Genomic DNA, 54,914 nt, shown 5'->3' with positions numbered 1-54,914 from the left:
CTGGGGTTATTGGCTTGACGAAGACGGCTGCTCGCGAGCTGGCTAGCCGTAACATCACGGTGAATGCTGTTGCACCAGGATTTATTGATACAGAAATGACTGCTGTATTGCCGGAGGATGTCAAAGCAGGACTCACAAGCCAAATTCCGCTTGCCCGCTTGGGACAAACAGATGATATCGCATCTGTAGTGCTGTTCCTGGCATCCGGTGCAGCCAACTACATGACAGGGCAGACCCTGCACGTAGACGGCGGAATGTACATGTAGGAAGAAAACCTCAATCGAGCGTTTTTACGAAAACTGGTTTTTTGAAAGCTCATCCACTATAATACGGGAGAGGGGGTGAAGCAAGATGGCAGATACTTTGGAGCGTGTGAAGAAAATCATCGTCGATCGTCTGGGTGTAGATGAGTCCAAAATTACTTTGGAAGCTTCTTTCAAAGAAGACCTGGGCGCTGACTCCCTGGATGTGGTTGAACTCGTAATGGAACTCGAAGATGAGTTTGATTTAGAGATTTCCGACGAAGATGCTGAAAAGATCACTTCTGTTGGTGAGGTTGTTAAATACATAGAATCTCACAAGTAGGTTGATCTGTTGGAAGTCCCGTACCATACGGGACTTCTCCTTCAATAGCCACCTGTACATAATTCAAAAAGATACACGTTTTGCATGCAGTGAATGTAAGAAGCTGACTGCTGACTTTCATATAGAGGTGATTGCAATGAAACGCAGAGTGGTGATTACTGGCGTTGGTGTCGTTTCTCCAGTTGGGAATGACGCGCAGACTTTCTGGAACAGCTTGCTGGAAGGAAAATCAGGCATTGACCGTGTGGCTGCCTTTGACGCTTCTGATTATCCGACACAAATTGCAGGCGAAGTGAAAAACTTCGATCCTGAGCAGTATATGGACAAGAAAGATATCCGACGTACAGACCGATTCGTTCAGTTTGGATTAGCTGCTGCCAAAATGGCTGTAGAAGATGCAAAACTGGAGATCACGCCAGAAAATGCGGAACGAGTGGGTGTATACATCGGATCCGGAATCGGTGGTCTGACTACATGGGAAGAACAGCATTCCGTATTGTTAGAAAAAGGACCGCGTCGCGTGAGTCCATTCTTCATTCCGATGCTGATTGCAAACATGGCGTCTGGTGCAGTATCCATTCAATACGGTGCAAAAGGACCAACTTCCAGCGCTATTACAGCTTGTGCGACAGGTACAAATGCGATCGGTGATGCGCTGCGTCTGATCCAGTTCGATCACGCAGATGTCATGATCGCAGGTGGCGCAGAAGCAACGGTGCGTCCAATGGCATTTGCAGGCTTTTGCTCAGCGAAAGCGATGTCCACTAGAAACGAGGAGCCGCAAAAAGCAAGCCGTCCGTTTGACCAAGACCGCGATGGCTTCGTAATGGGCGAAGGTGCTGGTGTACTAATCTTGGAAGAGCTTGAGCATGCGAAAAAACGTGGAGCAACGATCATCGCGGAAGTCATTGGCTACGGGATGAGTGCAGATGCTCACCATATTACTTCTCCATCTCCTGGTGGCGAAGGGGCAGCGCGTTGCATGGCAAGCGCACTGAAAGACGCTGGCGTTGACCCAACGGAAGTCCAATATATTAATGCACATGGTACTTCTACTGGCCAAGGAGATATCGCAGAAACACAAGCGATCAAGAGTTTGTTTGGCGAGCATGCATACAAACTGGCTGTCAGCTCGACTAAATCAATGACAGGCCATTTGCTGGGTGCTACTGGTGGTGTCGAAGCAATCGCGACGGCATATGCGCTGCGTGATCAAGTACTGCCTCCAACAATCAACTTGGAAAATCCGGATCCAGAATGTGATCTGGACTATGTTCCGAACCATGCGCGCAAGGCGACCGTCAATGTGGCTGTTTCCAATACATTTGGATTCGGCGGTCACAACGCAACGGTAATCCTGAAGCGATACGAAGCATAAATGAGCCCTACTGATAGAAAAAGTAGGCAGTCTCCTGGAATGGTGGTGAGGGTGATGAATTTTGCACAGCTGCAAGAAATGATAGGCTTTCGCTTTCGTGATGAAAGTGTTTTGCGGCAGGCATTCACCCATTCTTCCTACGTGAACGAGCAACGCGGCAAACGTATATCAGACAATGAGCGGCTAGAGTTTTTGGGGGATGCTGTGCTGGAGTTGACAGTCTCCCAGTTTTTGTATAAAACTTTTCCGAAGATGAGCGAAGGGGAAATGACAAAGCTGCGTGCAGCCATTGTCTGTGAACCTTCTCTCGTTAAGTTTGCTGAACTGTTGAATTTTGGCGATCTCGTATTGCTGGGAAAAGGGGAAGAGCTGACAGGTGGACGTCAGCGACCAGCCTTGCTAGCGGACGTTTTTGAGGCGTTTGTAGGTGCGCTTTACTTGGATCAGGGGTTGGATGCGGTCTTTTCCTTTATGGAAAAATACGTGTACCCGCGCATCGACAAAGGAGAGTTTGCCCAGGTAACCGACTTCAAGAGCCAGTTGCAGGAATTTGTTCAACAAGACAATCTGGGAGACATCCATTACCGAATAGTAGAAGAAAAAGGACCAGCTCATAATCGAGAATTCGTATCTGAGGTGCTTTTGAACAATCGTTCGCTTGGCATCGGCTCTGGCCGCTCCAAAAAAGAAGCGGAACAGCAAGCTGCTGCACGAGCATTGGTCAAGCTGGGGGATAAATAATCACTCGTCAGCGAGAAGGGCTGCATCATCTGCTACAAGATGGTGCAGCTTTTTTCTTTCGGGTGGGAAACATAGGGAAAATACTGCGAGATGACCGCTATCTATGATACACTTACCTACAGATGACCATGTAGGCTCGTAGTAGGTAGCTCCTGTTCGATGCAGGGGCTTCTTTTCGGGTACCATCCGAACCTTGCATGTTTTTAAGTCTGTCAGTTTGGCAGGCAGTCTGGATGGTTTCTTAAGGAGGACCGTACGTATGTATTTGAAACGCCTGGAGCTGGCTGGATTCAAATCCTTTGCCGATCGCACGGAATTGGAATTTGTACCAGGGGTAACAGCCGTAGTGGGACCGAATGGAAGTGGGAAAAGTAACGTTTCTGATTCGATCCGCTGGGTGCTGGGGGAACAGAGCGCGAAGTCGTTGCGTGGAGCGAAAATGGAAGACATTATTTTCGCGGGCAGTGATAAGCGCAAGCCAGTGAATTTCGCAGAAGTGACACTCACCTTGGACAATACAGATCGTTCGCTCGATGTGGAATATTCGGAAGTATCCGTTACCCGCAGAGTGTATCGTTCTGGTGACAGTGAGTACTACATAAACAACAGATCCTGCCGTCTAAAAGACATCATGGAGATGTTCATGGATACCGGGCTGGGTAAAGAAGCGTATTCCATTATTGGTCAAGGAAAAATTGAGGAAATTCTCAGTACCAAGTCCGAGGATCGCCGTGGAATATTTGAAGAAGCAGCCGGAATCGTCAAATACAAAACGCGCAAGCGCGAGGCTGAGAAAAAGCTCGATGACACCGAACAAAACCTGGTGCGTATTCACGATATCGTCAGTGAAATTACAGAGCAGATCGGACCTTTGCAAGAGCAGGCAGAAACAGCCAAGACGTACAAGGAGCTTCATCGCCAGCTGGTTGAGCATGAAGTAGCTCTTTACGTGCAGCAAATTGAAGCAGCTCATACGAAGTGGGAAGCAGCCACAGGACGCGTAGAGGAACTCAAGCATCTGTTAATCGGACAAACGACCGAAGCATCCAAGCAAGAAGCTGATTTGGAGCATGCGCGTTTTCATGTCACCCAAATCGACCAATCTATCGAAGAACTGCAACAAGTACTTTTGACAGTCAGTGAAGAGACCGAGAAAGTCGAAGGACAACGTGAGGTATTGCGGGAGCGTATGCGCAATCTCAATGCCAATCGCCAGCAGACGATGGAGCAGATGCATCGGATTACCGAGAAGCAGCACGGGATTGAGGCCGAACTGGCTGAAGAACAAGAGCGGGCAAAGGAAGCGGATCGCCGAATGACCGAAGCCCACGCTTCGCTGCAAGAAGCAGAAGGTCAATTTTTTTCCATGGTGCAATCACTGACAGATGATGTCGAGCGTTTGAAGAGCGATTACTTCGAAAAGCTTAACGAAATGGCGAATCTGCGCAACGAAAATCGCCATCAAGAGCAGCTTCTCAAGACTAGCGAGGCCAGAGTCGAACGTCAGTTGTCTGGAAAAAAACAGCTGGATGAAGAAGAAGAGCAGCGACTAGCTCAGTTGAGCCAGCTCCAAAATCAGCTGGAGAAGATCGTTTCTACCATTCAAGAAACTGGCATCAGATACAAAGAGCTGGTTGAGGGCATGCGCGAAGGACAAGCACGCCTTGAAACAACTCGTCGAGAGCTGCGCCACTGGGAACAAAAGCGGGAAGCAGCGAAGTCGCGTTTTGACCTGTTAAAAGAAATGCAGTCGGAGTTCGCAGGGTTTCAGCAAGGGGTAAAAGAAATTTTGAAAGCACGCGAGCGGGGCTTCAAAGGAATTCATGGAGCGGTCGCTGAGCTTGTTGTCGTGCCACAGCAGTACGAGACAGCGATGGAAGTCGCATTGGGTGGCGCACTGCAAAACGTCGTCGTGGACAACGAAGCATCCGGTCGTGCAGCCATTGCTCACTTGAAGCAGCACAATGCGGGTAGGGCGACATTTCTTCCGCTCGATGTCATCCGTTCTCGCACCTTGCAGGCAAGCGATAAGCGCCAGCTGGAGGCGGAGAGCGGAGTTGTCGGAATCGCGAGTGAGCTCGTGTCCTTTGAGGAAGCGTACCGACCCATCCTCGAAAGTCTATTGGGCAATGTCATTATTACGGAAAAGCTAGAGCAGGCAAACCGAGTGGCCCGTACGCTTGGCTACCGCTATCGTGTCGTGACGCTGGAAGGCGATATCGTGAATGCTGGCGGTTCCATGACAGGGGGGGCCTTGAAAAAGAACAGCACGAACCTACTTGGACGCAACCGTCAATCAGAAGAGTTGGAAGCACAGCTGGTAGAAATCGACCAGGCAATTTCTGGGCATACTACCCTTATGGAGCAGCTGACGAAGGAATTGACGCAAATGCAGCAGGAGCAAGAATCTCTGCGTACAGAAGGCGAGAGTCTGCGACTGAAAGAACAGGAAGTAAAAGGGCTTTTGCAGCAAAAAGAATCGGAAGGCAGATCCTTGGGCGAGCGAGCAAAGCTTGTTGAACAAGATATTGAAGGCTATCGCCGCGAGATGGAAGAAGCCAAACGCAAGCAAGAGCAGCTGCAAGCCTCTTTGGCTGCCATGGAGCAAGAGGAAAAAGAGCTAGGTGCGCAGATCGCAGAAGCAGAGGCGAAACGCCAAGAGCAGCTCGAATCCAAAGAAGAAATGAATCAAAAAATAACAAGTCTCAAAGTACTGAATGCGCAGGTCAAGCAAGAGTATCAATCACGCTTGGAGCAAACAGAACGCTTGCTTGAGCAAAAAAGCCAATTGCAGCGCGAATGGGAAGAACAAAACGCGAACTTGGCATCTCTTGATGAGCTGGAGCGTACGAACGAATCGTCCGGGCTTGAGCTGGATCAGCGGATTAGCGAATTGCGTCAGGATAAAGACCGTGTAGCTGGCTTGATTCAAGAGCGGCGAAGTGAGCGGGCGACTCTCTTTTACAAACAAGAGCAAGTGGAACAGCAGGTGAAGGAAATCCGCCGCGAGGTCAAATCGCTCGAGGAAAAGCTTCATCAGGAAGAAGTAAAAGTAAACCGTAACGAGGTAGAGCTCGATCATTTGTTGAATAAACTCTCCGAAGAATACGAAATGAGCTACGACCTGGCAAAGCAAAAATATCCGGCACGTGGCGAGATTCAGGAAGAGACACAAGTGGTCAATCGTCTCAAAAAGCAGATTGGGGCACTTGGCACTGTGAATCTTGGCGCGATTGAGGAATATGAGCGCTTGTCCGAGCGTCAGCAGTTCTTAAGCTCGCAGGAAGCTGATTTGAATGAAGCAAAAGACATGCTCTATCAAGTGATCCAAGAAATGGACGCAGAGATGTCGCGCCGCTTCAAAGAAACATTTGATGCGATCTCGGAGCAGTTCCGCGACGTATTTGTCCAACTGTTTGGAGGAGGACGAGCAGATCTTGTACTCTCCAATCCAGATAATTTGCTTGAGACGGGCATCGATATTGTGGCGCAGCCACCTGGCAAGAAGCTGCAAAATCTTGCGCTCTTATCCGGGGGCGAACGCGCTTTGACTGCGATGGCCTTGCTATTTGCCATCCTGCGTGTGAAACCAGTACCATTCTGTGTATTGGATGAGGTAGAAGCCGCTTTGGATGAGGCAAACGTTAACCGTTTCGCCGAGTACATGCACCATTTCAGTAACCAGACACAGTTTATTTGCGTCACGCACAGAAAAGGCACAATGGAGAGCGCAGACGTGCTATACGGTATTACGATGCAAGAGGGCGGCGTGTCCAAACTCGTCTCCGTGAAGCTGGAGGACAGCGACAAGTTTATCGAATCAGCCTCTTAAACGGATTTGCCATTCAATTGATACTACCCGCAAAGGAAGATGAACATGAGTTTTTTCAAGCGCCTTCGTGATGCTATTGTCCAAAAGTCCGAAGAGGTCACCCAGAAGTTTACGGATGGTCTGGCTAAAACGAGAGACCTGTTAGTAGAAAAAGTAGAGGATTTAGTACGTCGCTACAAAAAGATCGACGATGACTTTTTCGATGAATTAGAGGAAATTTTGATTACATCCGATGTGGGCGTCAATACCGTGATGGAGCTCATTGACGACCTGCGGACAGAAGTGCGCAAGCAAAAAATTGAGAATGCGATCGACCTGCACCCGATTCTCTCAGAAAAACTGGTTGCCCTTTTGAAAAATGATGATGCGGCGGATACGACTCTGAACGTAGAGGACGGTCGTCTGAACGTCATTTTGTTCGTAGGGGTAAACGGAGTAGGGAAAACGACCACAATCGGTAAAATGGCACATATGTTCAAGCAGCAAAATAAAAAAGTGCTGTTGGCAGCAGGTGACACGTTCCGTGCAGCAGCGATTGAACAGCTAGAGGTTTGGGGAGAGCGTGTAGGAGTTGACGTAATCAAGCAGCAGCAAGGCTCTGATCCAGCTGCAGTGATCTACGATGCGATTCAGGCAGCGAAATCCCGACAGGTTGATGTGCTGTTGTGCGATACCGCAGGCCGTTTGCAAAATAAAGTCAATCTGATGGAAGAGCTGGCGAAGGTACACCGCGTATTGCAACGTGAATTGCCAGGAGCTCCGCACGAGGTCTTGCTAGTTTTGGACGCTACGACTGGGCAAAATGCGCTTTCGCAGGCGAAAACGTTTGGACAGTCTGCTGGTGTAACAGGTTTAGTCCTGACCAAGCTGGATGGTACAGCAAAGGGCGGTATCGTTATTGCGATTCGCAACGAGCTGAACATTCCAGTGAAATACGTCGGGTTGGGCGAAAGAATGGATGACTTGCAGCAGTTTGATCCTGAGCAATTTGTTCATGCGCTGTTTGCTGGATTGATCCAAAAAGATGAAACAGAAGAGCAGGAAAATGCGTAAAACATAGTGTTTCGAAGATAAAAAAATGATGTCAATAAAAAACCTTGACACTAGGTGTGGAATTAGGTACTATAATCTACGTGCTGTAAAGAAAAAGCCTTTACAGTTTGAAACGAGTACCTCATAGCAAAGGATTGGTTTCATGTTAGAAAAGACCAATCAAGTCAATCTCTTGTTTGACTTTTACGCGCCGCTACTCAAGGGCAAGCAGCGAGAATATCTTGAGCTGTATTATCTGGACGATTTATCGCTCGGAGAAATTGCCGAGATGCATGAGGTCAGCCGCCAAGCTGTTTATGATCATATCAAGCGGGCAGAGAAGCAACTGTTTGAATACGATCAGAAGCTTTGCCTCGCTGAGCGTCATGAAAATCGCATGAACGTGTTGAATCGCATGAACGAACTTGTAAGTGAGCTTTCGGAGAGCGAGACAAGAGACGAGCTGAACACTTTGCTCCACCAACTGTCAGAGATGGATTAGGAGGGCTCGCATGGCGTTTGAGAGCTTAGCCAATCGGCTGCAAAACGCGTTTGACAAACTGCGCGGCAGAGGGAAAATAGACGAGACCATCGTAAATGAAGCGATGCGTGAAGTTCGTTTGGCCCTGCTGGAAGCAGACGTTAACTTTAAAGTAGTAAAAGACTTCGTTGCTCGTGTCAAGGAGCGCGCAGTCGGTCAGGAAGTCATGAAAAGCCTGACGCCTGGTCAAATGGTGATCAAGATCGTGAATGAAGAGCTGGTCGCTCTGATGGGTGGCAACGTCGCTCAGCTCACGATGGCGCACCGCCCGCCGACCGTCATCATGATGGCAGGTCTGCAAGGGGCAGGTAAAACGACCACAACCGGTAAGCTGGCCAAGTATTTGCAAAAGCAAAACCGCAAGCCGCTTCTGGTAGCGGGAGACATTTACCGTCCTGCTGCGATCAAGCAGCTTCAGGTTTTAGGGGACCAACTCAATGTTCCCGTCTTCACTCTCGGTGATCAAGTCAGTCCTGTCGAAATCGCTCGCCAAGCGATTGAACACGCGAAGACGAATCATCTCGACGTAGTCCTCATCGATACCGCAGGTCGCCTGCATATTGACGAAGCACTAATGGACGAGTTGAAGCAGATTCGCGAGGTAACCAAGCCCGATGAGATTTTGCTCGTCGTGGACTCGATGACAGGTCAAGATGCCGTCAATGTAGCAGAGAGCTTTAATAGCCAGCTCGAACTGACTGGTGTGGTTCTCACGAAGCTAGACGGTGATACCCGAGGCGGTGCGGCACTGTCCGTCAAAGCTGTCACTGGCAAGCCGATCAAATTCGCGGCGATGGGTGAAAAGCTGGATGCGCTCGAACCGTTCCATCCGGATCGTATGGCTTCCCGTATTTTAGGTATGGGGGACGTACTCAGCCTGATTGAAAAAGCACAGGCATCCGTGGATGAAGACAAAGCACGCGATATGGAACGCCAAATGCGTCAAGGTGAGTTTACCTTCGACATGTTCTTGGATTCCATGCAGCAGCTTCGCAACTTGGGTCCTTTTGAAGACATTCTCGGCATGCTGCCAGGAATGAACAAGATGAAGGGCAAAATGAACGTGGATGAGAAGCAGATTGCCCGCGTTGAAGCGATCGCCAAATCCATGACCAAACAAGAGCGCGCTAATCCTGATTTATTGAATGCCAACCGTCGCAAGCGCATCGCAAGCGGAAGCGGAACGAGTATTCAAGAAGTCAATCGCTTCCTCAAGCAGTTCGAGGAAATGAAAAAGATGATGAAGCAATTCTCAGGCGCTGCTGACAAGATGGTCAAGAAGTCGAAGAAAAAAGGCTTCGGATTACCTTTCATGGGCAAAGGCGGAGGTAACAACCAAGGCGGCATGAACTTCCCTTTTAATTTCAAGCCACCGTTCAAGTAAGTAGGCATGATCTCTCGCGACACTGACTTGTCAGATGGACGCGATGGTTCAGATATAGTAGCACCAACGCAGATGTTCTTCTAGCGTTGATTAATACAGGAGGTGACACAACATGGCAGTAAAAATCCGTCTGAAGCGTATGGGTTCCAAGAAAGCTCCTTTCTACCGTGTAGTAGTAGCTGACTCCCGTTCCCCACGCGATGGCCGTTTCATTGAAGAAATCGGTTACTACAATCCGGTTGCACAACCGGCAGTGGTGAAAATTGATACCGACAAAGCGGTACAATGGATCCTGAATGGTGCAGCTCCAACTGATACCGTTCGTAACCTTCTCTCCAAAGAAGGCGTTATGGCTAAAGTGCACGAAACCAAATACGGCAAGTAAGTCGGTCATCTGGAGGTTTGATGATGAAAGCGCTGGTCGAAACGATCGCTAAAGCTCTCGTCGATCATCCGAATGAGGTTCGTGTTAACGCAGTGGACAAAGAGCGAACTCTCGTCTTTGAATTGTCTGTGCACCCTGATGATATGGGGAAGATTATTGGCAAGCAAGGTCGAATCGCGAAAGCCCTGCGCACGGTCGTGATCGCCGCATCCGTGGAAACGGACAAGCGTGTCACGGTTGAAATTGTATGAGAAAAGGCTGGGAGCTTTCCCAGTCTTTTTTCTAGTATCCAAGATGCTCAAAAACCATGATGGTTTTTCCGAAAGGAGTGGCGAAGGTGCTTACTATATTTCGGACGGTACAGGTTAAACTGATCATTACGGAAGCATCACGGGCTGCTCTCATTGATCAGTATAGCCAACGACTTCGTTTGCAGCGTAAAGAGTGGGAGCAGTGGCAGTTTCAATCGAAAAAGCTATTAACCGAGGCGAAGAAAAAGTCTGCGGATACATATGCGTTGGCGCAGGAAAAAATCGCGCAGGAAGAGCGTCGACGCAAGGAAAAGATAGATCATCTGACATATACCCTCCAGCAGGTAGAAAATCTCCCAGAGGGAAGCGAGATCGATTACCAGACTGTTCAAAGCCCTGTCACGATTCAAGAGGGCGATGTATGGGATGAAATTATGTCCGGAACGGAAATCATGATAAAAGATGGTCTGGTACATGAGATTCGGTTACAAACGAAAAATGGGAACAAAGAAAAGGAGGAATGAACACGTTGAGCCAAAATAGTTTTTACGGAGTAGGTAAACTGGTTAATACGCATGGCCTGCGTGGTGAAGTACGTGTAACACCAACAACTGACTTTCCAGATCAGCGTTTTCGCAAAGGAAATGAGCTGTACTTGTTCCATCCGACACTCAGTGAGCCGCTAAAATTGAAAATCGCTTCCCGTCGCCCGCATAAAAACTTTGAGATCGTGAGCTTTCATGGCTTTGAGCATATTAACGATATCGAAAAGTACAAGGGCGGAGAGTTGAAGATTCCAGCGGAAGCGCTGATGGAATTAGAAGAGGACGAGTTCTACATTCATCAGCTCGTCGGTTGCGTCGTAGTAACTGACGAGGGCGAAGAACTGGGGGAAATCGTGGATGTCATGCAGCCAGGAGCAAACGATGTGTGGGTAGTGAAGGGAAACCGCGGAGAAATCTTGCTGCCGTATATCGATGAATGCATCAAGGAAGTGGACATCGCGAACAAACGTGTGGTCTGCCATCTGATGGAAGGCTTGTTGTAGGAGGAACTTCAGATGCGGATCGATATTTTCACGCTCTTTCCCGAAATGTTTACAGGTGTTTTATCCAGCAGTATTTTGGGAAAGGCAAGCGAAAAAGAACTGGTTGATTTTCACGTCACCAATTTTCGCGATTTCTCTGAGAGCAAGCACGGGACGGTTGACGACACCCCTTATGGTGGTGGCGGTGGAATGGTTTTGAAGCCAGAGCCGTTGTTCCGGGCCGTAGAAGGCTTGTCAGGAGAGAAAAAACCTCGAGTGATTCTGATGTGTCCACAGGGTGTACCTTATCATCAAAAGCTTGCAGAAGAGTTAGCGCAAGAAGAGCACCTTGTCTTCATTTGCGGTCATTATGAAGGGTACGACGAGCGAATTCGGGAGCATCTCGTCACAGATGAAATCTCGATTGGCGATTACGTCCTGACTGGGGGAGAGCTTGCAGCGATGGTGGTCATTGACAGTGTCGTTCGTTTGCAACCAGGGGCTTTGGGAAACCAGACTTCAGCTGTTGAAGACTCCTTTTCAACAGGACTGCTGGAATACCCTCATTACACAAGACCGGCTGAGTTTCGCAGCTGGAAAGTGCCAGACGTACTGTTGTCAGGGCACCACGCCAATATTGAAAGCTGGCGATTAAAAGAATCGCTGCGTCGAACAAAAGCACGGCGTCCAGATTTGTTGGAAAAGCTGGCGCTGACAGATGAAATGAAAAAGCTATTGGCTGAATTGGAGCAAGAAAAAAAGTAGGGAACAAATAGGAGAAGAACCTTGTAGTTTTGTGCCTACTGTGTTAATATATTTCTTGTGGCAATTTTGCCCGCTGACTAAGGCGGTCCGCTACTCGTAACGCAGCCAAGCGGCTGGACCTACGGGTTAGACGAGTAAGAACGTCTATCGGAAGGAGGAAATTCAAATGAACCAAATTATCCGTGAACTGGAAAAAGCGCAATTGAAACAGGACATTCCTGCGTTCCGACCTGGTGACACTGTTCGTGTACACGTTAAGGTTATCGAGGGTCAGCGTGAGCGTATCCAGCTGTTCGAAGGCGTATGCATTCGCCGTCGCGGTACAGGTGTTAGCGAAACATTTACAGCTCGTAAGATTTCTTACGGCGTAGGTGTTGAGCGTACATTCCCAGTACACACGCCTAAGATCGACAAGATCGAAATCGTGCGTCATGGTAAAGTACGTCGTGCGAAACTGTACTATCTGCGCGATCGCGTAGGTAAAGCAGCTCGTATTAAAGAAATTCGTCGATAAGCGTAACGCTTAGAAAGAGGACTGGCCTGCTTGCCAGGCCTCTTTTTTCCATTTAACGATCTTGAAATAAAATAGTTCATCTTGACATATGTTACAGCTAAGGTTGGACGAGCTTTCATGGGAGGATCGTAAGTCATGAGCGAAGAAATTACCTCCAGTCATAAGAAGAAAAATGAACTATGGGAATGGATAAAGGCACTTGGGATCGCTTTAGTCTTGGCGTTTCTCATACGTACCTTTTTGTTCGCCCCGTTTATTGTAGAAGGCGAATCCATGGAAAGTACATTACATAATAGCGAAAAATTAGTTGTGAACAAGGCGATTTATTTTTTGCAAGATCCGAAGCCTAGTGAAATCATCGTGTTCCATGCTGAAAAGGAACGAGATTACATCAAGAGAGTCATTGCTGTTGAGGGTGATACAGTAGAGGTCAAAAGCGATCAGCTGCTGGTCAATGGCAAAGTGGTAGAGGAACCGTATCTTGCACAATTCAAAGAACAAGCGAAGCAGCAGGGAGAGCCGTTCTTTACCCACGATTTTCCCCCGGTCCAAATACCAGCAGACCATATCTTTGTGATGGGCGACAACAGGCTGAACAGTCATGACAGTAGAGCCATCGGTCCTGTTGCCGTCAGTACGGTTGTTGGTAGAGCTGAATTCACTTTTTGGCCGGTTGCGGGAATTCGCTTGACTAGATAACGCAAAGCTTCAAGGTAGGTGAGACATCATGACGATCCAATGGTTTCCTGGCCATATGGCTAAAGCACGTCGTCAAGTAACGGAAAAGCTGAAGTTAATCGATGTAGTCATTGAGCTTCTCGATGCACGTCTGCCGCTTTCCAGCCGTAATCCGATGATTGATGAGATTGTCAGTGATAAACCACGTTTGATATTACTTAACAAAGCAGATTTGGCGGATGAACGGGCAACAGATGAGTGGATTGCTTATTTTCGCAAACAAGGCATTCGCACATTGCCGATTGATGCCCTGAGTGGAAAAGGTGTCAGCAAGCTGCCAGAAATGTGTAAGGAGCTAGCTGCTGACATGCTGGCAAAGCGCAGTGAGCGGGGGATGCAAGGTCGTGCCATCCGTATTATGATTTTGGGAATCCCCAATGTCGGCAAGTCTTCCCTCATTAACCGCTTGTCCAAGCGCTCGGTAGCGGCAACAGGTGATCGTCCAGCGGTAACCAAGGCGCAACAATGGGTAAAAATGGGCGATACACTAGAGCTTCTTGATACGCCTGGTATTCTTTGGCCAAAATTTGAAGATCAGATGGTAGGTCTGCGATTGGCGGCAAGTGGGGCAATTAAAGACGAGCTCATCGATTTTACGGAGGTAGCATTATTTGTTATCAGCTACATGATGCACTACTATCCGGAACGCCTGATCGAACGCTTCAAGCTAAAAGAATTGCCTGAGGATCGAGTAGAAATGCTTGAAGAAATCGGGAAGAAGCGTGGATGCCTCGTTTCTGGCGGAAATATCGACTACGACAAGGCAGCGGAAATTTTCCTGCGTGAGCTGCGTTCCGGCAAGCTGGGAACGATCTCTGTCGAGCGCCCGATTGACTGGGAAATGGACGAACCGATCGGTAAGCCAGTATCTTTTCCAGAATAAGCTTTCCAGCCATCAAAAACCTGTCTATCGATATATACGGTAGGCAGGTTTTTTACTATGAGGATCGGTAAGGAGAAATGAGTCAATGAATCTAGCGGATATGTCGATAAAAGAAATACGAGTGACGATGGAAAAGTTGGACGAGGTACCCAAAGATTTTTTACAATTGCTGAAAGAAGATAAAAGAGCGGGTGTACAGGCTCTAGCGAAGCAGGTGGAAGCAGCGATTGCGCGTCAAGAAAAGCTCGCACAGATGTGGGCTGACATGACCGTATATGAGAAAGCCATGTTTGAGAAGGGGCATCAGTACATATTCGGAGTTGATGAGGTCGGAAGAGGACCATTGGCTGGTCCAGTTGTCGCGTGTGCCGTGTGCCTGCCCAAGGATTTTTACTTGCCAGGCCTGAATGACTCGAAGAAGATACCTGTATCCACTAGAGAAGCTTTTTGCGAAATCATTCAAAGAGATGCACTTGCTGTGGGAATCGGAATTGTCGATGCAGCAAGAATCGATGCGATCAATATATTGGCTTCTACAAAAGAGGCGATGAAGCTGGCGATCCAACAGGCAGGTAAATCTCCAGATGCTTTACTGATTGACGCTGTGCAGCTAACCGGAATGGATTGCGAGCAGGTTCCGATTATCGGGGGAGATGCCAAGAGTGTCTCGATTGCAGCCGCATCGATCGTAGCGAAAGTCACCCGCGATCGATTGATGGCCCAGTATGCCGAACAATATCCAGGCTATGGCTTTGACAAACATGCAGGCTACGGCACCCCTGAGCATCTGGCAGCAATCGCTCGATTTGGACCTACACCGATTCATCGCAAGACATTCACTGGCGTAAAAGAACACGCCTAAAAAGTGCTAGTAACATATTGCCTACAGGAGGAGGATCTGCATGTTTTCCCCGTCGCAACTTATTCAATCATTCGTGCAAAAAGCACCCATATCCGCTCCGAAGCCGGTTGAGCTTACTCCCGGACAAGTGTTTAAAGGCACGGTAATCAAGCATTACCCGGACAATATGGCGCTCGTACAAGTCGGGGGAATGCAGGTTCAGGCGAAAATGGAAGCAAGTCTGGAACCGGGCCAGAAAGCTTGGCTGCAAGTCCAACCATCAACAGGTGTCGTCACGTTGAAGGTTTTGGAAAGCGTCGGTGAAGGAGCTGGCAAAGACGCATCTCTAGAAGGGCTAATGCGGTCACTAGGGATTGCCGATACAAAAGAGAACAAAGCGATCGTGCAAGCTCTGCTTGGTGCCAATCTTCCTGTGAATAAGGAAACGATACAAGCTTTTTCAGCCGTGGCTGGGCGATTAGGAGTAGACAATGCCACTATTGAGGCATTCATGACTGCCATGAAACGAAATTTGCCACTGTCTCCCGATACAATCGCAGGGCTCAAAGCTTTTTTATCGGACAAGCCAATGGGGCAGCTCATGCAAAACCTGCTGCAGCAAGCCTCGCTCTTTTTAGAGGGAGAGGGCCAGCCTTCACAGCCGACAGGGCAGGTGCCTCAAAGCCAATCACAGCAAGTCCCCGGACAAGCTAATGCAGCAACGGGAGATGTCAAACAGCTTGTTAGTCAGTTAAAAGAAAAGTTGACGGGACTCTCTTTCCTTATCGTGGGGAACGATGCTACAGACGAGGGACTGGCGATCAAACAAATGCGACAAGGGAATCAGCCCAATCAAGCTGCTTCGCAGAACGCGACTGGAGGAAGCCAGACTCAGCCGCTGCCTGGGCAGAGCGGTCAGCCTTCATCGCAAGTGCAAACATCACCCCAACCAGCAATGCAGGCTTTCAGTACCATAGCATCGCCATCACAAGCTGTTTTGTCAACTGTTTCCACTGAGACAGCCCCTGCACCAAACATCGCCGGTAAGCAGGTGGAATCGCAGCAAAACACCATGACCGGAAAGAGTAATCAGGTGCTGCCTAACCAGACCAGTGGTCCAAGTATCGAGTCAAAAATTGCTCGAAACGAGCCATTGCCTACTCCTCAGTCATTACAGATGAATCAGGACACGGTCCAAAACAAGCAGATGGCAGAGCAAAGGGCCGTAGTGACAGATGTGGGGCAAAAAGTCATTCCACAAATGATGTCTCAAGCATCTAGTGCAGCGAATGGAGCCACAGCTGCTAACCCGATTGCTGAATTGTTTCGTCATTTAGGCGTAACCCACGAGAGAGAATTGATGGGACAGGCACTTTCACAGGGGGCAATCGATTCCCATTCATTAAAGCAGATGGATACAGTCAAATCCCTCTTGCTGCAAATCAGTCAAGCACCAGCTCAGGCACTTCCAACCGCCTTGCGTGAAGCTGCAGATCAACTGCTGCAACAAGTGACCGGACAACAGTTGATGATGGTACAGCCCTCTAACCAAGCTTTGTCTCAAATCGTTATGCAAATTCCGATTCGCCAAGCAGAAGGGGATGAGACGGCTTTTGTCCAAATTGAGTCGAAAAAGAAAGGCTCTGGACAGCTTGATCCGGAGAACTGCCGGCTGTTCTTTCATTTGGAACTCCAAAGTATGGGGACAACCATGATTGATGTAAGTATCGTGAATCGAATCGTTAACCTGCAAATTTTTAACGATACGCCATGGGTGGAAGCACTCATTCAAGGGTCCAAGGATCGTTTTGCTGACCAATTACAGGACGTTGGTTATCATCTTTCGGCTATGCGTGTCCAGCCAGTCCCGGCCGAGCGCGGCAAGTCAATAAGTCCGATTCAAACCAAAGGCCCCATCCTGGCTGACTATAAAGGGGTTGACCTTCGCATATGAAGCCGCCATCCTCTTCAGAGCAAAAACGCAAACAGGCAGTTGCGCTAAAATACCAGGCGGGTACCATGGAAGCGCCAAAAATTGTGGCAAAAGGCAAGGGATACGTGGCTGACAATATACTGAAGACAGCTAAGGAGCATGATATACCGGTACAAGAGGACCCATCACTCGTAGAGGTTTTGGGCAAGCTGGATTTGGATCAACAAATTCCTCCGGAGCTGTATCAAGTTGTGGCAGAAATCCTTGCTTTTGTCTATCGCATCGATAAAGGCGGAGGCCCCAAATAATGAGCGATCGCCGCCGTCTTCTTGGTCAAAGAGGAGAACAGCTTGCTGAAAGCTTTTTAGTGAACAAGGGTTTCCGCATTGTCGATCGAAATGTTCGAACAAAACGTGGGGAAATGGATTTGATTGCTCTAGACGGAAATTGCTTGGTTTTCATTGAGGTTCGAACGAGGAGCAGCCAATTTTTTGGAACAGCAGGCGAGTCCATTACTTGGAAGAAGAAACAGAAGCTGCGTGAGCTTGCCATCGAATACTTGCAAAAAACCTCACAGCCAATCCCTGCTTTTCGTTTTGATGTCATCGGGATATACACGGGTACATCTACGCAAGGTGGAGACTTCATGAAGCCGGTCATTGAGCATTATGAGAGTGCTTTCTAGGAAAAACGGGCTCTTGACCACGAATATATTGGGGATACGTCTACAGCATCAGTCGCAGAGCCAGCGTACTATGTACTGTACTCGACGCGATGAAACTCCTCCAAGCATCAATATCCGCTTTCCGGCTCAAAGCTGGAAAGCATTTTTTTTTGATGAAACGGATCGATTCGATTCGTACAGACAAGCCCATAACTAGTATCATTTTTGCTTTTAAATCCGGGATATCGACAAATGTTTGAAATGAAAACAAATGTTTTTCAAAAAAATAGCCATTTTGGTGTGACATTTTTCCATCTCATTCGTCAATAGAAGTATAGGATATAATTTGGAGGTAAAAACATGAAAAAGATTAAGAACAGTTTAATGAAAAACGTCTCCTTAGCGGTAGCAACTATTTGTACTGTTCAGTTTTCAGTTACAGGCATTGCTTCTGCACAAGTAGCGACACCAAAATCTATTGAAGCTTATAGCGTGGTAGCAAGCTCAGTCTCCAATGGCTTGAAAGCAAGCGTAGGTTCAGTGAACGTCACGATTGGGGATTCAGAAACCATTCGCCTTACTTATAATGGCAGCCCTATCGATAACGCATTGGTAGATTGGGAAATTGGCAGCTCCAGCATCGCTTCTGTCAGCAATGGAGTTGTACACGGTAAGAAAGTAGGAACGACTGTTGTTACTGCTAGATACAACGGTTATCGTGCTACAGTTAGAGTAACTGTCGACAGAGCTCAGACTTTGGAAGCAACAAAAACAGAGGTTTCTGTTAAAAAAGGCAAAAAAACAAACGTTAGTTTGAAATTTGCGGGCAGCAGTCTCCCTGGGTCAAGAGCGACTTGGAAAACCGCGGATAAAACTGTCGCAACTGTTGACGATGGTGAAATTAAAGGTGTAGGCGAAGGCAGCACTGTCATTACTGCTAGCTACAAAGACCAAGAGGTAGAAATCCGCGTTGATGTTGAAGGCGGAAATTCAGACGGTAAGCTGGAAGCAGATGTTACCAAACTGAAATTGGAAAAAGGCGATAAAGAAACCATTAAGTTGACATATGACGACGATAAACTTTCTGGTTCAAAAGCAACCTGGAAGACTTCGAAGTCCTCTGTAGCAACCGTAAACGATGATGGTGTCGTTACTGCAAAAGGCAAAGGTACAGCAACGATTACTGCAAAATACAAAGGCTACGAAGTAGAAATTGAAGTTTACGTAGATACTGACAGTTCTGGTAAACTGGAAGCAGATGAAACCAGCATCTCTTTGAAAAAAGGCGACAGAGACACAATTCAACTAACTTATGATGATGAAAAACTGTCTGGATCAAAAGCAACCTGGAAAACATCTAACTCCAGCGTGGCAAGTGTTGATGACGGTGTCGTTACGGCAAAAGGCCAAGGAACAGCTACCATTACAGCATCATACAAAGGCGATAAAGTCGAAATTCGTGTAAAGGTTGATTACAACAACTCTGGTAAACTAGAAGTAAACGACAGCACGATCTCCCTGAAAAAAGGGGAAAGAGAAACCGTAACATTGAAATATGATGGTTCCAGCATCAGTAACTCGAGTGCATCTTGGTCCACATCCCGGTCCTCAATAGCAACAGTAAGCAGCTCTGGTACGATTACAGCAACAGGTAAAGGTAAAGCTACCATTACCGCTCAATACAGAGGCGAAAAAGTAGAAATTGAAGTGACTGTCGATAGCTCCTCAGGAATGCTGGAAGCAGACGATACGAGCGTCACCTTGAAAAAAGGCGAGAGAGAAACTGTAAAACTGAGATATGATGGCGACACAATTAGCAATTCAAAAGCATCATGGAAAACCTCTAAATCTTCTGTAGCAACCGTTACCAGCAGTGGTACGATTACAGCAAAAGGTAAAGGGACAGCAGTCATTACAGCTACGTATAAAGGCGAAAAAGTTGAAATTGAAGTAAAAGTTGACAGCAAGAGCTCAGGCAAGCTGGAAGCAGATGACACAAGCATTACCATTAAAAAGGGTGACTCCGAAAAGATCAAACTCACCTATGATGGCGATGACATCAGCAGCTCTAAAGCAAAATGGAAGTCTAATAAATCTTCCGTAGCTTCAGTATCCAGCAGCGGTTCGGTAAAAGGTAAAAAGAAAGGTAAGGCCACTATTACAGCTGAATACAAAGGCTATGAAGTGGAAATCGAAGTAACAGTAAAATAATGGATGACAGGAAACTCGCTGAATCTTAATTGGTTCAGCGAGTTTTTTTCCAAGAGAAAGGAAACCCTGTTATTTGTTGTGGAGGAGGAATGACTCTTGAGAGAGATCATCTTGGAAAAGTTAAAAGAAATCGAGCAAGCGCGTGACTTAAAAGTATTGTTCGCCGTTGAATCAGGAAGCCGGGCATGGGGATTTCCATCCAAAGATAGCGATTATGATGTGCGTTTTGTCTATGTGAAGAAACCAGAATGGTATTTGTCCATTGACGACAAACGGGATGTTGTAGAAGTACCGATCAATGACCTTTTAGATATAAACGGCTGGGATATTCGAAAAGCGCTTAAGCTATTTCGAAAATCGAATCCGCCCCTACAAGAATGGCTTGTGTCAGACATTGTTTATCTCGATACACTTGGCTTTCGAGATGAGCTGGAAAGGTTGCAAGGGGAAGTATTTTCACCAAAGGCTTCCTTGCATCATTACCTCAGTATGGCAAAAGGGAATTTTCGGGACTATCTGCAAGGGGAGCAAGTCAAAATCAAAAAATACTTTTATGTGTTACGCCCGATTCTCGCATGCATCTGGATCGAAATGTATCATACGAATCCCCCCATTGGATTTAATCAGTTAGTTGCAGAGCTGATAACCGATTCTACGTTAAAAGGTAAAATTTCTGAGCTGCTCCAAAGAAAAATAGCTGGGGATGAGTTGAACTTGGAGCCAAGGATCGAAGAGCTTCACCATTTTATTAAGGAACAAATTGAGCGTCTGACTGCACTGACTAGCCAATATACAAATGATCTGGCGGACCCAACAGACAAGCTGGATGAGATATTTCGGAAGTATTTACAGAAGGCGTGGATCGTCAGTTAGTCATGATGGAAACGTTACGATAGATAGGGAGGTACAAATATTCATGCAGGATCATATCCGAAAACATATACAGCAACCTCTCGAAATTCACTTCGATCAACCAGACAACCCTTACGGCTGCTTCTCCAATTTCTCCGGTCATCCAATAGAGTTGGAAGGAGAGCTATGGACAACCTCGGAACACTATCTGCAAGCAAACAAAGTCTCAGGGACTATCCTTGAAAAAGACATTATGCGCAAGGCATTACAAGCAAAAGTAGAACAGTACCCTGTCATTCGCGAAATCCTACTCTCTACTGGGGATGCAGCCTTAATCGATCGTACGAGTAGCGATTCAAATATACTAGGAAGATTGTGGATGGAAGTACGTGAAAGCTTAGATGGGTATCAACCGCATTTCTATTTGCCGCCGTGGATTGTGTTTCCAGAAGAGCATCCTTATAGTTTGTTTTGGCGGATGGGATTTGGTGAGGACTATGTCATGCATTATTGGCCATGGCTAGAGGAAATGAGCGAGGATGCCAAGAAAGAGTATGACGCTTATTTTCCGGTACCAGAGGAATGGCAGTTTGAAGATTTGGATGAGGAGGAAGAATGAAGCTACTGTTCATTTGCAGCAGGAATAAATGGAGGAGCTTGACTGCAGAAAAGATTTTTCATGGAATCAATGACTATGAAGTAAGATCAGCAGGTACTGAAACTGGGGCGCGTATCAAAGTAACAAGTGGTCTTATAGGCTGGGCTGATCTCATTTTTTGTATGGAGAAAAAACATGTAAGGCGGTTACAAGAAAAGTTTGGCTCAGAACTGATGGATAAAAGGATCATTTGCTTGGGCATCCCTGATGAATACATATACATGGATGAGGAACTGATCGAGATATTAAAATCGAGTGTTTTCGCATATATAGAGATTCCGGATTAAGCAGTTATTACCCGTTGTCGATGTATACCGGATTATTATGTATAATGGGGATGATATGGCTCGATCGCACTATCCATACTTATCGTAAAGCGAGGACTTTCACCATGAAGAAAAAACTTGTACTGGTTCTAGATGTTGAAGTAGCAGACAAAGCTGATATGCAGCAACTGGCCGATTCTATGTCCACAGCAATTCAATCCGTGGAAGGAATTGCTTTGCAAGACCTGGTTATGTTTGATAACGATGAAAACAATGCTGACAAGCTAATTGCTAACATAAAAAAAGAAATGTCCTAAAGAGGAGAGCAGTCCTGTGTTTTTCGTTTATGTTCTGGCTTACCTGATCGTTGCTCTCCTTTATGGATTTTGGACGATGAAAAGCCAACAACTCTGGGTTCGACTAACAGGAAATTTCATCGTTCACCTATTTATTGCTGCAATAGTGAGTCTCGGTTACTTTTTTGCGTAAAGAAGTGGCTATGACCTGTAATGGGAGATGAGTGTATGGATTATCAAAAATTGAGTAAAGAACTGTCCTATGCGCTTCGTCATGCCCCCCATGAATTTGAGCTTGAGTTAGATGAACAAGGATGGGTACCTATCAAGCAATTGCTTTTGTCACTTCATGAACAGCGCAAGTGGCGAGCAGTTACCGAAGAAGATTTACATACGATGATTGCGTTATCAGAAAAAAAGCGTCATGAGATCAATCAAGGCAAAATTCGCGCCCTCTATGGACATTCTGTGCCGCAAAAGATTCAAAAGGAAGAAAAAGAACCGCCTGCGTATCTTTTTCATGGCACGCCGCAAAAATTCCTCGATTCTATTTTGGCTAGCGGGCTTGTTCCAAAAGGAAGGCAGTATGTGCATCTGTCTGAAGACGTCCAAACAGCACAGCAGGTTGGAAAAAGACGAGACGATCATCCCGTACTTTTGCGAATCGATGCGAGGCAAGCTTGGCAAGATGGTGTGAGGTTTTACCATGGAAATGAGCTCGTTTGGTTAGCAGATCACGTACAAAAAGAATACATCACCGTCTATCAGAAGTAGCTCGATTTGCTCAAGGAGAAACAACACAGCATGAGAAAAGACTCGCATTCGATCGCGGGTCTTTTTTATATCAACGTTAATCGTAAGGAGGTAAAAGCGGCATGGAATTGTTGTTTGCTTTTCTACTGTTGGCAGGACTTTTTGCAATCTACGACGCGATTCGGAAGATGAACCAGAACATCGTAACACAAGTGGATCAAAACCAGCGAATCATTGAACTACTGAATGAATTGAAGAGAAAGCAGTGAGGTTAAGGGTGACTCAGCACGAGGGCGCAGTTGTCACGATAGGCGTGGAGTGGAGTAAGCAGTTTATTACGTATTCTACATGATGATCGATGAGTGGAAAATCACTAATTAGGAGTAAACTGTAATTACATCCATCTGGCACGGTGTCGTCCCCATCGTATTCAAATGGTTTCAGCAATAATACCCGTTCTAAATCATTGGATAAAGTGATGCGGTCCAGTCCACCTTCGTTTTTACGCTTTTTCATAAAGATAAAGAATACCGTCGTCGATCGACCAACTACGCAATGAATGCCTCCAATCGCTTGTTGGCGAGGGTAAGTATTTTTCGAGGTCATTTACGATTTTTTCCCAATCCAGATCACTATCACTAATCTCAATGGACTCACCGTATACCAAGTCAAAAACGAGGTACCCCATTTCGTACTCAATGCAATCGATCTTATAGTAAGAGACACTGTATACTTCGTCCCAGTCTATCTGAACAGGTTCAGCATGTTCGTAGTGGATAGAAATTTGATGGCTATCAACAGTAAAAATCAAAGAGAACCAACTCCTTACCTGTTTATTTGCAGTATACCTGTTGGAGTGAAAGTTTTCCATAAATGTATGGGGGAGTGGCAGGTGCTTGGGGGAGTGTAGACCCTTTGAGTCAACTGCCTAGCAAAATCAGAGAAGGGGGTATGGTAGATAAGCGAAAACTTGAAACTACTTCTATGCGATCAAAACAGGAATAGATAAATAAAAATCCAGATGAGAGGATCCCATTGTCGGATGAGCAATATCGTCTGGTTTGGGGTAAATTTTATAAGAGCCACAAGCTCCAATTTACTTGCCCACCCCCTCTATCTTTTCCTACCCTATAACCAGAGGGGGAGAGAACATGTACGCATGCAGTTATTCAGGCACGGTGCTCGGCATAGATGGAATGGTCGTCACTGTAGAAACAGATATAGCCAATGGCTTGCCCCAATTCGATTTGGTCGGACTGGGCGGTTCAGCAGTAAAAGAAGCGAGAGATCGTGTTCGTGCTGCCTTGCGCAACGCAGGCTATGATTACCCAATGCAGCGGATCACCGCTAACCTAGCACCAGCAGACCAGCGCAAGGAAGGCTCAGGCTTCGACCTTGCTATTGCGTTTGGAATTTTACTAGCCTCGAAGCAAATGCTCCCTAGACCAGAGAGAATCCTTGTTCTTGGAGAGTTGGCATTAGACGGTTCTCTTCGCCCTGTAACGGGTGTACTCCCCATTTTGCTAGAAACTAAAAATGCAGGATTTACCCACGTGATTCTCCCCGAACAAAATGCAGCGGAAGCAAGGCTTGTCGACATTACCGTATTGCCTGCGAGCAATCTGGAAGAGGCCGTGAACTACTGGAAAGAGGGACTTCATAGTAAAGACTCCGACTTGAATTTTCCCGGAACACAAACAGGCAAAACCAATGCCAACCAGCTGCCTCCCGACTTTGCCAATGTTTACGGACAGCAATTTGTAAAACGTGGCTTGGAGATCGCTGCAGCTGGATTTCATAATGTGATTGTTAACTGAAACAAAGTCCAGTAAATGCCAAAGGACATAAGCAAACCTATTGCTTGTGTCTTTTTGTATTTATTTGAGCGGATAAATAGTCACATTAGCACACTAGTGAGTAGAAATTGTAGATCTATAGTATTGAAACAAGGGTGGTAACTATAGTGTTTACAACAGTAGTGAATCAAAAAAACTGGGAATATTTGGTATAATTGACATGTGGGAATTTTGAAAAATACACAGGTGATTTGTCTTATAAAAAGATAAAGAAAGACAATCCTGATGTGGACTAAGATGATATTGATGAAATTTACAACTAAGAAGCTGGAATGCTGTAGGGCAAACAGAGTACACTTTTACTTTTACAGATCATGATATAGAGGAACTGGGTTCGATTATTTATCCAATTCAACATAGACTTGAAAGAATTGCAAAGAAGAGAAATAACGCCATTGGCATACGAAAAATGATTGAACGAGCAGACTGAATGAAAGAAAGAAAGAAAGAAAGAAAGAAAGAAAGCATAGTTCTATGGGAAGGAGAGTGTTAGAAAATGGAACCTCAGAAAAACGAACCAACTTACAATGATTTGAAAATTGCTCTCGAAGCAGTTGGTATGGTTGCAATTGGAAAGTTAAAGGAGAGTAGTAATGAACGAGCATTTACCACGATTGCAGGTATTGTCATGCATGCTTTAAAAGGGTCTGAAACGAAAACACAATGAATGTCTGATTTTATATAAAAAATTTAAGGAGGGATCATTGTGAGAGGATTATCATTTAAAACAAGTCCGTTTCATTCAACATGGGAGTTCATAAAAGAAATACATAATTTAGAGTCTAAGGGGATATTAGTTGAAGAGTGTCTTTCTCCTACATATTGGGAATTTACTGTGAAAGACGAAACAAAGATCCCCAAATGGCTGCGTGATGAGATTTCTAAACAAAACACAATATCTTAATAAAACCGTTGTTTAATAGATAAATGGAAATAGGCAATTTCTATTTATAGAGTATGCGAAATTAACTGAATAGCTGGGAAAGCACAGTAAAGAAGCAACAATTGCAATTATACATGCATCGCACAAGATGAAGAATAAGATTATAGCAAGTAAAAGAAATAAGTTCTTCAATTAATTTTATTTTTATAATATTTAAAAAACAATATAATTATTTACATATTGTAAATGTAATGGTAATTTATAATAGAAATACCAATATAGTACATTTTGAAAGGGTGTTATAATGAAGAAGTTAGTCAGCACAACATTCGCACTAGCCATGCTTTTTAGCGGTTTCTCTCAAGTTAATGCCGCTGAAGCAACAGTCCCAGTAATTAACAATGTAACAGATTTACACAAGTACACTATTGACAATTTCAAAGATGAACTGAAACTAAACTCAAACGGCACTTTGGATGTTTCAATGGTGAATTTTGAAGGATTTGACCCAAATTTGGTGAATGATTACAAAGAAGTTGTTGACTCTGTAAATGAAGAAGTGGACAATGGTATTGTAAAATTCACAATAGATTTTGAAGTGATTCCAACTACAGAAGAGGAACTCATTACGCTGGTTGATGGTTCTGAGTTTGAATCGTCTAGCGATTTTACTACTTTGGCAGACCCAGAAGAACCAAGAGGCTTTAACTTGCAGAATAGGGTAGATGCTAATCTGGCTGATTTACAAAAAGCAGAAAGGGGATTTATGCAGGCTGCAAAATTAAATCCAAACATTAATCCATGGGTTTCTACTGGTGGTTACTTTGCTGCTAAAGTAAGACCGGGTGGGCCTTGGGATTACAAACGTGAAATTGGCTGGAATAATTTAAGAACTTCTGTAATCGACGGAAAAAAACATTACCTTACAGGCGAAGACATTGGTAACATTCACTACGGTTATGTAGGAAGATACCATTTTAGTAAGAATACACTTCTTAGTGCTGCTGGAATGGTACAAGTTCTAGTTGGTACTGCAAGATTGTCTTGGTTTGATACTTACTTTGATGACCCAACTGATCAAGCAGCCATTACAAGAGGTATTAAATGGTACGAAAACGGTACATTTAAATAGTTTCTCCTATTATAAAGGGGAAGTCATATGAAAAAAGTCCTTAAAAGTAAATTGTTCATTTTTGTTATATTGCCGATAGTATTATTACTCTTATTTGTATATCTAGCTTTTTTTTCAACACTTTTCCTTCGACAAGGAGAATTAACCCAACAAATTAATTCTCCTAATAATACATATACTGCAAAAGTATATCGTTTTGGCTCTGAAGGTGGATTGAGAGTCGATGTAAACTCAGGTTTATTTGGCGACAAGTTGATCTACTGGAGTTGGAAAGAAGTAGAAGAAAAAGTTGAATGGGTAGATAATACACATATTAGCATTAATAATAGAGTATTAGATGTAACAACAGAGAGATATGACAAGAGAACAATGGACTAGTGTTTTTAAATGAATATTTAAGATAGGTTGGTAAAATAAAGGGGGGTATTACCCCCCTTTTTTGCTATAAACATCAATGTAAAAATATAAAATAATTGATTTAATGATCTTGTATTATCGTAATAAGAGCTATTATTCTATTTTTCATGATAAACTGGTTCTAAAATTAACCATAGAATGAGGTTGATTAATTTGAACTGGATGGATTCAGATCCGATAATTTCAACGTATTCGACTGATGATTATATTTGGATTAACTTAGGTGTACAAAAGATTGACCCAAAAAAGATAATTGGTTTATCACTTCAATATGAAAAAGTAATTCAAGACGAAAAAATGGTTCATTTAAAGCAGCGAGTTAAAGAGAATGGTTTGAATGATCCATGTCCACAGGATTTAGATTTGGCATTAATACCTTCAGGTAATTACATAGTGACTGCTGGCGGGAATCATCGAGCTGTTCTAGCGAATGAACTAGGGTTAAGTGAAATTGAAGCAAGTGTTGATGCGATTGTACCTAAATTAAGATTTAAAACTGAACAGGTCAATGAAGTTGAAACTATGAGCGAACGAATTAATCAGCTATACGGTCAGGCTAGAGAGCAACGGAATGATCAAACACTTAGATGCAGAATTTATGATGAAATTGATTCATTGGAAGAAGCGAAGAAGAACTTGATGTTAGAAATGTATTATTCCTTGACTAGATAAAAAGCGCATTTTGTTAGAAGACTTTGCCAAAAAGAGCGAAGTCTTTTTTGCTTGCATAAAGAGAACGTATGTATCGTAATAGACTAGAATATACGTTCTTGTCTAGGGGATAGCATGTTTTAATGATTAGTACCTTGTTGTTCTCCTCTCGTAATCACCCGAAACGAGACCCATATCGAATTTATGCTAGAGTACGGAAATCCAGACATTAAAGCAGACTTCACTCTGGACGGAATGCCATTACGTGTCTTAGTGACACTTGAGCGATACTTGCCAGAAGGTTCGTCAATTGAAAGCGTAAAAGTCTGTAATAACTACTTGGATACAGTTCCAACATGGGAAGACTGCACAAATGCCGTCAAGGTCAACCGAGGCTATTTGTTTACCAATAAGAATAAAACGGCTCCCGATTGGGCTATTAATCTATGGTTGACAATCGACAAAGGAACAGCTAAGGAACGTGTACTTGTAAATGGTTATGGGGGTGCGTTCGATTAATGAAGATGCAAAATAAAGAGGCTATTTCGGTGATTAGAGAACAGCAACAAACAAATCCAGTTATGACGATTGGACAGGAGCTCTCCTCACTCAAAACTAGTAATATCCAAAAGGATGCGCTAATCCAAACGATGGGGGAGCAGCTTGCCATGGTTAAGCTTGAGCTAATCCAATTGAGAGGGGGTGGTAACTAATGGCATTCTGGGCACTGGCGTTTAGCATGAAGTGGATTACAGCAGAGAAGTTGCGACTGGCTGTAAAAACAACAGAAAATCCTTTTGGAGAAATCTCTCCCGAGGAATTCAAGCAAATCACAGGTATAGAGTTTTAGGGCATGGTTCATTCCGTGTCCTTTTTATTTTCGTTAAGGAGGTTAAGAAAGTGGATAGTCAAGTAGCAGTATTAACAAATCGAGTGGACAACATAGAGAAGGACATTTCAGCATAAAAAGTTGAGCAAAAGGAAACAAACGAGCGCTTAACCAAAATGATTAGCTCATTGAATGATAATCAAATCAGACAAACGGCGCTCATGGAGAAAATGGAGGAGAGGGCAGAGAAACAGGACATTCAACTGGAGAAGATGAATGCCAAATTGGATAAGGTTAACACGGACATTCAGACAATTAAAAGCGATAAACAAAGCGGATTATCTGTTGTATTAGGGGAGTTTCTAAAAACCAACGGTAAACTGCTTGTAATTTCTTTGATTGTCATTACTGCCAGTATTCTTGGATTGAATGCCAAGGATATTTTAACCCTGATCCAAGGATGCTAGGGGTATGATTCAGGCTATAAAGGAGTATCGAGTAACCAGTCCTTATGGGGATCGTTTAAAAGTGCATAAGCCAGCCTATAAAGGGCAGATGGAGAAGCATACAGGTATCGACTTAGCCCACTCATACCAGTATCCAATTAAAGCATTTGCGGATGGTAAAGTAATTCATTCTAAACTAGCCAAATCAGGCACAGGACTAGGGGGCTATGGGGTAGTCGTATTACTTGAAGATAAGTATGGATTCTATCACATGTATGCTCATTTGGATGACAAAAAAGTTCTACCTGTTCAAGTTGGACAAACAGTAAAACAAGGTCAGGTAATTGGATATATGGGCAATACAGGTAACAGTGTAGGATATCATCTACATTATGAGGTGAGGGGAAAGGGAGCTTCATATGGTCTAGGCAAGGATGTGGAGCCACTAGGCTACCTAAATGATTACTTTAAGAAGGAGCAACCTAAGATGACGAAACAGGATGCAGATACTATCATTGTGTTTTTACAGAAAGAATGGGAGGCGGCAGGAACACAGGTTGAACGGGATGAGTTGCATAGGCTGGCTAATGAATTGAGACGTGTGTCTGGACAAGAAATAAGCTAGGGTAATTTGAAGTGCACCCCCTAAAGTAGACATTTGAACTTTAGGGGGTGCACTTTTATGTTAGCAAAGAAATGGCAGAAGTTTAAACATTACGGTGAAGAGCTTCTTCTCCCATCTCAAATCGGGAGGGTTCTACCTGTATGATATCCGAAGTCTAGACGAGGCACAAAGGTGAATTGAGGAGTGTATTTAATTTTACAATCAAAGTCGGTCACATAGAAAATTAAAAACGCTAACGCCTGTTGAATTCAGGCGTCAGCTATCGACCTACCGGTGGGGGTTATTCTTACTTTCTAAAAATGAGGTATTCATCACAATAAGCAGAAGTTATTTCTTGACGAATTAGGCAGCAAATTTGCTCAAAGGGTATTTATCAATGGAGTGTCAAGCTAGTTATTGACTATACGTTCAACTTCGTTTGTAAGCTCAGAGATATTTTCTCCTGAATAATTTTCTTGCAGGAAAAAAAGATTATTATGTTTATTACCATGTTCTATTACTTCCAATGAAACTTGGGATACAAGGGTGTTCTCGTCATTAATCTTTATTTTTCCTTGAACTGACCCTACTATGTTATAAACGTCATCTTTATCTTCTGTTAAGAAAACAAAATATTTATTTCCTTCTTTCATAGGTATACTTCCTTCAATGCCTACCGATGTTATTCCGGGTTCACCAAGATCATCATTCACTTTAGATCCTCGCTTTCCTGCGAAATATTTGGCCACCTCTCTTTCATCGAATTCCCCTCCAGTTTCCAGTACAGATACTGTATCATCTATCTCTACATCACCTTTATAGACTTTCGTTAATCTTAATTCAGAGACTGTATATACATCTAGTCTTTCATAATTAGCGTTATTTTCTTGAGAAATAACTTCAGCTTCGGCTATGATATCTGCATTTTTAGCTAGACCCTCCACGTCAGTGAATGTCTCGGTAAACATTGCTTCACCAGAAACTATTCTATAATCTGAATCACTGGAATAAAGGAAATTTTGATTTTTTAAGTCGCCTATATAGTAAACAGCAAGTCCTGCAATTGTTATAAAACCAATAGTAGCTAATGCTATTTTTTTTGTGGATTTTAAATTCTTAATGCTAATCATTAGTATTCTCCTTCCAAACACTTGATAAATTGGTGTTGAAATATAAATTAATTAGGGTCCATACAATAGTGCTGCAGCTTTAATAGCATCATCATCGGGATAATAGATTCCCCATTTAGTCCATGGTGTTGAATCCGCATACATCAGGGTATCACTGTGAAAATCAGTATGAGCGATTCCGATGGCATGACCCATCTCATGAGCAATCATAGCTTGGAAAACAAGTTCTTGTTCTCGTGCAATCGGTAAATTATAGGCTTCACTATCTATTTTGTACTTATCGAAATCATTTTGTCTAAGAATTGTTGTAAATTCATACTTTTCATTCCATGGATGGACTTGTCTATTTCCACGAAAAAACATGGTTACTCCAAGTACCCCTTTTTCATAAGTGTATCCAGTGAAGTCCATAATTGAGTAAGCTTTAATACCTGTTAATACCCATTTAACGCCAGTGTTTCCGGTGTTGTTTGTTTCATTCCAATCTGCCACTGCTGATTTAATCAGCATTCCTTGTTGACTATTCTCCTCATCACTCATCCAGTATTTTTGGTTATTAATATGAACATCATACTTATAACCGAAAATATTAAAAGCAAGGGCTTCTTTTTCGAAAATCGTGTTAAGCCCTAAGACTGCTAAGAGGACATAAAAGATTGGTATTAAGTATTTTTTTTTCATAATCTAATTTCTCCCTCATCTAAATTGAACTAATTTTATTTAGGATAACGTGCTGAAGAATGTATTATAGGAACCCCCTTTTTGGTATATTTATCCTAATATTCATATGTTATTATATTTAATCAATTTTGTAAAATGATGTAATATTTTGGATTTTATTGTATATTTCTTGTCGAAAGCTAGAATATGAGCATGTTGAATTGGTAACCGTTTTATTAGTTGTTTCAAAAAGGAGTGATCATGATAAGCTCTACCATCTATGTGAATCAATTTCATAATTGCTTTTCTAAAAAAAGCTTAGGCTGACCCTGCTGTTTAAACTGTCCCCTTTGTAAAGATCACTTCTAAAAAAGCTAGGCAACGTTAAGAAGATGATCTCTGTATTGAACAGTTTTTTGTCCCACTCCTTCATGTTATTGTTAACTCTATTGAAAGGAGTGTGCTTTCCAGTGATACCATCGTTCTATTTCATCGTACCTTGGCACAGCGCAACTGCCTTCCAGCGTCAATTAATCGAAGCTAGCATCCATGCTGTGCTGCGATTGCAATATGGTCAAAATTCATTCCTGTTCACTTCTGACGCTGAAGCAAAGTCTGAGGCTGATATGCTAAAGACTAAGCAGCCAGTTAAAGCAGACGTATTAAAGGTTGGACATCATGGTTCTGATACATCTACAAGTCCATCATTTCTAAAGGCTGTATCTCCTAAATATGCGATCATAAGTGCAGGTAAAGACAATAAGTATGGCCATCCAAATCCAAGCACGATGAAGAAGCTACAGGATTCAAAGATAGCGACATATCGAACTGATTTAAATGGGACTGTTACTGTTACATGTGATGGTAAGACAATAAAAATAGCGACTGCGAGGAAATAAGGGATGGAGAAAAAGGGTGTTGTAGACCGATTTGAAGGGAAATATGCCGTTGTTGAGATTGAAGGGGTGTCAAATTTGACCCTCCCAAGTCGCTATTTGCTGAAATGAACGCTGGAGACGTTTTTATAATCTCTGTTGACATTGACAAAGAAGAAACACGGGATAGGGAAAAGGAAGCACAAAAGTTGGTGGATGAACTGTTTGAATAGGTAAGTAAATGAACCTGTCGATTTAGTCGATGGGTTTTTTTATTTGTTTGAGGTAGTAATGAATGAAAAAAGTGAATGAGGTGAAGTTTTATTAACAATGAAAAAGTTAATAACAAGTCAGACATTAAATTTATTATAAAGACTTCTGAGAATCAGCAGATCATGGTAAATGTTCGAGTCCAATAAGGGAGTTGAGCAGAACGTGCCGATGTCCTATAATCTTTTATTGGTGGGGCCACCAGGTTTAGGGAAAACTCTTTTAGCTACTTGCCTGCCCGGTATCATGCCGAACATGACCATTCATGAATCTTACGAAGTTACGAAAATATACAGTATTGCTGGTCAATTGAAGCGGGAGAGTGGGCTTGTCGAGGAGAGACCTTTTCGTGCCCCGCACCACACGATTACCGCTACCGCACTGATTGGGGGTGGTGCGCAAATCCCGCGTCCCGGAGAGTGTAGCTTGTCTCATGGTGGTATCCTTTTTCTTGATGAGATACCCGAGTTTTCTCGGCATGTATTAGAGGTACTGCGCCAGCCGCTGGAATCAGGGGTTGTTACGATTGGACGATATAAGCAGGTTTTTACCTTCCCCGCTCGATTTCTGTTAATCGGTTCGTGCAATCCTTGTCCGTGTAGATAATATCCTTGGCAAAACAATACTGAACGGTGACTGAAGCGCGAGGGCGTTTTGAACCTTCGCTAGGTGTTGTATGTACCTGAATCCGCTGAACCAATGTCTTCACAATTTCACGTCTTGTTTCGAATGATGGATTATCGTCTAGTTTGTTTCTAAGTGATGTTAGTAATTGAAAAGCATTCATTACCTTAGTAGAATAATCGCGGTCAACTTGCAACGAGGTCCGTATATCTTTTAAGCGCAGCTCGAGGATCTCTTTCTCTTGATTGATTTTTTGGATCTGTTTCTCTAAATCGGTAAAAGTGATGATGCTTTTACGAAAGAGGTCCAGGATACTCTGGCGTTCTACTTCTTTATCATCTATGCTCTTTTGAATAAGTGCTATTTCGGACTCCAAATCGACCTTCTCAGTCTGCTTTACTTCCCTAGCTGCAGCAATCTCCTGAAGGGCTTCCCCTGGCTGATTAATAAATGCCAAGCAATCTCTCCACACAAGATCCTCAATCCAATCTTGCGGCAAATTCTTCGAATTACATTTACCTTGCATCGGGCCCTTATAAGCTTGTTTACCCGTACAAACATAGAACCCTTTTAGTGCGCGTTTACTTCCAGGATAATGAATACCCACATAAGTTAATCCGCAGCACTGACATTTAAGTAAGCTACGCAGCAAATACTGATTCTTGGCGTTACGCATAGCTTCTATCTGATTACTTCGAAGGACTTTCTGTGCTTTTTCCCACGTGTCTACATCAACGATGGCCGGAACTTCACGTTCAATTACATCGCGTTTTCGTGTACTCCGTTTTCCGTAGAAATGTACACCTTTATAAGAGGTATTCGTAATAATCCCACGTACCCTTGAGGGGCGCCAGATACCTGCAGTATTCTCTTTCCGTTTCCCACGAGTAACTTTCCGATCATCCTTGGCGTAAGCAGTAGGGACGCCTAGAGCATTCAAGTAGTCGGAGACTTTAATGCATGAGTGTCCTTGATTAGCGAGCATGTGAAATATCAGCCTAACAACTCCTGCCTCTGTCATATCGGATTGGGGGAGGAGGTCTTCACATATCTCCAGGTAGCCTTCACTATCTACTCGATACCCGTAGGGGACAATGCCTCCAAGCCATTTGCCAGATCGTGCAGCGCGGTTTGCACCGTACCACAGTCGTTCCAGAATGGTCTCACGTTCTAAGTCAGCTACACCTGCCAGAATGGTTAGAAGAAAGCGACCAGATGGGTCACCAGTATCAAATGGCTCCGTCATGGAACGGATTTTTACACCGTCAGTTTCTAGCTCGTGAACGGAATTCAGGATGATTCTGGCGGAACGTCCAAGTCGGTCTAAGCGGTAGATAAGAAGGAGATCGATAATTCCGTTCTTAGCATCTTGTAACAGTTCGCAACCAGCTGGACGAGCTTCTAGTGGTATTGTTCCAGTAACGCCGTCGTCCTTGTACCACTTTACGATTTCTAACTGATGGAGATCCGCATACTTACGAGCAAACTCGAGCTGGTTTTCGATCGTACCACGTTCTGCTTGATCGTCTGAACTAACACGTGCATAAATTCCTAACCGCAACATGATTCCCTCCTATATTAATTTGTCCTTTTGATTTGTTACGAGATGAATCGGATTGGGTTGCAAGACAATTTGGATTTGATTCTCAGCAACCTATCAAAGAGTAAGTGACGGGAGTCGATTGTTCTTCTGACCGGGTCGGTATCATAAGCCATTGATTGGATCGCTTTGGGTAGATTCCTAACAATCTTACTAAACGTGGTTCGTCCAGTTCCGTGGGTATTTATATCCCAAGCATTCTGTATTAGTGACTTTTCCAGATTTCAAGTCGGGTTGGAGAGTATGTTCGCCCCATAGAATCACGTGAACTGGAACGTTTGTTCTTGTTTTATAATCTTAACATTTTTAAATTGATCCAACTAGTGACAAATCAATGCATAATCGGTGAGATATTAATGTCAAAAAAGTGTATAAAAAATAAAAACCCAAATAATTGGGTTTTAAGTGATGTCAAGTGGGCCATATTTTTGAATCAACTTTTCTTTGGCATTATTAAATGTTTCATCAGTTATTATTTCATTTGACTTTAATTGCTCAAGGCATGAAAATAATCTTTCATGGTAGGGCAGGTCATGCTGATCTGCTAAATAATCTGTATAGCTATCTTCGATTTCATCAACCAAATTAAAAAACTTCTGTCTTAACACAGTATAGAAGTTATTTTTATCAAGATCCTCAATTTCTTTAAGTGTAAAGCCGATTATGAATTCGTTTCTGGATAAGGCTAGTTTTCTTCGTTTCCCCTCTGCGTATTGCCAATAGTTATTCTTTTTGCCCTTGCCAAACCCTTTTGTTGAAGAGAAAATACCCAACTTAGCTCTTTTGGATCTTAATAATTCTGAGAGATCAGCTACTTCACGAACTCCTATAGACTTTGAATGATTTTTTGACTCACCTATTATTCTTAATCCAATATAATTGTGGATGAAATTCGGAGTCGAAACGTCAAGAAACTCGATCAAATGATCGATCTGATTATCACCGTCAGAAATATTGGGATGAACAACAGCGTCTTGAAACCTATCATAAATGAAGGTCATTAAGACTTCTAGTGAATCGCCTTTTTGTTTTTTTGTTCCATTCCTAAATGCACGTTTAACATCTGCGATTAATTTTTTGAATTCAGCAAGATCATATGGAGATTCAATAGGCTCCCAGACATTATTGTCGGGAGCTCTACTACTATATCTATTAAGTGAGATCGTATCCATAACAAAACCCCTATGTTAATTGTTGTTCCATAATAATAAAAGCAACTCTAATGTCATCTGTATTTAATGGTGATCCGCAATCTGGGCATTTTCGCCCTTTGAGGAGAATAAATTTGACTAACTCTTTTCTTTGCGAGAAAGTAAACGCATGTTGAAAATCTTCTTGTGGATTGCGACATGTAACAATATACTTAACTCCGATGATCTTTTCATAAGACAAATCTATTAATATTTCTTCAGTCGTCGCTAAGGGTAATTTAACTTTTCTAGAGAGTAAACGTGGGGAGACCACATCATTAGGATTTATTGAATTCAGTTCTTCGTTCAACCTCTCCAACACCTGCAAAGGTAGGTTGAACTTCTTGTTTATAGCTAGTAAGCTTTCGTAAAACATCATCAACGACCTCCTTTACAGTTGTTGCGGTTGATGTCCTTTTTAATGAATAAAACTTATCAGTTTTAGAGACAGAATAAGGAAATTTTTTCTTTTCTCCATTATCCTCTACTTTATGTATTATTCCAAGTGTTGTAATAACGCTATTTTCCCCTATCAATCGCACAATCTCAGCACATTGTGCATAACTTAATCCGTTTCCTCTAGCATTTGCTTTAAATTCAGTTACATCTTTTCCAGCTTTATGAAGAAAGATGTCAAATGGTTTTTCTTTCTCTATTACCTTATAAAGATTGACAAGTTCTTTCTCATATAATCTTGAAATTGATTTTGATATTCGTGTCATATAATCGGCTCTTTTAAATGTTGGCTCGTTCGCAGTAATTTGCTTAACAGCTTTTGATAAAATACTCGTTTCAAATTCAGTTAGTTTCTGGGTAATCAGTGGATTATTGTGATGAAAGTACTCTTCTGTTATATCAATGAGTGCTCCTGTGACCCAGTCTGGATCGTCATATTTGAAGTTAATTACTTTATTTTTGAATTTATGCATGAATAACCATATATGATCATCCCAATCGTTTCTTTCCTCACCATTAAGTGAGTATAGATTGTCAGTGGGATGCATCATTAGTACAAAATGTTTTAAGTCATAGTCCATAGTGATATAGCAAAGATAAATATCATCAATTATTTCGAGTTCTTTGGTAGCAACATCTTTGTGGATAATTTTTGAAGGAGCAGCCAAAGTGAAAATCAGCTGATTTTTATTTGTATCTCTTTTTACATTTACTAAAGATATGTCATTTATTGATTGGGTATTTAACTCATAAATAGGAGTGATTTTCGGTATAGTCTTAGTGTATAACTGATCAATGGGATTACTATCAAATAAATGGTGATCAGTAGATTCAAAAATAAAAAGCATGTTATTTCCTTCCAGGTGTATATGGGAAAGCCATTCGATAAAAAAAGTAAGAGGAATTTGATCTAAAAACAGAGCATCAACTACATTGTTTTTGAAATCTTTAGATGATCTTCCAGGTTTAACATGAAATTGAACTTTTAATTTATTCAGTTCATGAAGTCCAGCCTTATCTAAAAAAAACAATAGGTTTGTTTTTTTGAAATCTTCGAGGTCATTGTATATCATCAAAGCATATCACTCCTCAAATTTTATGGTGAAATACTGCATTTTATCCTTTGAAATGCTCTAAAAACTTATTGAAGTACAGACTTCTTTGGTGAAAAGTGCTCCATGAACTTAAATTTAGAGCATTTTATTTGATTGCATATTTTCATTCAATCTTAACCACATATTGAGTGAGCTCAGTTCTAGCGATTAGTTTTACCTTTTTGGCGAGAACCAAATTCGAATCTTCTGCCAATAATAATTGATCTTTATTAATAGGATGAATTAGGTACCATTTCTCAATTTGTACTGATGGTGATGAGTTAGGATAAATAATTGATAATGGTGAACTGGAAGCATTCATTTCTATGTAGTAAGCCTTTTTTGGGACCATCATCTTGTTAATGATAATGAAATAAAAAAAATAAAGTGGTGTAAAGATATTTGCAGTTAAGAACATTGTGGTAAAAATTTTAAAACTCATACCGTTTTGTTGCTGGACAGCCTCAGCAGTAATAGGAGTAATAATTAGACTCAAATATGGAAAGGTGCAAAAAACCAAGACTATACTTACTATGCGGAAAGTCTTGTTGTTTCTTAGTGAGTTTAAGCTTGATGTCTCCGTTATTATGTAAGCAAGACTGGTATGCATTGTAGATACGAAAAAAAGAACACTAAATAAAACTTGATTCATATCGCCTAACAATAAATCGTATTCGATATATACCATAACCAAAACACTTGTGAGAAGGGCAAGCATCATGTTGGTTAGAATAAAGGTGAATATTTTATTTGTGATACGTTGCTCTTTAGTTAGTAACCGTAATTCAATGCTACTAGCTGAAAAGAGTGTTAACACATCGAATTTGTAAATCATAAATAAGACAATAACTACTGCACTTGTAATATAGGTCGGTAAACCCAGTTTATCAAATAAATTCAGTAATTCCGTACTAGTCATTCGGGTCAACCTTTCAATTATCTAAATGGTGTGATTATTACAGATCATTAGAACAATAGGGATTAAGAACCGTATTATTGTTGCATCTGACATAAGCTTTGATAGGTCCATAAGCATTCCTCTTAGAATAGGCATATTTTAGTAGTTACACGTATAATAATGTTTTATAGGTAAAAAATCCGTCGTATTATGTCGAAAATCAGGAATATTACCATATTTACTTTTAAGTAATGGCGAAAAATGAAAAAACCTGCTATTTAAGCAGGGGAAAGTTAGTCTACAGCAAGTTTTAATCTATCATGCATTTTTTGTAATCGTGCTCCGCATAGTTGCGGTGTCACTTTAAAGTGGTCCGATAAAATGTCTAAAATATCAGGCTGCTTGAAATCATAAGCAGCAATCATATGGAGTGGCAGCGCAGCATACCTTGTAAAATTCCTTGCATCCCATTCCTGTAGCTCACGAAAGGAAGCGGGCATCATTAGTTGGCGTCCTGAGTGACGAAGGATATGGCATAGCTCATGGTAAAAGTGCTCCCTTTGCACAAGTGAAGGGAGTCGTTTGTCTATCGTTATACTTTTGAAACGGCCGTACTCATATGACATTGATGGGATCTCTTTATAAAAAAGATGGATGCCTAGTGATCTTGCAATACGCTGCTCGTCTAATTCGTCAGGTGTTTTTATCCCAAGTTTTCTGTAAAAGTGGCTTATCCAGGATTCAAGTGAGGTAGGAGAGTAGGACAATTTCATCAGATCACCTCTTGGGAACGTTTGTTCTTGTGGGTGTATTTTACCAGATGCTGAGACTATTTTCCATTCTAAAAACAATGTATAATTTTTGAAGATTAACTGCTACGGGAATTAGTTGGTCCGTGATAGGCACAGGAATAGATGAATGGATCAAAAATAAATTCAGAGGAGATAAAAATGGACAATTGGATTCCATTGTCGCATGAGCAATATGGTCTGGTTTGGGATAATTTTTATAAGGATTTCAATTTCAAACCTAGTGTCCATAGCAGTGATTGGCCTTCCTATCGTTTACCGGTACCTTTTGTTACTTTTGATATTACTGAATATACGGATGACGATATCGATGATCTGGAGGAAAAGTGCATTACCAACTTTAGAGCGGTAACTGGGTCTGACGAATACATCTACGCACTGGATTGGCACCACACATCGTACCACTACAATCCGCATTTAGAGAATGGCAATGCAAGGATAGGGTTTTACCCAGATGGTGACTATTACTTCTTTTTGAATAAAGATTTTAAGTGGGGATATTTAGGGCATCCTTGGGAACAATCAATTAGCATTTTTGGAGAAGAACTGATTCATCAGTTTGAAACCAATAGACCAACTATAATTGGGAAGATAATGTGCAGTAAACGATGAAGTATTACTCTAATTAGTGCGTATATCTAAAACAAAATTAAAGGCAGCTGTATGGTTCAACATTCTTTTTACAAGCTTATTACTATGCCTCTTGATCACTGATCAGGAGGTTTTGTCGTTTTATGTCGGCAGAATGGTGTAGGTATTTAGAATTATTTATCGAATAGTACTGTAGCTACATTAACTACTTCTTGGAGGGATCATAATGGATCAAAGAGATTCTGAAAAAATTATTAGACTAGCTCGAGAGGGTAAACAGATCTCGAAAATTTGGGAAGAGGATTTTCCAAACTATGATTACTGGGAAATTTACGTAGAAGTTCATGCAGCTGGCGAACGGAGTTCTCTTGGAATAAAGAGAATGATAACTGGTAGATTAAATAAACTGCAAACAGTTAATGGAACAGAAAGAGAAGAGATAATACAAGAAATTGATGATTTAGTTAGCCATCTTTACTCTAGGTATAAAGAGAGTCAGAAAAAACTAGATGAAATAAGAGGAATTATTGGTGGTTAAGCAACGAATCTTTTGAGTCATGTTAAAGAATGTAAACAGTTGAAATGGATCAAGTTTTTGTGGAGGTAATTATATTGATTCGAATAGCACATGTAAAAGTAAATGGTTTTAAAGGTTCCGAACGTAACTTAAGCCTTACTTTTCCAGATGACCAGGTAACTATAATTTTTGGTTCGAATGGGACAGGAAAAACATCTCTATTAAGGGTGATCCATGCCATTATTTCATTCAATCAAACAATATTAGTAAGAGAAAGAATTGAATCTGCAGAAATTACTTTCTTTGATACTTATGAAAAGACTTACTATGAATTAGGTGTAGGTTACAATGAGGCTGACGGAGAGTATGGATGGTGGTTTAGTTCAGAGCTATTTGAGCAAGGTCTTACCGATCAATTTTCTTCGATTCTATTTGGAGTAAATCGAGGAATTACAGATCCCTATTCAAAGGTAAATGTCAGTGACATTAATAGGTTCTTCAGGAGTAGGAATATAAAAAAAATTGAATTAGATGATAGCAGTATAAGCCCTCAAATTATTGCTGCTGAATTTGCCGAGTTTCTAAATACGCAAATTAGGACTCGTAGAATACGAGAGCAGCGTTTCAAAACAGATTTTCAAGGAGAGAGGCACTTATTGTTAGACAATTTATCAATGAATAATGTTGAAATATCTTTGGTTGAAAGATATCAATATGAGAGGAAGACTCGGTTAGAAAGAGTGCAAAAAGCTTTATTTGAGACATTGGCAATTGTAGTTGAAGAAGGTTATACAAATACAGATATGATACCAAGTGATTTCCACACAAAGTTAATTGAATATAGAGTGACATTATTAGAAGTCCTAATACAACTACCTGAAAATGAATTGAGTTCAAAAATAATAGATATGCTAAAGCAAAACAGTAAAGGAAAAAGTTATTTAGGAAACTTTAATATATTTGAAGGGAAATCGTTACTAGCTAATTTAGTGTATAACATGATCGGTGAGTTAGAGAAAGAGAAAGAGAAGGTAGCCCTTTATTCAGTTAGTCAACTAGTAGAGATTTTTAATGAGTTTTTAAGCAGAAATAAAAAACTAGTAATTTCAGATAGAGGTGCAAAAATACGTACTGAGGATGGTACATTACTTGAACTGGGGGAACTATCCAGTGGTGAGAGGCACTTACTTTCATTCCTCACCTTATTTATTATTGAGGGAAGAAATCGTGACTTTTTGATGATCGATGAGCCGGAAATATCACTGAATATAGAATGGCAAGAAAAACTGTTGGGATTATTGACTAATTTAGTTCCGAATTCTCAAATTATTGTAGCAACACATAGCCCTGCGATAGCAGAATTCAACACGAACCTCTTAGTGGAGTTGTACGAATAATGGGTATGAGTCTACAAAGTAATAATAAAGATGTAATATACCATTCTCCTGATGTAAATAAAATATCATATAGTACAGGACAATTACTCGCAAAAGCTCGAATGGCTAAAAGACCTATTGTAGTGGTTGAGGGTAAAGATGACATACCAATTTATCAAAAGATCGCTAGAAAGATTGACAAGAAAGTAGAAATCAGGGCTATCGAGACAATAAAAGGCTATACTGAAGGATGTGATCAGGTAGTAAAACTAATTACAGACATTCAAGATAAAATTGACGAGGCTCCCATTAATCAAAGGTATTTAAGAGGAGTAATTGACCGGGACGCAAGATTTTTTCGGGGCCAAGATTTATCTCACTTGAAATGTCTTTTAATACTAAAATATTATTCATATGAAAGTCACTTTGTAACGGAAAAACATGCAGAATATCTGCTTAATAGCTTATTAGTTAGTAATGATGATATTAATGATAAAGTTATTTGTTTTATTATGTCAGACGTTAAAAAAGTCTATGAAGAGCTCTATTATTTTTCACTTGAAGCGCTGAAGAACGCGTGTGAAACAGACTATGATGCCATAATCGGATATGGTTTTTCGGAGGGGAAAGTTACCAAGCAAGCATCAAAAGCGACTTTATTAGCTGATGTAATGAGAAAAAAAGAGCAATTAGATGATTTTGCTCACCAGAAACAGTTATCTTTTAACGATCTTTATAAGATTGTTAAAGGAAAGTGGTTACTTTCAGCATTTGTGCAAAGTGTATATTTTAAAATTCAAGATTTGCATAGTAAATGTTCTCAAAAGGCACTAGACGGCTTAAAAATGTGCCAGTATTGTGAGATCGGAAAAAACACTCAATGCTTATGGAAGATTAAAAGGCACCATAGTCTCCAGATTGCTGAGACTATAGTATTAGATTACTTAGATGATACAGAACTAGACTATATCTATGCAGATCTTCAAACACTCGCTTAAACCTATCTACTAGAATAGCAGAACCAGAACCATATGAAATTATAAAAAACGAGACAGCTATCAATTACCTAGTCTCGTTTTTTGTTGCTCTGCAAGATACCTCAAATACCTCAAGTAGTCTTACTCATAAATCTTCCCCATATACAATATAGCAGCGAGTGACTTCCACTCGGGCTGTTCTGGTAGATAACCCATATCTATTGTATCTTCCATCCAGGATTCCATTGCCTCCAAAAAGTCAGAGAGCGATAGGTTTTCCCATTCCTTAGGGTTCACTTGAAGGTCGTTTCTCAATGCCTTTATAAATTCAATGAGTTCATCTTTTGAATCAACATTCTCTCGTTTCTCAAAAAGGTCCATATTTTAGAATACTCCTCCCTTATAAAAGCAAAGACACGCAAGCGTTAAGCGTGTCTCTTTGTCATTTCTGTTGCTCCGCTAAAAACCTCAAGTACCTCACATGTTCTAAGGCTTTCTTTTTATCTTCCTCGCTTAGCTTATCCAGTTCGAAAAAGAAGAGGTTTTCAAATTCTGATCGAGGGGATTCTGGCGTATCAGTAGGTGAAGTTGTTGTAGTTTTCCCATGCAAATAATCAGTTGTTACATTAAACAAATCTGCGAGTTTATTCACTGTCTCCATTGGAGGTTGTTTGGTTCCATTCTCATAGGCAGTATAAGTGGGGCGTGCAACCCCGATTAAGTCAGCAACGTAACCTTGAGTCCATTTGGAATCGAGGCTCTTTTTTTTCTCACGTTCATTTTTTAAGCGCGCTCCAAATACTTTCATATTGAATTCCAACATTCTATCACCGACCAAGTATAAGATAGCTTAATTATAGTGTTACTTTGAGAAACAATAAATAAATGTTACTAAGAGTATAACAAATTGTTGACTTGTTACTTTAGGGAACTTATAATCACGATATAAGGTTACTTAAAGGAACGTTTGGAGGTGATGAAATGAGAGATTGGCTTAAGACTAAACGGGAAGAAAAAGGTATGAATCAAGAACAAGTCGCTTTAGAGAGCGAAATTTCGAGAAGTTATTACACACTCATTGAATCTGGTAGTAAAACTCCTGGTGTGAAAGTGGCCAAGAAGATAGCAAAAGTACTGGATTTAGAATGGACAAAATTTTTTGATGAAAAATGTTCCTTAAAGGAACTATCAGCCTGAAAGGAGGCCAACAATGATCAAACCACCTAAAGGTATCGAATTCCACCGTGAGTTCGCACCTGACATGAAACGTATGGTCCATGCTTTGGAGATTCTACTCAAGTCAAAACCAGCAGAACCAAAGGAAGTCACTCAGCCAGAACAACCGGTTACGAAAGAGGAAACAGCCTAAAGGAGTGCTGGACGACCCTCACACAACTGCATAGAGCGTCGAAGAGCGGGAGCGAGCGAAGATATGAGCCGCGCCTTAATACATTCCACCAATTCACCAGGTAAGGGTGATAACAAGGTCACGGTGGGGTCACTGCCAAGACTCGACGCTGCATGCAGTTGTGTGAAAGGAAAGTGAGGTGATCAATTTGGATGAACTCGATCATTTGGTTAAACGAATTGGCTGGTACACCAAGAAAGTCAAGCAATCAGCAAAATGGCCACGAGAGAAACGGCAACGTCGGCTCCCAAGACTTCTGGCTTACAAAGAAAGACTGCATGAGCTAATCAGAAAAAGAAAGCCCTCGGCTCATATGGATGCCGAGGGAGAGTCTGGAAAGTGAGCTTGGATTCATTGTACATCGAAAATCGAATAACGAAGGTAAGGATGGTGCGAACACATGAGCGACTTTGGCAGGCAATTGAGCCAGTCACTCCATGAGGCGGGGATGACTCAAATGGCATTCAGCTTCGAAACGAACGTCAGCAGAGAGGCAATCTCCTCCTACACAACGGGTAGGACTATTACGCCTCCAGATATTAAGTCGAAATCGGTGCTATTAACGGATAACCCATACCTGTCAATGGAGGCTGCTCAAGAGTCAACTGCTGGGACGAGCCCCGGAATCATAGGCGGTGATCGAATCGAAGTGAATCGTCACACCGTTCTGGATCGCACGGAACACGAAATGAACGAGCTATTGAAAGTGATTCGAGAGGCAGAGGAAAGCCTTATCAGTGCGCCGCCACGATCCTTAACAACACAGGAAAGGCAAGCAATCGAAACCTTGATCCAAGAGACATTGGATGTCGTCACAGCAAGTACAAACCTCGCAGCAATCCTTTGTAGAGAGTACAAGGTGTCATGGATTAAACAATGGGCTATCCACAAATCAAAGTGGATGAAAAACGGACTCATGAAAATGATGAAAGGGGTAGGGCTACATGAATAATCAGTACATGGTGTTTGATAAAGACCAGCTCATGATTATGATTGGGGCATTAGTGGAAGAGAAGGTCAGGGTTCAGCAAGCGGGTAATGCCTGGCAAGCAAAACGGCTTATCATCACGGCAAATACTCTTATCGAAATGTATGGTGGAAATCCCGGTTACTTGGATGAGGAACAGTTAGAACATGCTTCTGGAGCGTTAGAAAGAGCGGTTGAGAACCGTAGAGGTTTGGCACAAAACAAGGCGTCACAGGCTCTATGGCTTGCTGCTCGTTTACGGGAGGTAAAGGCAGAGCGGGAGAGGCGATTTCTTAAAGCACCGTATGTAATGGTGAAGGGCAAGCGGAAAGCGGTCCTTTTGAAAGCGAGAGAAGTCGCTGCATACCTACAATATGAAAAAACCGCCCGCGGCGAACGGACGGCTTAGAAAAACACTGTATCGGAAGAATACCACAACCACATAAGGAGGACAACCCCGTGAGTAAATCGCTTTTGGATAGAGGCATCGTAGCAGTAGAAAACATTGATTGGAAAGGTGATCGTTGGGCCGCATTTCAGGTGAACGGAGCTTTAAAAATCAGCGAATTCTCCAAATTGACTGAAGGGCAAGAAATAGTCTTGAAAAATTGGGAAGAGATCGAGCGATTGAGGAACTTTCTAAATAGCTTGAAGCCAGTAAAAAAGCCAGAGGAGGTTGTCATTCATGCAGCAACTGCTTGATTTTCCGGAGTACGTCGAACGGACAGAGCCTAACAGACAGCGGCAATTGGAACCCTTAGCTTTTGAGGTTGATGACAGCGGGCTTGAATGGACGGTGCGGGATGTTATTGAAGAATTGGAGCTTCTTGTTGAGGGGAAAGCAACGATGAATCAAGAGGATTTCGTAGAGGGGATAAGGGAACAGGCAAGACGCTTGATAAAGTAACGCGGGCTTCGGCCCTGCGTGGAAGATTCTGCGACCTCCTAGAATATGAGAGCGCACGTGAGGGAGTCTTCCACGGAGGTTCGAACCTCCAAGTAATACATAGCGAGGTCAAGACGTGGCGTAGGCAAGGAACTACAACGGCTGCCGTAGAGGTTGGGACGGTGGCGCCTCGCGAACAAATCCAGAGGAGGTGTGAAGAGTGGGGCAAGTGGCAGAAATGATTCTATCAGGTTTGCTTTGCCAAGTATGCGGCGCATATATGGACGATTTTGAGGAACCTGGACATCCAAGAACTTGCGAAGATTGCCAAGAAGAAAAGTAAAAGACCCAGCGCTGCAACGCTGAGTCTGATTCGAAGCATTTACCACTTAGCAGTATCGTAACGTCAACGAGCTGAAAGTGCAAGGAGGCGGAGCTATTTGAGTCTACAACAATTTGATCCAACCGAATATATGCAAGCACCTTCTCAGCCAAAAACGGCGGGGACTGAGGCGCTAATGACAAGACAGGCGCAGGAAGTACAAGCTGCAATGGTGATTGCAAAGCGGTTTCCGCGGGATGAAAACGAAGCATATGGTCGCATTATGAAGGCTTGCAGCCGCAAAATACTTGCTGAAAATGCGATGTACGAATATCCGAGAGGCGGACAAAAGGTTACAGGGCCATCCATTCGTTTAGCAGAAGTGCTGGCTCAATGCTGGGGAAATATCGACTCAGGAATTATTGAGCTGGAGCAGAGAAACGGGGAGTCATCGGTGATGGCCTACGCTTGGGACCTAGAAACGAACACTCGCCAATCAAAAACGTTTACCGTGAAGCATGAGAGGAAAGCGCGCGGATCGATTAATAAGCTAGATGACCCTCGGGATATTTATGAGCTAGTAGCAAATCAGGGAGCTCGCCGGGTTAGGGCATGCATTCTCTCGGTCATACCGGGTGACATTGTAGATGCTGCGATTGAGCAATGCAAAGTGACACTTGTTAGCGGTCATAAAGAGCCACTCTCGGATAGGGTGAGAAATGCGCTTGTGTTGTTTGAGAAGGAGCACAGCATTTCAAAAGAAATGGTGGAAAAATACATCGGTTGTAAGGTAGATGCCTTCTCGGAACATGACTTCATTCGTTTAGGAAATGTGTATCGTTCGTTGAAAGATGGCATGGGAAAGCGTGAGGATTACTTCGATATTCGATTATCTCAGGAGAATGGGTCGAAGCTGGAAGAACAATTCAAACAACAACAGCAGCAAGAGCAAGGTGGTGTAAATCCTGATGGTGGAGCTGAACAATCAGAACTACCACTCGATTGAGGCTGATCTAGTTTATATGAGCAACAGCCAGTACAAGGACTTCATTGAATGCGAGGCTAGGGCCGTGGCAAAGGTGAAGGGGGCTTGGATAGAGCCACCAAGCGATGCTTTGCTAATTGGTTCATACGTACATGCTTGGGCCGAAGGAGCGCTAGAAGAATTTAAGGCGAGCAACCCGGCACTGTTCACAAAAAAAGGCGAACTGTATGCACATTACAAGGTCGCAGACAAAATGATTGAAACATTGGCAAATGATCCGTTTATAACTTTCCTTCTGCAAGGAGAGAAAGAAAAGATCATAACAGCAGAATTTGCAGGAGCGATATGGAAGGCAAAGCTGGACGTTCGACATGCTGAAGGAGAACGGATCGCGGATATCAAGACAGTCAGGGATATCCGGGGGAAGCATTGGGATAAGGAACTTGGCTGCTATGTCTCATTCGTTGAGGCATACGGTTATCTGAGGCAGATGGCGCTTTACGTGGAGTTGGAACGAATCAATCACGGTCGCAGCCATTGGTACGATCCTTACATCATCGCTGTTTCCAAAGAAGATCCACCAGATAAGGAAGTAATCAGCATGGATACACACCGGATTGAAGATGAGCTGGCTGAGATAGAACGGCGTATGCCTCGAATCATTGAAGTAAAGTCTGGTTTCACGGAACCAAAAAGATGCGGCACCTGCCGATACTGCCGTGAAACAAAGAAGTTAAGCAAGGTCACACATTATATGGATTTAATTGCTTGATACGCCGAGGGGGCAGGGGATGGGCATAGCAGAATACGGGACAACGGGGTTTTACGTCCTCCCCCGTTTAGCCTTTCGTTGCAAAAGGGACAAATGGATCTTCCAAGAGATTATGAGCGAAGCGAATTTCAGGGACAACGAAAAGTGTAAACGTGGACAAGTTGTATTCATCATGAAGGACTATGCCAAAGAGACAAACTGGTCCGAGGATCAAATCAAATACTCGCTTAATCAGCTAAAGGCAATGGGATTGATCCAGTGGCAACTCTACCGAGGGAACACCAAAAACGGCTTGCTGATCACAGTCAACCATTATGATGAATTTCAAAATCTCGGTAGCTATAGCCGCCAAAAAGGGTCAGATTTTCCCGAAGAGAATCCCGAAGACATTCCACCTGAAATCCCGAAGATAGAGGGGGCCGAAAACCCTAATGTATCAAGGGTTGAAGGGGGTTCTGATGAACAGCTTTCCCGAAGAGATTCGGAAGAGAATCCCGAAGAGATTCCTGAAGTATATAAGAACAGCATTAAAGAACAGCATGTAAAACATAAAAAAGATTCTTGTCCCAAACGCACTAAACGCGTTTATGACGAGTCAACAGACGCTTTTATTTTGGCAAGGTATCTCCGCGACCGTATCCTTCGTTGGAAACCAGACGCTAAGGTTCCAGAAGCCACACCAGTTGCACTCGCTTCATGGGCAGATGATATGCGAAAGATGATCGAGTTGGACAAGCGTAGCAAATATGACATACAGCTTGTCATCAAATGGGCAACGGACGATTCCTTTTGGCAAGTAAATATCCTGTCGGCTGGGACATTACGAAAACAGTACGACAAACTGGATGGAAATATGCGCAGGAAAGTAGTTCCCATGCCTCAGGCTCGTGTGGACCATCCATCAACAAATACTCCAATTAGCCGTGGCTCAGACCAAATACATGCTGGATTTGAAAAGCGGGCTGCAAATGATCTGGCCTTCCAAGAAATGCTTTTTGGGAAAGGAGAGAGTCCATGATTGATCGCCTACAGAACCTGCCAGCAGAAAAGGCAACTCTTGGCAGCATAATCATGGAGCCGATGATCCTCGACGAAATTGAATTGATCTTGTCTCCAGAAGATTTTTCACACTCAGGACACCAAGATATATATAAATCTTTGCTCAGCCTTCGAGATAGAGGGGAAAAGATAGACCTCGTAGCACTAACCACCGAATTGAGTAATAAAAAACAACTAGATGCTATTGGTGGCGTACCGTACTTGACTAGTCTCGGTAGTGTCGTTGCCTCAGCAGCAGCAGTAGACCACCACGCTGAATTAGTCAAGGAAGCAGCAACGACAAGGAAAGTATTCCAATACGCGGAGTCACTCCGATCCAGAGTATTGAACGGGGAGTATGATTCTGCCGAAGAGCTGCTGAACTTGGCGGAAGAGAGAGTAGCTGAAATTCGACCAAGTCAACGCGGAGGATTGCAAGCAGTAAAGGACTTTATCCTCGATCACATTTCCATAATCGAAAACACTCGAACTGATAGTGGTTCCCTTCTGGGCAAGTCGTGGGGCATACCCAAAGCAGACATGCTTACTAGCGGAGCATGCGGCGGTCAATTAATCATCCTGGGTGCTAGACCTTCAGTTGGGAAAACAGCGTTCGCATTGAAGATGGCACGGACAACTGGCATTCAACCTGATAGCGATCCAGTTGCGATTTTCTCGCTAGAGATGAGAAAGGGAGATTTGTTAAACCGGATGCTCTCAGCAGAGGCCAAGATACCACTCTTGAAAATCCGCCACAACAAGATGAGCGAGGGCGAATGGCAAGTATTCACGCAGGTAAGTAACAAGTTTTATCGCTCTAATATCTACATGGAGGATAAGGGTAGGCAAGCTTTAAACGAGATCGTAGCAGAATCTCGGGCATTAAAACGCAAGCATGGCAAGGTGGGTATGATCCTAATCGACTACCTTGGACTGATTGGAAATAAAGGGCGTGGTCGTCGTAACCGCAACGTTAATCGTGATCAAGAGATCGGGGAGTATACTGGCACCCTAAAAGAATTAGCTAAGGAATTGGATTGCCCAGTTGTACTTCTTGCCCAGTTAAACCGGGATATTGATAAAGGGATTGTAAAACGACCGAACCTTTCAAGTCTTCGCGAAAGTGGAAATATCGAGCAAGACGCTGATGTGGTTGCTTTTCTACATAGGGATGACAGCGAAGAGTACGTTAATTTTGCAACAGGAGAGCCAATCAGCAAAGTTGAGCTCATCATTGCTAAAAATCGAGACGGATCGGTTGGAACAGTGAACCTTGCCTTTCGACGTGTGTTTCAGGAATTTATCGACTGGGATATGGCACCGGGGCGACAGGTACAAGAAACGTTGAATACCGGTTCCTAAACGGGAGGAGAGCAGTCATGAAACAAGGCAAACGACCTAGCAGGCAACAAAAAGAAGAATTGGAAGCACGCAATCTAAACCCTGCAAACTGGCTGGTTGAGCGCGATAGCACAACAGAACTGGTTTTGATCAATCGCTTCTCCGGTAAGACACGGACCATAAAGAAAGGGGCATAAGCTGTGCAAAGGCTGATTATCCCCTTGCTGATGGAGAAAAGACGGCGGAACAAGACAACAAGGAAGATGGAGAATATCTGGGTCGTTCCTTCATGGAATCATTTGTACACCATCGTCAAAAATGCGCCAACTCTAGGAAAGTGGGGAGAGCTTTATAAACAGCGTGTAGCAGAGGCTGCTGTTGAGTGGGCCATGGATAACGATTGGGTGATGATTGAGACCAGGAAGGTTATTCTACGCACTTGGATTTACTGGAACGATGCCAGAGAGAAAGACTGCCACAACACCGATAAAGCCTGGGCTGATGCTCTGGAAGGCATTCTTTACAGAAACGACAGTCAGGCATTGATACAGTATCAGGACTTTCAAATTGATCGGAGTAACCCACGTATCGAAATAGAGCCGATTGTTGGCGGTCTAATCATAAGAGACACGCCAGCACGAAAAAATAAACCATCAAAAAATCAGATGGCAATTAAATTCTAATCCAAGGGAGAGTGTGGAAAATGAGCAATCAAGCACAATTTACGGCACTGGTAAAGAAAATGGCAACGGATGATAAAAAAATGGTTTTGAGCTTGGAACTAGTCGGTAACATTGAGCCAACTTCACTAGTGAAATTAGTAGATATGATCGGTGACAAAGTGACTGTAAATCTTGGCAACCCACAAATGGCTATGGAATTTGACGAGGATGATAGAGAAGAACGTCGCGGTTTATCCGTCACAACAGATCAGTCTGGAGTGGTAACTCAAATTAGCGGAAACAGCGAGGAAGACAACAAAGATACTGGTGACATGGAGAACGAAGGTGACGAATCCTCAGAAAACGGGGAAGGCTCTGAAAACACCTCAATTCAAACCGAAGACTCGGAGAATAACTCACCTGATACAGAGCAGCAAAGCCAAGAAGAATCCGATGGCAACACGAACGACGGCGATCAGGAGGAAAATAAACAAGAGGAAGCTGTCGCCGCAATCGACAAGGATAAACTGGTGGCATTCATCTTGAGCGGACAAGCTCCAGCGTTTGAAGAAATGGAGTATGACTTCCCAGCATTGCTTGCACGAAAACAAAATGGCGAAACGTGGATTAAGATTGCGTCGTCCATAGGCACCTCGTCCTCCAAACTTCAAACAGCTTGGTCCAAATACAAGAAACTCGTTGCTGAACATATGGCAAAAAACGGTGAGGAACCGGGGGCAGCGTAAAGCTGCTCCTCTCCCCTAGAAAAGCGGAACCATATGACAGCCGTTAAACCGAAGCCGGAGCATCTTTGGAGACGTGGCTTTCCTAAAACCTCCGAGCAAAAGCGGATAAACGAAACCATCGTTAATGCGAAAGTGAACGACTGGAAAGTAGGCGGAGCATTGCCGCCTTGGAACGGGAGGAAGTAAGGCTACTCAGGATAACGGCGTCCATGACTCCCGAACAGTTCGTGGACGCCTCCATACACACGAACAGGAAGATCAGGGAACACGAGGGCAACATGACCAGCATCGAGCTGTAGAAGGTCGGAATCTTGTTCAATCACATAAGGTATCTCCATTGCAGTCAGGGCCTCTTTTAGATAGCTGATCTCAGACCACGCGACAGAGTAATAAAATGACTTTTCCATGAAACCAACTCCTTTGTGGTCATTATGACATACGGAGTTGGGACAAAAATAGGAGACGGAAGAAATGCATCCGTTTGTGGCTGGTGATAAAGTTGAACACCCGGAATTAGGCCAGGGAGTAGTCATACAATGGCAGCCCGCCAAGCTACTTGTTAAGTGGGAGATAGGGCGCATATTGCTCATTATGTTGGGCAATGTTCGTAAGGGCCGTCAATTATTTTACACAGATTTGGTATCCTTTGTGTTTCGTCTTCATAGCCAATGACACATGTCTCTACCTTAACTGGGATTGTATCATTGTATGTAGGATCATTAATGTCCTTTGGGTGGTGATATCCAAGATTATGCATTAATTCATGGAATGTTGTTTGTGTGAATGCAATGTCACTAAGTGAATCGATAAGATCAACATTAAACCAAATTCCTTTACAGCCGGGATATGCAAATGCATAAGCAGTCGGATCAGAAGAGTCTGCATTGTGAACTAGCATTTCGCTATAGTACATTTCTTTAAGCTTAGTGGTATCACTTTCTGTTAATACTGCACATGAATTTCTGGCTAGGATAGAACAAATAACATTATGCGCTTTTCTTATTCGTGCTTCAAAAGAAGGATCAGAAAAATTGTAACGAAAATTTGTGAGATGGTTAAGTCTCCATTCAGGTACACTTTTTCTTTCAAAGTAGTCTTTTTTGAACAAAAATAGCCTACGATGCTCGTCTTTTAAGTGGCAGTCTAAGAAACCACCAGCAAAATTATTTGCAACGGCATAATGGTCAACAATACTAAAAGCGGTAAGCATATCTCCCCAATGATTTATTAAGCGTGGTAAGCCAAGTTCGTTCCAGTGGATAAGTTTTGTTTCTACTGACTCAGGATTTAGTAATATTGCAGCTGCAGTTGAATTATGAAATTCATGAACAGGAAAGGCAGTAACGTATGCCTTATTTCCATCATAGATATCTGAACCTTGAAATCGCTCATGAAGAAAAATCATAGCGGAATCGTTTTGATGTATATCGGAAAACGAAGTCATCCTACCTGCTGCTTCTTTTACAAAAATTAAATCAAGACTGTTATCCGATTTAAACTTTAAAACCGGAAATGCCCCAATTGCTTCGGTCTCATTCCCATCAATGAATCTATGGGCACGTCTAAAAGTAGTATCAACATCATGTTCCCTCCAGACTCTCGTCATGGTCTTTCCTCCCTACCACATATTAGGGATAGTTTTTACTACGGACACCAATTTATTCTCTCTAAGGTTCTAACTGTAATCTTACGCGCAACTGTTAGGGATACTAATGAAAATACTACTGCTGAGGTAGGGAAGTGAGTCAATGAACGGCTCTATTAACAAAAAATATACCGTTCGAGTGGTTTCATCTTAATGGAGAAAGTCAGAAGTGGTTTGAAAATCAGATAAAGGAACATGGATGGAAAAGGGTTCGCAAGGGATGGGATTTGCACGAAACGTTACGACTTAACTTGATGTGTAGGGAGTAGCTGGCACAAGCTACTCCTGGATAAAGATGCGTAGAGTGATCACCAAGGGACTGGTGGTGGTGGTGGAGGATCATCACTTATAGGAGGAATCGTTGGTGGTTTAGGATTTATTCCAGGTGGTGAATCTGGTGGTGCATTCGGTGGCTTCAATACAGGTGGTTCCCAAGGAGGTGGAGTAGGTTGAGGTACTGCACCGGGTGGTGGGAATACTGGATTTGGTAATTGAAAGTCAGGTGGACGGGGAGAATTAGAATTTGGATTTTGATTTGATGGTGTCAAACAGAAATACCTCCTTTTTTTTAGCATCTGGTGATGGAAAGGAAATTATACAAAGTAGTTAGGGAGGAAAGTTGAATGTCTGAAACGACAAACTGCCGTTATTGTGGGCACAACATAGATCCTGGAATCGCTCTTCATAACACTGGCAAGCCAGACGTTTGCGACAATTGCGCCATCTAAGAGATGGAAAAGCGTAGAAAGGAACAAGAACGTGTCATTGAAATGCTGGCAACGAAGGTGATGGGATGGGAAAAGCATGAAGTAGAGCTGGACCTAACCGATGGAGGGACGCAAAAGTTCTTCGACTCTTGGAAGATGAATGGAATTGAGGTTGCAACTCACTGGCGCCCACTCCACAACATAGCCGATGCGTGGATGATCGTAGAGAAGTTCAAAACATTGCGAGAAACTAACTATTTGGCGTACCTAGTCTTTTATGAGAGCATCCCAAGTAGCATTTATGCCATAACCCCGAGAACAATTTGTGACGCTGCTTTGGAAGCTTTGAATGTGGTTGATTAACAAATCGGTAATTGAGGAAAAAGGTCCAATTATCTACTTAGGACAAAACAAAAACCCACTGTCGCCAGTGAGTTTATACTTTAAAAACTTATAATTTTTTAGTAGCAGAAATCATAAGAATTTCCGCATCCTAGATAGCTGCACATAATCACAGTCAATGGTGGAAGGTCTCCTTGTACTTGATTTACGAATTTCACCTGGACATCTAAATCAAACAAATCTTGTTTTTGCATTGTTAGCCCCTCCTAATAATGTAGTTATATTTACAATAAACGGTAATACAAAAACGGTTTTTAGTAAAGTGCATGAATAGATATTTAGTTTTGTAGAGAGTACGGATGGTGAAGCCGTTACTTCGAAATGGGTAACACAACACACGATTTGATAAATTAGGTGAGCAAGCGGCAAGCTCAGTGCTTAAAAAAAATACCCCCGGATTATACCGAGGGCCGTTGATGGATACTTCTTTTACTTCTTCTTGGTTATTTCCAGTTTGACACCTTTTGTTGGTTCTACAGCTAACGTTAGTGGCATGAGGGTATTTTTTAATGTAACCACATCCCCAGCGTTTAAAGTCAGCTCAACACTATCGGTTACTTCACCTGGGACTACAAGGATGGTGGTTTTCTTAGCAATACCGTTTACAGTAAGTGCTAT

At 42.8% G+C, this 54,914-nt stretch carries 71 protein-coding genes and 3 pseudogenes (1 of these 74 running past the window's edge); 60 read left to right on the top strand and 14 right to left on the bottom strand.

Translation table 11 applies throughout. From position 1 onward, the window contains the following. The 27 genes from PMI05_RS08025 to PMI05_RS31020 form a co-directional block, all read left to right on the top strand. The coding region (locus PMI05_RS08025; protein WP_007719731.1) for an SDR family oxidoreductase at window positions 1-266 on the top strand (266 nt) is incomplete at its 5' end. A gap of 85 nt (window positions 267-351) precedes the next feature. Next, window positions 352-585: an acyl carrier protein gene (acpP, locus tag PMI05_RS08020; protein WP_005834336.1), complete on the top strand. Its 234-nt coding sequence runs from the start codon at window positions 352-354 to the stop codon at window positions 583-585. A gap of 136 nt (window positions 586-721) precedes the next feature. Beyond that, window positions 722-1,963 (top strand): beta-ketoacyl-ACP synthase II, encoded by a 1,242-nt coding sequence (fabF, locus tag PMI05_RS08015; RefSeq protein WP_007719724.1) that lies wholly within the window; start codon window positions 722-724, stop codon window positions 1,961-1,963. A 54-nt stretch (window positions 1,964-2,017) separates the two neighbouring features. Next, a complete protein-coding gene (gene rnc / locus PMI05_RS08010) occupies window positions 2,018-2,704 on the top strand; it encodes a ribonuclease III (RefSeq protein WP_232030391.1) in 687 nt (228 codons plus the stop codon). A 259-nt stretch (window positions 2,705-2,963) separates the two neighbouring features. Continuing rightward, complete coding sequence (smc, locus tag PMI05_RS08005) at window positions 2,964-6,536, top strand: chromosome segregation protein SMC (protein ID WP_007719721.1); 3,573 nt, start codon at window positions 2,964-2,966, stop codon at window positions 6,534-6,536. A gap of 45 nt (window positions 6,537-6,581) precedes the next feature. Then, window positions 6,582-7,589, top strand: a complete 1,008-nt coding sequence (gene ftsY / locus PMI05_RS08000; RefSeq protein ID WP_007719719.1) for a signal recognition particle-docking protein FtsY — start codon at window positions 6,582-6,584, stop codon at window positions 7,587-7,589. 142 nt (window positions 7,590-7,731) lie between these two features. Next, on the top strand, window positions 7,732-8,070 hold the full coding sequence (locus PMI05_RS07995) for a putative DNA-binding protein (RefSeq protein WP_007719717.1): 339 nt from the start codon (window positions 7,732-7,734) through the stop codon (window positions 8,068-8,070). Between the two features lie 10 nt (window positions 8,071-8,080). Further along, window positions 8,081-9,493 (top strand): signal recognition particle protein, encoded by a 1,413-nt coding sequence (ffh, locus tag PMI05_RS07990; protein ID WP_007719715.1) that lies wholly within the window; start codon window positions 8,081-8,083, stop codon window positions 9,491-9,493. Between the two features lie 112 nt (window positions 9,494-9,605). Continuing rightward, a complete protein-coding gene (gene rpsP / locus PMI05_RS07985; protein WP_007719713.1) occupies window positions 9,606-9,878 on the top strand; it encodes a 30S ribosomal protein S16 in 273 nt (90 codons plus the stop codon). 23 nt (window positions 9,879-9,901) lie between these two features. After that, window positions 9,902-10,129, top strand: a complete 228-nt coding sequence (locus tag PMI05_RS07980; protein WP_007719711.1) for a KH domain-containing protein — start codon at window positions 9,902-9,904, stop codon at window positions 10,127-10,129. Between the two features lie 86 nt (window positions 10,130-10,215). After that, window positions 10,216-10,653, top strand: coding sequence for a YlqD family protein (locus PMI05_RS07975; RefSeq protein ID WP_007719709.1), 438 nt, complete (start codon window positions 10,216-10,218; stop codon window positions 10,651-10,653). Next, a complete protein-coding gene (rimM, locus tag PMI05_RS07970) occupies window positions 10,650-11,177 on the top strand; it encodes a ribosome maturation factor RimM (protein ID WP_039960399.1) in 528 nt (175 codons plus the stop codon). Before PMI05_RS07975 ends, rimM begins: the two co-directional genes overlap by 4 nt. 12 nt (window positions 11,178-11,189) lie before the next feature. After that, complete coding sequence (gene trmD, locus PMI05_RS07965; RefSeq protein ID WP_007719705.1) at window positions 11,190-11,921, top strand: tRNA (guanosine(37)-N1)-methyltransferase TrmD; 732 nt, start codon at window positions 11,190-11,192, stop codon at window positions 11,919-11,921. Window positions 11,922-12,087: 166 nt separating this feature from the next. Next, the gene (gene rplS / locus PMI05_RS07960) at window positions 12,088-12,435 is read left to right on the top strand and encodes a 50S ribosomal protein L19 (protein ID WP_007719703.1); all 348 of its coding nucleotides are present in this window, start codon (window positions 12,088-12,090) and stop codon (window positions 12,433-12,435) included. Window positions 12,436-12,570: 135 nt separating this feature from the next. Further along, entirely contained in the window at window positions 12,571-13,134 is a 564-nt protein-coding gene (lepB, locus tag PMI05_RS07955; RefSeq protein WP_007719701.1) for a signal peptidase I, read from the top strand. A gap of 28 nt (window positions 13,135-13,162) precedes the next feature. Beyond that, on the top strand, window positions 13,163-14,056 hold the full coding sequence (gene ylqF / locus PMI05_RS07950) for a ribosome biogenesis GTPase YlqF (RefSeq protein WP_007719698.1): 894 nt from the start codon (window positions 13,163-13,165) through the stop codon (window positions 14,054-14,056). 85 nt (window positions 14,057-14,141) lie between these two features. Next, window positions 14,142-14,918: a ribonuclease HII gene (locus PMI05_RS07945; RefSeq protein ID WP_007719697.1), complete on the top strand. Its 777-nt coding sequence runs from the start codon at window positions 14,142-14,144 to the stop codon at window positions 14,916-14,918. Between the two features lie 40 nt (window positions 14,919-14,958). Next, window positions 14,959-16,851 (top strand): hypothetical protein, encoded by a 1,893-nt coding sequence (locus tag PMI05_RS07940; RefSeq protein ID WP_007719695.1) that lies wholly within the window; start codon window positions 14,959-14,961, stop codon window positions 16,849-16,851. Beyond that, complete coding sequence (locus PMI05_RS07935; protein ID WP_007719693.1) at window positions 16,848-17,138, top strand: EscU/YscU/HrcU family type III secretion system export apparatus switch protein; 291 nt, start codon at window positions 16,848-16,850, stop codon at window positions 17,136-17,138. The genes PMI05_RS07940 and PMI05_RS07935 overlap by 4 nt, the downstream gene beginning before the upstream one ends. Next, the gene (locus PMI05_RS07930; RefSeq protein ID WP_007719690.1) at window positions 17,138-17,515 is read left to right on the top strand and encodes a YraN family protein; all 378 of its coding nucleotides are present in this window, start codon (window positions 17,138-17,140) and stop codon (window positions 17,513-17,515) included. The genes PMI05_RS07935 and PMI05_RS07930 overlap by 1 nt, the downstream gene beginning before the upstream one ends. 339 nt (window positions 17,516-17,854) lie before the next feature. Then, complete coding sequence (locus tag PMI05_RS07920; protein ID WP_007719686.1) at window positions 17,855-19,705, top strand: Ig-like domain-containing protein; 1,851 nt, start codon at window positions 17,855-17,857, stop codon at window positions 19,703-19,705. Window positions 19,706-19,801: 96 nt separating this feature from the next. Beyond that, window positions 19,802-20,578, top strand: coding sequence for a nucleotidyltransferase domain-containing protein (locus PMI05_RS07915; protein WP_007719684.1), 777 nt, complete (start codon window positions 19,802-19,804; stop codon window positions 20,576-20,578). A 43-nt stretch (window positions 20,579-20,621) separates the two neighbouring features. Further along, entirely contained in the window at window positions 20,622-21,176 is a 555-nt protein-coding gene (locus PMI05_RS07910; RefSeq protein WP_007719682.1) for an NADAR family protein, read from the top strand. After that, window positions 21,173-21,502 (top strand): low molecular weight protein tyrosine phosphatase family protein, encoded by a 330-nt coding sequence (locus PMI05_RS07905; protein ID WP_007719680.1) that lies wholly within the window; start codon window positions 21,173-21,175, stop codon window positions 21,500-21,502. The genes PMI05_RS07910 and PMI05_RS07905 overlap by 4 nt, the downstream gene beginning before the upstream one ends. Window positions 21,503-21,606: 104 nt before the next feature. Beyond that, window positions 21,607-21,798: a hypothetical protein gene (locus tag PMI05_RS07900; RefSeq protein ID WP_007719678.1), complete on the top strand. Its 192-nt coding sequence runs from the start codon at window positions 21,607-21,609 to the stop codon at window positions 21,796-21,798. A 207-nt stretch (window positions 21,799-22,005) separates the two neighbouring features. Beyond that, window positions 22,006-22,551 (top strand): RNA 2'-phosphotransferase, encoded by a 546-nt coding sequence (locus PMI05_RS07895; protein WP_007719674.1) that lies wholly within the window; start codon window positions 22,006-22,008, stop codon window positions 22,549-22,551. 101 nt (window positions 22,552-22,652) lie between these two features. Beyond that, window positions 22,653-22,799, top strand: coding sequence for a hypothetical protein (locus PMI05_RS31020; RefSeq protein WP_007719672.1), 147 nt, complete (start codon window positions 22,653-22,655; stop codon window positions 22,797-22,799). 233 nt (window positions 22,800-23,032) lie between these two features. On the opposite strand, the gene PMI05_RS07890 is transcribed toward PMI05_RS31020, so the two are convergent. Beyond that, entirely contained in the window at window positions 23,033-23,341 is a 309-nt protein-coding gene (locus tag PMI05_RS07890; protein WP_007719670.1) for a hypothetical protein, read from the bottom strand. A 340-nt stretch (window positions 23,342-23,681) separates the two neighbouring features. Here PMI05_RS07890 and PMI05_RS07885 point away from each other — a divergent pair. The 11 genes and pseudogenes from PMI05_RS07885 to PMI05_RS31770 all read left to right on the top strand — a co-directional run. Continuing rightward, window positions 23,682-24,341: pseudogene (locus tag PMI05_RS07885) on the top strand (magnesium chelatase domain-containing protein); the annotation flags it as partial. Window positions 24,342-24,882: 541 nt separating this feature from the next. Beyond that, entirely contained in the window at window positions 24,883-25,053 is a 171-nt protein-coding gene (locus PMI05_RS30690; protein WP_007719666.1) for a hypothetical protein, read from the top strand. 39 nt (window positions 25,054-25,092) lie between these two features. Then, complete coding sequence (locus PMI05_RS07880) at window positions 25,093-25,290, top strand: hypothetical protein (RefSeq protein WP_007719665.1); 198 nt, start codon at window positions 25,093-25,095, stop codon at window positions 25,288-25,290. Between the two features lie 283 nt (window positions 25,291-25,573). Next, window positions 25,574-26,401 (top strand): polymorphic toxin type 44 domain-containing protein, encoded by an 828-nt coding sequence (locus PMI05_RS07875; protein WP_007719664.1) that lies wholly within the window; start codon window positions 25,574-25,576, stop codon window positions 26,399-26,401. Window positions 26,402-26,428: 27 nt separating this feature from the next. Beyond that, window positions 26,429-26,779 (top strand): DUF5412 family protein, encoded by a 351-nt coding sequence (locus PMI05_RS30870; RefSeq protein WP_007719663.1) that lies wholly within the window; start codon window positions 26,429-26,431, stop codon window positions 26,777-26,779. A gap of 192 nt (window positions 26,780-26,971) precedes the next feature. Further along, a complete protein-coding gene (locus tag PMI05_RS07865) occupies window positions 26,972-27,490 on the top strand; it encodes a hypothetical protein (RefSeq protein WP_007719662.1) in 519 nt (172 codons plus the stop codon). Between the two features lie 497 nt (window positions 27,491-27,987). Further along, entirely contained in the window at window positions 27,988-28,182 is a 195-nt protein-coding gene (locus tag PMI05_RS07855) for a hypothetical protein (protein ID WP_007719658.1), read from the top strand. Then, window positions 28,182-28,319, top strand: a complete 138-nt coding sequence (locus tag PMI05_RS07850; RefSeq protein WP_007719656.1) for an XkdX family protein — start codon at window positions 28,182-28,184, stop codon at window positions 28,317-28,319. Before PMI05_RS07855 ends, PMI05_RS07850 begins: the two co-directional genes overlap by 1 nt. A 155-nt stretch (window positions 28,320-28,474) precedes the next feature. Continuing rightward, window positions 28,475-28,765, top strand: a complete 291-nt coding sequence (locus PMI05_RS07845; protein ID WP_007719654.1) for a hypothetical protein — start codon at window positions 28,475-28,477, stop codon at window positions 28,763-28,765. A gap of 4 nt (window positions 28,766-28,769) precedes the next feature. Further along, on the top strand, window positions 28,770-29,369 hold the full coding sequence (locus PMI05_RS07840) for a M23 family metallopeptidase (protein ID WP_007719652.1): 600 nt from the start codon (window positions 28,770-28,772) through the stop codon (window positions 29,367-29,369). 199 nt (window positions 29,370-29,568) lie between these two features. Beyond that, window positions 29,569-29,715: pseudogene (locus PMI05_RS31770) on the top strand (hypothetical protein); the annotation flags it as partial. A gap of 43 nt (window positions 29,716-29,758) precedes the next feature. Here PMI05_RS31770 and PMI05_RS07835 read toward each other — a convergent pair. Next, on the bottom strand, window positions 29,759-30,478 hold the full coding sequence (locus tag PMI05_RS07835) for a hypothetical protein (protein ID WP_007719650.1): 720 nt from the start codon (window positions 30,476-30,478) through the stop codon (window positions 29,759-29,761). A 51-nt stretch (window positions 30,479-30,529) separates the two neighbouring features. Beyond that, window positions 30,530-31,159: a matrixin family metalloprotease gene (locus PMI05_RS07830; RefSeq protein ID WP_007719648.1), complete on the bottom strand. Its 630-nt coding sequence runs from the start codon at window positions 31,157-31,159 to the stop codon at window positions 30,530-30,532. Between the two features lie 449 nt (window positions 31,160-31,608). Between PMI05_RS07830 and PMI05_RS07825 the strand changes: the two genes are divergently transcribed. Further along, window positions 31,609-32,037: a ComEC/Rec2 family competence protein gene (locus PMI05_RS07825; protein WP_007719646.1), complete on the top strand. Its 429-nt coding sequence runs from the start codon at window positions 31,609-31,611 to the stop codon at window positions 32,035-32,037. Between the two features lie 426 nt (window positions 32,038-32,463). Then, window positions 32,464-32,889: pseudogene (locus tag PMI05_RS29855) on the top strand (ATP-binding protein); the annotation flags it as partial. Here PMI05_RS29855 and PMI05_RS07820 read toward each other — a convergent pair. The 6 genes from PMI05_RS07820 to PMI05_RS07800 form a co-directional block, all read right to left on the bottom strand. Continuing rightward, window positions 32,831-34,471, bottom strand: a complete 1,641-nt coding sequence (locus PMI05_RS07820) for a recombinase family protein (protein WP_007719638.1) — start codon at window positions 34,469-34,471, stop codon at window positions 32,831-32,833. The pseudogene PMI05_RS29855 and the gene PMI05_RS07820 overlap by 59 nt on opposite strands. Before the next feature lie 437 nt (window positions 34,472-34,908). Further along, on the bottom strand, window positions 34,909-35,679 hold the full coding sequence (locus PMI05_RS07815) for a hypothetical protein (protein ID WP_007719636.1): 771 nt from the start codon (window positions 35,677-35,679) through the stop codon (window positions 34,909-34,911). 10 nt (window positions 35,680-35,689) lie between these two features. Then, complete coding sequence (locus PMI05_RS30680) at window positions 35,690-36,007, bottom strand: hypothetical protein (protein WP_157230866.1); 318 nt, start codon at window positions 36,005-36,007, stop codon at window positions 35,690-35,692. Next, window positions 35,976-37,229 (bottom strand): hypothetical protein, encoded by a 1,254-nt coding sequence (locus PMI05_RS07810; protein ID WP_157230864.1) that lies wholly within the window; start codon window positions 37,227-37,229, stop codon window positions 35,976-35,978. The genes PMI05_RS30680 and PMI05_RS07810 overlap by 32 nt, the downstream gene beginning before the upstream one ends. Before the next feature lie 142 nt (window positions 37,230-37,371). Continuing rightward, complete coding sequence (locus tag PMI05_RS07805; protein ID WP_007719632.1) at window positions 37,372-38,166, bottom strand: hypothetical protein; 795 nt, start codon at window positions 38,164-38,166, stop codon at window positions 37,372-37,374. A gap of 272 nt (window positions 38,167-38,438) precedes the next feature. Next, window positions 38,439-38,918 carry an ImmA/IrrE family metallo-endopeptidase gene (locus PMI05_RS07800; protein WP_007719630.1) on the bottom strand — a complete coding sequence of 160 codons (480 nt, stop codon included), beginning with the start codon at window positions 38,916-38,918 and terminating at the stop codon, window positions 38,439-38,441. Between the two features lie 177 nt (window positions 38,919-39,095). On the opposite strand from PMI05_RS07800, the gene PMI05_RS07795 reads away from it, so the two are divergent. The 4 genes from PMI05_RS07795 to PMI05_RS07780 all read left to right on the top strand — a co-directional run bounded on the left by PMI05_RS07795 (window position 39,096) and on the right by PMI05_RS07780 (window position 42,436). After that, the gene (locus PMI05_RS07795) at window positions 39,096-39,566 is read left to right on the top strand and encodes a DUF2716 domain-containing protein (RefSeq protein WP_007719629.1); all 471 of its coding nucleotides are present in this window, start codon (window positions 39,096-39,098) and stop codon (window positions 39,564-39,566) included. A gap of 205 nt (window positions 39,567-39,771) precedes the next feature. Beyond that, window positions 39,772-40,083, top strand: a complete 312-nt coding sequence (locus tag PMI05_RS07790) for a hypothetical protein (RefSeq protein ID WP_007719628.1) — start codon at window positions 39,772-39,774, stop codon at window positions 40,081-40,083. Window positions 40,084-40,157: 74 nt separating this feature from the next. Next, window positions 40,158-41,459, top strand: coding sequence for an AAA family ATPase (locus tag PMI05_RS07785; RefSeq protein ID WP_007719627.1), 1,302 nt, complete (start codon window positions 40,158-40,160; stop codon window positions 41,457-41,459). Continuing rightward, window positions 41,459-42,436: a DUF4435 domain-containing protein gene (locus PMI05_RS07780; RefSeq protein WP_007719626.1), complete on the top strand. Its 978-nt coding sequence runs from the start codon at window positions 41,459-41,461 to the stop codon at window positions 42,434-42,436. Before PMI05_RS07785 ends, PMI05_RS07780 begins: the two co-directional genes overlap by 1 nt. 120 nt (window positions 42,437-42,556) lie before the next feature. Here PMI05_RS07780 and PMI05_RS07775 read toward each other — a convergent pair whose 3' ends face one another. Together PMI05_RS07775 and PMI05_RS07770 are read right to left on the bottom strand one after the other, a co-directional pair. After that, complete coding sequence (locus PMI05_RS07775; RefSeq protein WP_007719625.1) at window positions 42,557-42,796, bottom strand: hypothetical protein; 240 nt, start codon at window positions 42,794-42,796, stop codon at window positions 42,557-42,559. A gap of 61 nt (window positions 42,797-42,857) precedes the next feature. Beyond that, window positions 42,858-43,223, bottom strand: coding sequence for a helix-turn-helix domain-containing protein (locus tag PMI05_RS07770; RefSeq protein WP_007719624.1), 366 nt, complete (start codon window positions 43,221-43,223; stop codon window positions 42,858-42,860). A gap of 173 nt (window positions 43,224-43,396) precedes the next feature. Here PMI05_RS07770 and PMI05_RS07765 point away from each other — a divergent pair, with 173 nt between their 5' ends. The 15 genes from PMI05_RS07765 to PMI05_RS07710 all read left to right on the top strand — a co-directional run bounded on the left by PMI05_RS07765 (window position 43,397) and on the right by PMI05_RS07710 (window position 51,542). Further along, window positions 43,397-43,612, top strand: coding sequence for a helix-turn-helix transcriptional regulator (locus tag PMI05_RS07765; protein WP_007719623.1), 216 nt, complete (start codon window positions 43,397-43,399; stop codon window positions 43,610-43,612). 13 nt (window positions 43,613-43,625) lie between these two features. Further along, window positions 43,626-43,784, top strand: coding sequence for a hypothetical protein (locus tag PMI05_RS31015; protein WP_007719622.1), 159 nt, complete (start codon window positions 43,626-43,628; stop codon window positions 43,782-43,784). A 191-nt stretch (window positions 43,785-43,975) separates the two neighbouring features. Next, complete coding sequence (locus PMI05_RS31630) at window positions 43,976-44,110, top strand: hypothetical protein (protein ID WP_255344491.1); 135 nt, start codon at window positions 43,976-43,978, stop codon at window positions 44,108-44,110. 113 nt (window positions 44,111-44,223) lie between these two features. After that, the gene (locus PMI05_RS07755; RefSeq protein ID WP_007719620.1) at window positions 44,224-44,775 is read left to right on the top strand and encodes a hypothetical protein; all 552 of its coding nucleotides are present in this window, start codon (window positions 44,224-44,226) and stop codon (window positions 44,773-44,775) included. Next, window positions 44,768-45,199, top strand: a complete 432-nt coding sequence (locus tag PMI05_RS07750; RefSeq protein ID WP_007719617.1) for a hypothetical protein — start codon at window positions 44,768-44,770, stop codon at window positions 45,197-45,199. The genes PMI05_RS07755 and PMI05_RS07750 overlap by 8 nt, the downstream gene beginning before the upstream one ends. 50 nt (window positions 45,200-45,249) lie before the next feature. Beyond that, window positions 45,250-45,492, top strand: a complete 243-nt coding sequence (locus PMI05_RS07745) for a hypothetical protein (protein ID WP_007719615.1) — start codon at window positions 45,250-45,252, stop codon at window positions 45,490-45,492. Next, window positions 45,476-45,697, top strand: a complete 222-nt coding sequence (locus tag PMI05_RS07740; RefSeq protein WP_007719610.1) for a hypothetical protein — start codon at window positions 45,476-45,478, stop codon at window positions 45,695-45,697. Before PMI05_RS07745 ends, PMI05_RS07740 begins: the two co-directional genes overlap by 17 nt. 199 nt (window positions 45,698-45,896) lie before the next feature. Beyond that, entirely contained in the window at window positions 45,897-46,019 is a 123-nt protein-coding gene (locus PMI05_RS31625; RefSeq protein ID WP_255344490.1) for a hypothetical protein, read from the top strand. 130 nt (window positions 46,020-46,149) lie between these two features. Beyond that, entirely contained in the window at window positions 46,150-47,004 is an 855-nt protein-coding gene (locus tag PMI05_RS07735) for a hypothetical protein (protein WP_052006418.1), read from the top strand. Next, window positions 46,967-47,755, top strand: coding sequence for a PD-(D/E)XK nuclease-like domain-containing protein (locus PMI05_RS07730; protein ID WP_007719608.1), 789 nt, complete (start codon window positions 46,967-46,969; stop codon window positions 47,753-47,755). Before PMI05_RS07735 ends, PMI05_RS07730 begins: the two co-directional genes overlap by 38 nt. A 19-nt stretch (window positions 47,756-47,774) precedes the next feature. Further along, window positions 47,775-48,773, top strand: coding sequence for a hypothetical protein (locus PMI05_RS07725; RefSeq protein ID WP_007719605.1), 999 nt, complete (start codon window positions 47,775-47,777; stop codon window positions 48,771-48,773). Next, on the top strand, window positions 48,770-50,155 hold the full coding sequence (locus tag PMI05_RS07720) for a replicative DNA helicase (RefSeq protein WP_007719597.1): 1,386 nt from the start codon (window positions 48,770-48,772) through the stop codon (window positions 50,153-50,155). Before PMI05_RS07725 ends, PMI05_RS07720 begins: the two co-directional genes overlap by 4 nt. Before the next feature lie 17 nt (window positions 50,156-50,172). Continuing rightward, entirely contained in the window at window positions 50,173-50,331 is a 159-nt protein-coding gene (locus tag PMI05_RS31010) for a hypothetical protein (protein WP_007719595.1), read from the top strand. Between the two features lie 3 nt (window positions 50,332-50,334). Further along, entirely contained in the window at window positions 50,335-50,817 is a 483-nt protein-coding gene (locus PMI05_RS07715; RefSeq protein WP_007719593.1) for a RusA family crossover junction endodeoxyribonuclease, read from the top strand. Between the two features lie 20 nt (window positions 50,818-50,837). After that, entirely contained in the window at window positions 50,838-51,542 is a 705-nt protein-coding gene (locus tag PMI05_RS07710) for a hypothetical protein (RefSeq protein ID WP_007719591.1), read from the top strand. Between the two features lie 188 nt (window positions 51,543-51,730). Here the strand turns inward: PMI05_RS07710 and PMI05_RS07705 are convergent, their stop codons facing one another. Further along, complete coding sequence (locus tag PMI05_RS07705; protein ID WP_007719589.1) at window positions 51,731-51,949, bottom strand: hypothetical protein; 219 nt, start codon at window positions 51,947-51,949, stop codon at window positions 51,731-51,733. A 182-nt stretch (window positions 51,950-52,131) separates the two neighbouring features. After that, window positions 52,132-53,148, bottom strand: coding sequence for a hypothetical protein (locus PMI05_RS07700; protein WP_007719586.1), 1,017 nt, complete (start codon window positions 53,146-53,148; stop codon window positions 52,132-52,134). 770 nt (window positions 53,149-53,918) lie between these two features. Between PMI05_RS07700 and PMI05_RS07695 the strand changes: the two genes are divergently transcribed. Beyond that, the gene (locus tag PMI05_RS07695; protein ID WP_007719581.1) at window positions 53,919-54,257 is read left to right on the top strand and encodes a hypothetical protein; all 339 of its coding nucleotides are present in this window, start codon (window positions 53,919-53,921) and stop codon (window positions 54,255-54,257) included. A gap of 468 nt (window positions 54,258-54,725) precedes the next feature. Here PMI05_RS07695 and PMI05_RS07690 read toward each other — a convergent pair whose 3' ends face one another. After that, window positions 54,726-54,914 carry the final stretch of a hypothetical protein gene (locus PMI05_RS07690; protein WP_007719578.1) on the bottom strand. The gene runs 252 nt beyond the window's last position, so only the last 189 of its 441 coding nucleotides appear in the window; its start codon lies off the right edge, out of view; the stop codon is at window positions 54,726-54,728.

This window comes from Brevibacillus sp. BC25 (assembly GCF_000282075.1).
Lineage (GTDB): Bacteria > Bacillota > Bacilli > Brevibacillales > Brevibacillaceae > Brevibacillus.
Note: the sequence above shows the minus strand (reverse complement) of the source record. Positions and strands in the feature narration are given on the sequence as shown.

What these genes read in the sequence shown, in the direction of transcription:
- PMI05_RS07820 (WP_007719638.1), bottom strand. Translation starts at nt 34,471, where the DNA reads ATGTTGCGGTTAGGAATTTATGCACGTGTTAGTTCAGACGATCAAGCA.
- PMI05_RS07840 (WP_007719652.1), top strand. Translation starts at nt 28,770, where the DNA reads ATGATTCAGGCTATAAAGGAGTATCGAGTAACCAGTCCTTATGGGGAT.
- PMI05_RS07845 (WP_007719654.1), top strand. Translation starts at nt 28,475, where the DNA reads ATGATTAGCTCATTGAATGATAATCAAATCAGACAAACGGCGCTCATG.
- PMI05_RS07895 (WP_007719674.1), top strand. Translation starts at nt 22,006, where the DNA reads ATGGATTATCAAAAATTGAGTAAAGAACTGTCCTATGCGCTTCGTCAT.
- PMI05_RS07900 (WP_007719678.1), top strand. Translation starts at nt 21,607, where the DNA reads ATGAAGAAAAAACTTGTACTGGTTCTAGATGTTGAAGTAGCAGACAAA.
- PMI05_RS07790 (WP_007719628.1), top strand. Translation starts at nt 39,772, where the DNA reads ATGGATCAAAGAGATTCTGAAAAAATTATTAGACTAGCTCGAGAGGGT.
- PMI05_RS07770 (WP_007719624.1), bottom strand. Translation starts at nt 43,223, where the DNA reads ATGAAAGTATTTGGAGCGCGCTTAAAAAATGAACGTGAGAAAAAAAAG.
- PMI05_RS31015 (WP_007719622.1), top strand. Translation starts at nt 43,626, where the DNA reads ATGATCAAACCACCTAAAGGTATCGAATTCCACCGTGAGTTCGCACCT.
- PMI05_RS31010 (WP_007719595.1), top strand. Translation starts at nt 50,173, where the DNA reads ATGAAACAAGGCAAACGACCTAGCAGGCAACAAAAAGAAGAATTGGAA.
- PMI05_RS07750 (WP_007719617.1), top strand. Translation starts at nt 44,768, where the DNA reads ATGAATAATCAGTACATGGTGTTTGATAAAGACCAGCTCATGATTATG.
- PMI05_RS07875 (WP_007719664.1), top strand. Translation starts at nt 25,574, where the DNA reads ATGAAGAAGTTAGTCAGCACAACATTCGCACTAGCCATGCTTTTTAGC.
- PMI05_RS07695 (WP_007719581.1), top strand. Translation starts at nt 53,919, where the DNA reads ATGGAAAAGCGTAGAAAGGAACAAGAACGTGTCATTGAAATGCTGGCA.
- PMI05_RS07940 (WP_007719695.1), top strand. Translation starts at nt 14,959, where the DNA reads ATGTTTTCCCCGTCGCAACTTATTCAATCATTCGTGCAAAAAGCACCC.
- rnc (WP_232030391.1), top strand. Translation starts at nt 2,018, where the DNA reads ATGAATTTTGCACAGCTGCAAGAAATGATAGGCTTTCGCTTTCGTGAT.
- PMI05_RS31020 (WP_007719672.1), top strand. Translation starts at nt 22,653, where the DNA reads ATGGAATTGTTGTTTGCTTTTCTACTGTTGGCAGGACTTTTTGCAATC.
- ylqF (WP_007719698.1), top strand. Translation starts at nt 13,163, where the DNA reads ATGACGATCCAATGGTTTCCTGGCCATATGGCTAAAGCACGTCGTCAA.
- PMI05_RS07720 (WP_007719597.1), top strand. Translation starts at nt 48,770, where the DNA reads ATGATTGATCGCCTACAGAACCTGCCAGCAGAAAAGGCAACTCTTGGC.
- PMI05_RS30690 (WP_007719666.1), top strand. Translation starts at nt 24,883, where the DNA reads ATGGAACCTCAGAAAAACGAACCAACTTACAATGATTTGAAAATTGCT.
- PMI05_RS07935 (WP_007719693.1), top strand. Translation starts at nt 16,848, where the DNA reads ATGAAGCCGCCATCCTCTTCAGAGCAAAAACGCAAACAGGCAGTTGCG.
- PMI05_RS07710 (WP_007719591.1), top strand. Translation starts at nt 50,838, where the DNA reads ATGAGCAATCAAGCACAATTTACGGCACTGGTAAAGAAAATGGCAACG.
- fabF (WP_007719724.1), top strand. Translation starts at nt 722, where the DNA reads ATGAAACGCAGAGTGGTGATTACTGGCGTTGGTGTCGTTTCTCCAGTT.
- PMI05_RS07775 (WP_007719625.1), bottom strand. Translation starts at nt 42,796, where the DNA reads ATGGACCTTTTTGAGAAACGAGAGAATGTTGATTCAAAAGATGAACTC.
- PMI05_RS07755 (WP_007719620.1), top strand. Translation starts at nt 44,224, where the DNA reads ATGAGCGACTTTGGCAGGCAATTGAGCCAGTCACTCCATGAGGCGGGG.
- PMI05_RS07780 (WP_007719626.1), top strand. Translation starts at nt 41,459, where the DNA reads ATGGGTATGAGTCTACAAAGTAATAATAAAGATGTAATATACCATTCT.
- PMI05_RS07995 (WP_007719717.1), top strand. Translation starts at nt 7,732, where the DNA reads ATGTTAGAAAAGACCAATCAAGTCAATCTCTTGTTTGACTTTTACGCG.
- PMI05_RS07765 (WP_007719623.1), top strand. Translation starts at nt 43,397, where the DNA reads ATGAGAGATTGGCTTAAGACTAAACGGGAAGAAAAAGGTATGAATCAA.
- PMI05_RS07735 (WP_052006418.1), top strand. Translation starts at nt 46,150, where the DNA reads ATGCAAGCACCTTCTCAGCCAAAAACGGCGGGGACTGAGGCGCTAATG.
- PMI05_RS07830 (WP_007719648.1), bottom strand. Translation starts at nt 31,159, where the DNA reads ATGAAAAAAAAATACTTAATACCAATCTTTTATGTCCTCTTAGCAGTC.
- PMI05_RS07815 (WP_007719636.1), bottom strand. Translation starts at nt 35,679, where the DNA reads ATGGATACGATCTCACTTAATAGATATAGTAGTAGAGCTCCCGACAAT.
- PMI05_RS07945 (WP_007719697.1), top strand. Translation starts at nt 14,142, where the DNA reads ATGAATCTAGCGGATATGTCGATAAAAGAAATACGAGTGACGATGGAA.
- PMI05_RS07725 (WP_007719605.1), top strand. Translation starts at nt 47,775, where the DNA reads ATGGGCATAGCAGAATACGGGACAACGGGGTTTTACGTCCTCCCCCGT.
- lepB (WP_007719701.1), top strand. Translation starts at nt 12,571, where the DNA reads ATGAGCGAAGAAATTACCTCCAGTCATAAGAAGAAAAATGAACTATGG.
- rplS (WP_007719703.1), top strand. Translation starts at nt 12,088, where the DNA reads ATGAACCAAATTATCCGTGAACTGGAAAAAGCGCAATTGAAACAGGAC.
- PMI05_RS07730 (WP_007719608.1), top strand. Translation starts at nt 46,967, where the DNA reads ATGGTGGAGCTGAACAATCAGAACTACCACTCGATTGAGGCTGATCTA.
- trmD (WP_007719705.1), top strand. Translation starts at nt 11,190, where the DNA reads ATGCGGATCGATATTTTCACGCTCTTTCCCGAAATGTTTACAGGTGTT.
- PMI05_RS07700 (WP_007719586.1), bottom strand. Translation starts at nt 53,148, where the DNA reads ATGACGAGAGTCTGGAGGGAACATGATGTTGATACTACTTTTAGACGT.
- PMI05_RS30870 (WP_007719663.1), top strand. Translation starts at nt 26,429, where the DNA reads ATGAAAAAAGTCCTTAAAAGTAAATTGTTCATTTTTGTTATATTGCCG.
- smc (WP_007719721.1), top strand. Translation starts at nt 2,964, where the DNA reads ATGTATTTGAAACGCCTGGAGCTGGCTGGATTCAAATCCTTTGCCGAT.
- acpP (WP_005834336.1), top strand. Translation starts at nt 352, where the DNA reads ATGGCAGATACTTTGGAGCGTGTGAAGAAAATCATCGTCGATCGTCTG.
- PMI05_RS07920 (WP_007719686.1), top strand. Translation starts at nt 17,855, where the DNA reads ATGAAAAAGATTAAGAACAGTTTAATGAAAAACGTCTCCTTAGCGGTA.
- PMI05_RS07705 (WP_007719589.1), bottom strand. Translation starts at nt 51,949, where the DNA reads ATGGAAAAGTCATTTTATTACTCTGTCGCGTGGTCTGAGATCAGCTAT.
- PMI05_RS07905 (WP_007719680.1), top strand. Translation starts at nt 21,173, where the DNA reads ATGAAGCTACTGTTCATTTGCAGCAGGAATAAATGGAGGAGCTTGACT.
- PMI05_RS07805 (WP_007719632.1), bottom strand. Translation starts at nt 38,166, where the DNA reads ATGACTAGTACGGAATTACTGAATTTATTTGATAAACTGGGTTTACCG.
- ftsY (WP_007719719.1), top strand. Translation starts at nt 6,582, where the DNA reads ATGAGTTTTTTCAAGCGCCTTCGTGATGCTATTGTCCAAAAGTCCGAA.
- PMI05_RS07835 (WP_007719650.1), bottom strand. Translation starts at nt 30,478, where the DNA reads ATGATTAGCATTAAGAATTTAAAATCCACAAAAAAAATAGCATTAGCT.
- PMI05_RS07930 (WP_007719690.1), top strand. Translation starts at nt 17,138, where the DNA reads ATGAGCGATCGCCGCCGTCTTCTTGGTCAAAGAGGAGAACAGCTTGCT.
- rimM (WP_039960399.1), top strand. Translation starts at nt 10,650, where the DNA reads ATGAACACGTTGAGCCAAAATAGTTTTTACGGAGTAGGTAAACTGGTT.
- ffh (WP_007719715.1), top strand. Translation starts at nt 8,081, where the DNA reads ATGGCGTTTGAGAGCTTAGCCAATCGGCTGCAAAACGCGTTTGACAAA.
- PMI05_RS07855 (WP_007719658.1), top strand. Translation starts at nt 27,988, where the DNA reads ATGAAGATGCAAAATAAAGAGGCTATTTCGGTGATTAGAGAACAGCAA.
- PMI05_RS07980 (WP_007719711.1), top strand. Translation starts at nt 9,902, where the DNA reads ATGAAAGCGCTGGTCGAAACGATCGCTAAAGCTCTCGTCGATCATCCG.
- PMI05_RS31630 (WP_255344491.1), top strand. Translation starts at nt 43,976, where the DNA reads ATGAACTCGATCATTTGGTTAAACGAATTGGCTGGTACACCAAGAAAG.
- PMI05_RS07800 (WP_007719630.1), bottom strand. Translation starts at nt 38,918, where the DNA reads ATGAAATTGTCCTACTCTCCTACCTCACTTGAATCCTGGATAAGCCAC.
- rpsP (WP_007719713.1), top strand. Translation starts at nt 9,606, where the DNA reads ATGGCAGTAAAAATCCGTCTGAAGCGTATGGGTTCCAAGAAAGCTCCT.
- PMI05_RS07850 (WP_007719656.1), top strand. Translation starts at nt 28,182, where the DNA reads ATGGCATTCTGGGCACTGGCGTTTAGCATGAAGTGGATTACAGCAGAG.
- PMI05_RS07740 (WP_007719610.1), top strand. Translation starts at nt 45,476, where the DNA reads ATGCAGCAACTGCTTGATTTTCCGGAGTACGTCGAACGGACAGAGCCT.
- PMI05_RS07910 (WP_007719682.1), top strand. Translation starts at nt 20,622, where the DNA reads ATGCAGGATCATATCCGAAAACATATACAGCAACCTCTCGAAATTCAC.
- PMI05_RS07795 (WP_007719629.1), top strand. Translation starts at nt 39,096, where the DNA reads ATGGACAATTGGATTCCATTGTCGCATGAGCAATATGGTCTGGTTTGG.